Genomic DNA, 57,671 nt, shown 5'->3' with positions numbered 1-57,671 from the left:
AGATCAACAACCGGGTAACCAGCCAGCGGGCCAGATTTCAGCTGTTCCTGGATGCCTTTATCAACGGCCGGGATGTATTCGCCAGGAATTACACCACCTTTGATGTCGTTGATGAACTCGTAGCCTTTCGGGTTTGAACCCGGCTCCAGCGGGTACATGTCGATAACAACATGACCGTACTGACCGCGACCACCAGACTGCTTAGCGTGTTTACCTTCGATATCGGTAACTTTCGCGCGAATCGCTTCACGGTAAGCAACCTGAGGTTTACCGACGTTCGCTTCAACGTTGAATTCACGCTTCATACGGTCAACGATGATGTCGAGGTGCAGCTCACCCATACCGGCGATAATGGTCTGGTTAGATTCTTCGTCAGTCCAAACGCGGAATGACGGGTCTTCTTTAGCCAGACGGCCCAGAGCCAGACCCATTTTTTCCTGGTCAGCTTTGGTTTTCGGTTCTACCGCGATGGAGATTACCGGCTCAGGGAATTCCATACGCTCCAGAATGATCGGGTGATCCGGGTCACACAGAGTGTCACCAGTGGTCACGTCTTTCAGACCGATAGCAGCAGCGATATCGCCCGCGCGAACTTCTTTGATCTCTTCACGTTTGTTAGCGTGCATCTGTACGATACGGCCAAAACGCTCGCGTGCAGTTTTCACTGAGTTCAGGATGGTGTCACCGGAGTTAACCACACCAGAGTACACGCGGAAGAAGGTCAGGTTACCCACGAACGGGTCGGTAGCGATTTTGAATGCCAGAGCAGCAAACGGCTCTTCATCGCTAGCATGACGCTCAGCCGGAGTATCTTTACCGTCGTCCAGAATACCGTTGATCGCAGGTACGTCGACTGGGGATGGCAGGTAATCAATTACCGCATCCAGCATCGCCTGAACACCTTTGTTCTTGAACGCAGAACCACAGGTTACCAGGATGATTTCGTTGTTCAGAACGCGCTGACGCAGAGCTTTTTTGATCTCTTCTTCAGTCAGTTCTTCACCACCCAGGTATTTCTCCATCAGCTCTTCTGAAGCTTCCGCAGCGGACTCGATCAGGTTCTGGTGCCATTCTTCAGCCAGTTCCTGCATGTCAGCCGGGATATCTTCATAAGTGAAGGTTACGCCTGCATCTTCTTCGTTCCAGTTGATGGCTTTCATTTTCACCAGGTCAACAACACCGGTGAACGCTTCTTCAGCGCCAATCGCCAACTGCAGCGGAACAGGGTTCGCGCCCAGACGGGTTTTGATCTGACCAACAACTTTCAGGAAGTTCGCACCCATACGGTCCATTTTGTTAACGAACGCAATGCGTGGAACTTTATATTTGTTTGCCTGACGCCATACGGTTTCAGACTGAGGCTGAACACCACCAACTGCGCAGTAAACCATTACTGCACCATCAAGCACACGCATGGAACGTTCTACTTCGATAGTGAAGTCAACGTGCCCCGGGGTGTCGATGATGTTTACGCGATGCGGTTCATACTGCTTAGCCATACCAGACCAGAATGCAGTAGTCGCTGCGGAGGTGATAGTAATACCACGCTCCTGCTCCTGTTCCATCCAGTCCATGGTGGCTGCGCCGTCATGAACTTCACCGATTTTATGGTTTACACCGGTGTAGAACAGAATACGTTCGGTAGTAGTGGTTTTACCGGCGTCGATGTGCGCACTGATACCGATGTTACGGTAGCGCGCGATGGGTGTTGTACGAGCCATTTGATTCCTCGTTTATCTTTTAGGCGTTCAATTTAAGTAGCCCAAAGCGGGCTGCTTACTAGAAGCGCCCGCCTGGTGACTAAAACTCCGAAGGGATTACCAACGGTAGTGTGCGAACGCCTTGTTGGCTTCTGCCATACGGTGAACGTCTTCACGTTTCTTAACTGCAGTACCTTTGTTTTCTGCAGCATCAGAAAGTTCGTTCGCCAGGCGCAGAGCCATGGATTTATCACCGCGTTTACGAGCAGCTTCAACGATCCAACGCATTGCTAGGGCATTACGGCGAACCGGACGGACTTCAACTGGAACCTGATAAGTAGAACCACCAACGCGGCGAGACTTAACTTCGACAGTCGGACGCACGTTTTCAAGGGCTACTTCAAAAGCTTCCAGGCCATCTTTACCAGAACGCTGAGCCAGGGTCTCCAGCGCGCTGTATACGATGGTTTCTGCAGTAGATTTTTTACCATCTACCATCAGGATATTTACAAATTTAGCCAGCAGCTCTGATCCGAACTTAGGATCCGGCAGAATTTTACGCTGACCAATGACGCGACGACGTGGCATGGGAATACTCCGTTGTTAATTCAGGATTGTCCAAAACTCTACGAGTTTAGTTTGACATTAATATAAAACGTTTGGCCTTACTTAACGGAGAACCATTAAGCCTTAGGACGTTTCACGCCATACTTGGAGCGTGATTGCTTACGGTCTTTAACGCCGGAGCAGTCAAGCGCACCGCGAACGGTGTGGTAACGAACACCCGGGAGGTCTTTTACACGACCGCCACGGATCAGGATCACGGAGTGCTCCTGCAGGTTGTGACCTTCACCACCGATGTAGGAAGTCACTTCAAAACCGTTAGTCAAACGCACACGGCATACTTTACGCAGTGCGGAGTTTGGTTTTTTAGGAGTGGTAGTATATACACGAGTACATACGCCACGTTTCTGCGGGCATGCTTCCAGTGCAGGCACGTTGCTCTTTGCAACTTTGCGTGCGCGTGGTTTGCGTACCAGCTGGTTAACTGTTGCCATTAAATAGCTCCTGGTTGTAGCTTTCGCTTCGTAAACACGTAATAAAACGACCTCATACAATATGAGGACGCAGAATTTTAGGTCGGTGTCGAAAAGGTGTCAAGAAATATACAACGATCCCACAATTACCAGGACATCTGGTTGGGATGCTTCACCGTAAGTCTGACGAAGTCAGTATAGCTAACCCTGACGACACTGTCTGAAATTTGACCACCCAAGCCGCGAGCTTTAATGTCTTCTTCCAGTACATAGACCTTAATGGAGGCATTTTGCAGACTTTCAAGGAAACGGCTTCCTTCTATTGCCGCGGTCACGCCATCCTGAAGCAATAAAAGTTCATCGTCTTTATCAATCAGGCGAAGAAGAGAGGAGAAATCGGTAAGCCACGCGGAACGATGTAATGTGTGCAGCATGAGTATCTCAAAACCTTAAAATGACGTCATAGTTGCCTAGCTCACGGCGTAAATCTTCCGGTTCTAACGCTGTCGCATCGACCACAAAATCCCCCCCCTGCTGGAGGCCCCGCTCGCGTAACGAGGCGGCACAAAGCCAACATTGATCGATATCGTACAACCCTAACAGCTTGAAGGTTGCGATATAGTCGCGAGCCAGCACGACATCCGGCTGTTGTCCCTGGAGGATTTGAAAAACGCCATCGCCGATAAAAAATACGCCGAGGTCTTCCGTTAACGCCGATGTCGCCAGTAAGGCATCTAACCCTTCGCGGCCAGACGAACTGCCATGCGGCACGGTAGAAAAGACAAAAGCAACACGTTTCATTAAAACTGCACCACGCGATCGCAGGTCAGGGATGCCTCAGCCAGCGAACCCAGCCCGCTGAGGTTAAAACCTGATTGTAAATTAGCCCCTGCCAGTCCCAGTCGCTTCGCTTCTGTTTCATCAACGACGCCACGACGCAGCGCCGCAGCTACGCAGATATTCAGCGTCACGCCATGCTGCTGGTTCAGCTGTTGCCAGGCCCGCACCAGATCATATTCATCACTGGCAGGTGAAGTCAGGAAGTTGGCGTTATACACACCTTCACGATAGAAAAAGACGCTGCATAGCTCATGCCCTTCTTTGAGTAACGCGTGAGCAAATTGCAACGCGCTGCTCGCCTGCTGCGTGCCATAAGCTGGCCCCGTCACCATAATGGCAAAACGCATTACTTGTCTTGCCCCTGGAAATCGCCGCTTTTGAACTGACGAATATAGAGGTAAACCGTGTGCTTGGAGATGTTCAGCCGATCGGCGACCTGGTTAATGGCATCTTTAATATCGAAGATACCTTTCTCATACAGATTCAGGACAATCTGGCGATTCTTGGCATTGTTGGAAACATTACGATCGGCATTCACTTCTTCAATCGTGAATTCCAACGTTTGGGTAACCAGGTCTTCCACCGAAGAAGCGAAGTTAACGGCAGAACCCACTTCCGGGGTTTCCGGAGGAATAAAGGTATTCATTATCTGCGAGAATGGAACATCAAGGTTCATGTTGATGCACAGCAGACCAATCACGCGATGCTCACGGTTGCGAATGGCAATCGTCACCGACTTCATCAAGACACCGCTTTTCGCACGTGTGAAGTAACACTTCGACACGCTGCTATCCGCACCCGTCATATCATGCAGCATACGCAACGCAAGGTCAGTAATCGGCGAGCCAATTTTGCGGCCCGTGTGTTCACCGTTAGCAATGCGGATGGCCGAGCATTTCAAATCCTGCAAAGAGTGCAATACGATTTCACAATGGGAACCAATGAGCATCGCCAACCCGTCCACAACCGCTTCGTAGGATTTGAGGATATCGAAATCGGTTTGATCGAAAGGACGTTGATCCAGTAAATCTAGCTCACTGGTTTCGTTGGTTAAAAGCGACCTGGACATGAAAAAAAGCACTCCTTTTCAGGAGCCTGTCGTTATGTTGTCAGGGCAGGCTCATCACTATTATAGGGGCATCTAAAGTAATACAGCGCACAAGGCGCTTTCCAGTATTAATTATATCCTGTCGATAATAAAAAACCGCCGCCCTGTGGGCGGCGGTGTCTGGTTACTTACTTTTTGCTGCTGTCCGCAGCTTTAGCAGCCGGTGCAGCATCTGGCTGCGCATCGGCTTTCGGTGCCGGTTTGATGTCTAACAGTTCAACATCAAAGACCAGCGTAGAGTTAGCCGGAATGCCCGGTACGCCGGTTTTGCCGTAAGCCAGATCCGGCGGGATAACCAGCTGGATTTTGCCGCCTTTCTTGATGTTTTTCAGGCCTTCGGTCCAGCCTGGGATAACACCGTCAAGACGGAAAGAGAGCGGCTCACCGCGGGTATAAGAGTTATCAAACTCTTTACCATCAATCAGCGTACCTTTGTAGTTGACTACCACGGTATCGCTATCTTTCGGTACAGCGCCGGTACCTTCTTTCTCTACTTTATAGACCAGGCCAGTAGAAGAGGTTTTAACGCCCTTCTCTTTAGCAAATTTCTCGCGGTAAACTTTACCTTTGGCTTCATTGTCAGCCGCGTCTTTTTCCATTTTCGCCTGAGCGGAGCTCTTCACGCGTGCTTCAAACGCCTGCAGAGTTTGTTCGATTTCCTGGTCAGACAGTTTGCTCTTGTCTGCAAACGCATCCTGAACGCCAGCGATCAGCTGATCTTTATCCAGTTTGATGCCCAGTTTTTCCTGCTCTTTCAGAGAGTTTTCCATATAACGACCCAGGGACGCGCCCAGCGCGTAAGCGGCTTTTTGGTCGTCATTCTTGAATGCTGCTTTGCTGTCAGCAGTAGCGGCTGGTTTCGCAGCGTCAGCAGCGAAGGTGATCGGGGCATGCAGAGCAACAGCCATTGTGGTCGCCAGCAGCGTTACTTTAAACAGTGATTTCATCCATATCTCCAGGGCCGGGGCATCTCACCCCAAGGTTAGCTAACATAAAAATGTACTATAAAGCGTTGCAGAACAAATCAACATACGGGCACGCCCTATTATCACCACTTTTCAGACTCTTTTTGTTTAAATTAGTTTCGTGACCGAAGATTGAGTGCTGTGCAAACAGGCAAAGTTAAGTAGAATTCGCCGCAGTCCGCGATCTGCCGGAGAAAAAAGAAAGAGGTGAATCATGCAGGATACAACAATGGAAACTCGCCTGGCTGAACTGGAAAGTCGCCTGGCATTTCAGGAGATAACCATTGAAGAGCTCAACGTGACGGTGACCGCGCATGAACTGGAAATGGCAAAACTCCGCGACCATCTGCGTTTATTGACGGAGAAGCTCAAGGCCACGCAGCCGTCCCACATCGCGTCGCAGTCTGAAGAGACCCCGCCGCCACATTATTGAGACATAAAAAAAGCGGGATATTCCCGCTTTTTTTTATGCCGTATAACGATTAGTGGCAACCGCAACCGCCGCCGTTACCTTTACCGCCACCGCCGCAGCAGCCTTCGCCACCGTGCTCGTGACCATGGTCGTGACCGTGACCACCGCAGCAACCGTCATGACCGTGGTCATGATCGTGGTCGTGACCGTGCGCACCGTGAACGTGGCCGTGAGCCAGCTCTTCTTCGGTCGCTTCGCGGATAGCGACAACTTCTACGTTGAATTTCAGATTCTGGCCAGCCAGCATGTGGTTACCGTCAACCACAACATGGTCGTCTTCCACTTCGGTAATTTCTACCGGTACTGGACCCTGGTCAGTTTCAGCCAGGAAACGCATGCCAACCTGCAGTTCGTCAACGCCCATGAAGACGTCTTTAGGAACGCGCTGCACCAGGTTTTCGTCGTACTGACCGTATGCGTCGTTTGCGCCAACAGCAACATCGAATTTGTCGCCAACTTCATGACCGTCCAGCGCTGTTTCCAGGCCAGAAATCAGGGAACCGTGACCATGCAGGTAGTCCAGCGGTGCACTCACCGGAGACTCATCAACCAACACACCGTCTTCTGTACGTACCTGATAGGCCAGGCTGACCACCAGGTCCTTTGCTACTTTCATGATATCTCCTGAGCATGGAAAGAATAGTGGCGCAGATTGTAGCGGAATTCTGCACCCGTGTACCCTCTAGCTTAAAAAAAGCTGCGCCATATCGCTAGTCCGGATGAAAAATCCCGATCACTTGCTCTTCTTTGCGAACGTGCTCGCGCGCCTCTTTATCCGCTTCTCGCATCTGATGACCGCACTTAACACACTCAACAATATCGATATTATTTTCGCGCCACATCGCCAGCGTATCCTGCGCCTGGCAGGACGGACATTTTGCGCCTGCGATAAAACGTTTACGAATTGCCATGGTTACCTCTACTCAAATTCATCCCAGCCATCCAGCTGACGTCGCTCTTGCTGCATCTCTCGTTGGAAAATCTCCTCAAGCTCGCGCCGGGCTTCCCTGGCTCGGGAGATTTGTACCGTATCCGTGTGCATGGGGATCAGTTCCCGCAACATGCGCATATCCAGCCGCCGAAAATGCAGCTGAGCGCGCTGAGCCTGGTGCGGATGCATCCCTAGCGTAACCAGCGTTTTTCGCCCTAACTCCAGCGCACTGGAAAATGTTTCGCGGGAAAACTGCGTCACACCAGCCTGTAATAACTCATGCGCCTCTACACGTCCGCGCGCACGCGCAAGAATATGCAAATGCGGAAAATACTGTTGGCATAGCTCCACCAGCTTCATAGTGTCTTCAGGTTCATTACAGGTAATAACAATAGACTGTGCGGCTTCTGCACCCGCGGAACGCAACAGATCCACCTGCGTGGCATCACCGTAATAGACCTTATAGCCATATTTGCGCATTAAATTCACTGCGCTGATATCTCTTTCCAGGACGGTAATACGCATTTTATTGGCCATCAACAGACGACCAATAACCTGACCAAAGCGCCCAAAACCCACCACAATCACCTGCGGTTTATCATCTTCCACCCATGGTTTTTCATCTTCTTCATCCGTGCCGTTAAACTGGCGGGAGAGCCATTTATCAATCAACTTCATCACCAGCGGTGTGGTCATCATCGACAGCGTGACGGTCACCAACAACAGCGCCATTTGGTCACCCTGAAACAGCCGTTGGGAAGAGGCCGTTGAAAACAGCACGAAAGCGAATTCACCGCCCTGGCTTAAAACCCCGGCAAACTGCATCCGTTCTGAGCTTCTCATGCCGTTAAGACGCGCCAGTACATACAGCACCAGCATTTTTACTACCACCAGCACTATCACGCTCGCCGCCACCCACAAAATATGGGTATAGAGCACGCCAAGGTTAAGCGACATACCTACGGAGATAAAAAACAGGCCAAGCAACAGGCCTTTAAACGGATCGATTGCCGTTTCCAGCTCATGTCGGTATTCGCTTTCCGCCAGCAGAACGCCCGCTATAAAGGTCCCCAGCGCCATCGACAGACCCAGCGCATCCATAAATAAAGCAGAACCCAGCACTAACAGCAGCGTGGCGGCGGTGAACACTTCCCGCACGCCAGAATCCGCAATAAAGCGGAAAACCGGACGCAGCAAATAGCGCCCGCCAATCAGCATGCCGGCAAAGGCCAGCACCTTCATCCCTACTTTGATCCAGTCAAAATGTTCGTCAGCAGACCCCGCCAGCAGCGGAACCAGCGCCAACGCGGGGATCACCGCCAGATCCTGAAACAGCAGCACCGAAAAGCCCAGTTGTCCGGATTCACTGCGATTCATGCCTTTTTCGCGCATCAACTGTAGCGCCATAGCGGTGGATGACATCGCCAGACCAATGCCGCCAACCACTGCCGCCTGCCAGGAGAACGCTGTAAGCATCAGTAGCCCTGCCAGCACGACCGCGCTTAGCATCACCTGCGCGGCACCGACGCCAAAAATTGAACGCCGCAGTTGCCACAGTTTGGCTGGATTAAGTTCCAGCCCAATGATGAACATCAGAAAAACTACGCCCAGTTCGGAAAAGTGTAAGATTTCATCCACATCGCTGATGAACCCTAATCCCCATGGGCCAATAGCAATCCCCGCCAGCAAGTAACCCAGCACCGGACCGATACCCAGTTTTGAGGCCAGAGGAACTGCAGCCACCGCCGCGAAGAGGAACAACACGCCGGCTGTCAATAAATCAGAACCTTCCATCAGCGGCCTCCCACAGGGATCGGATTCGCCAGCCAGTCACCATACGCTTTCGCATGGCTGCCCAGCTCCTGCTTCGTTTGCCGTCTGGCCCAGTAGACAATGATAGGGCTCATCCAGTGCATGCGGCACATACCGGCCGTTAGCTCAAAAGGGCGCAGTACATCGCTCATTGGATAACGGTTTAGCGCGTCATAGCGGTAGGCGCTTTCCGGCTCGCCGGTAGTGATAACGCTCCGCCAGTACTTTCCCGCCAGTTGATTCCCCCCGGGGCCGCTGGCAAATCCTCGGCTCAGTACGCGGTCAAGCCACTCCTTTAACAAAGCCGGGCAGCTATAGGTGTAGAGCGGATGCTGAAAAACAATCACATCATGCTCGCGCAGCAGCGCCTGCTCATGCGGAATGTCGATAAAAAAGTCAGGATAGTGCGCGTACAGGTCGTGCACGGTAACATTGCTGAGCTGCATGGCCGGTTTAAGCAGTACCCGGTTCGCGACCGAGTCCTGAGATTCCGGATGGGCATACAGCAGCAAGACTTTCGCTGGCTGGAACATCATCCCCCTCCCGGTTTTGTCTTTTGTCTATTTTCGACGTTTTGGGCTACCATTGCGCCTCGGTGCGGCAAATGGCCCACACATTACATTATCATAATGATAAATTAACATAGTCTGAACATACGGCGCCTTATGATTGTTTTCTCATCGTTACAAATTCGTCGCGGCGTGCGCGTCCTGCTGGAAAATGCCACGGCCACCATTAATCCAGGGCAGAAAGTTGGCCTGGTAGGTAAAAATGGCTGCGGTAAATCTACCCTGCTGGCATTGCTGAAAAATGAACTTAGCGCCGACGCCGGAGGATTTACCTATCCGGGAAACTGGCAGCTCGCGTGGGTTAATCAGGAAACGCCTGCGTTGCCACAGCCGGCGTTGGAGTATGTGATTGACGGCGACCGCGAGTATCGTCAACTGGAAGCACAGTTGAACGATGCCAACGAACGTAACGATGGACATGCCATTGCCACCGTCCATGGCAAGCTGGATGCCATCGACGCCTGGACCGTGCGCTCACGCGCCGCCAGCCTGCTGCATGGCCTCGGCTTCTCCAACGAACAGCTTGAACGTCCCGTCAGCGATTTCTCCGGTGGCTGGCGTATGCGTCTCAACCTGGCTCAGGCGCTGATTTGCCGTTCAGACCTGCTGCTGCTCGATGAACCGACCAACCACCTCGATCTCGACGCGGTGATCTGGCTGGAAAGATGGCTGAAAAGCTATCAGGGCACGCTGATTTTGATCTCCCACGACCGCGACTTCCTCGACCCGGTGGTGGATAAAATTATTCATATCGAACAGCAAACGATGTTCGAGTACACCGGCAACTACAGCGCGTTTGAAATCCAGCGTGCGACCCGCCTCGCACAGCAACAGGCAATGTACGAAAGCCAGCAGGAGCGCGTGGCGCATCTGCAAAGCTATATCGATCGTTTCCGCGCTAAAGCCACCAAAGCAAAGCAGGCGCAGAGCCGTATCAAAATGCTGGAACGCATGGAGCTGATTGCCCCTGCGCACGTGGACAACCCGTTCCACTTCAGCTTCCGCGAGCCGGAAAGCCTGCCGAACCCGCTGTTAAAGATGGAAAAGGTCAGCGCCGGCTACGGCGACCGCGTCATTCTCGATTCGATCAAACTGAATCTGGTGCCGGGGTCTCGCATCGGCCTGCTCGGACGCAACGGCGCGGGTAAATCTACGCTGATTAAGCTGCTGGCCGGCGAACTGGCCCCCATCAGCGGCGAGATTGGCCTGGCAAAAGGCATCAAGCTGGGTTACTTCGCACAGCACCAGCTGGAGTTTTTACGCGCCGATGAATCACCTATACAGCACCTGGCGCGCATGGCGCCGCAGGAGCTGGAGCAGAAACTGCGAGACTACCTCGGCGGATTCGGCTTCCAGGGCGATAAAGTCAGCGAAGAGACTCGCCGCTTCTCCGGTGGTGAAAAAGCGCGTCTGGTGCTGGCATTGATCGTCTGGCAGCGCCCGAACCTGCTGCTGCTTGATGAACCGACCAACCACCTGGATTTGGATATGCGTCAGGCGCTGACCGAAGCGCTGATCGATTTCGAAGGCGCACTGGTTGTGGTCTCGCACGACCGTCACCTGATTCGCTCCACTACCGATGACCTCTATCTGGTGCACGACAAGAAAGTCGAGCCGTTTGATGGCGATCTTGAGGATTATCAGCAGTGGCTGAGCGATGTGCAAAAACAGGAAAACCAGAACGACGAACCGGCAAAAGAGAGCGTTAACAGCGCCCAGGCACGTAAAGACCAGAAGCGTCGCGAAGCTGAACTGCGCACCCTGACGCAACCGCTACGTAAAGAGATTACCCGTCTGGAAAAAGAGATGGAGAAACTGCACGCACAGCTGGCACAGGCGGAAGAAAAACTCGGCGATAGCGAACTGTACGACCAAAGCCGCAAAGCCGAACTCACGGCATGCTTGCAGCAGCAGGCCAGTGCGAAATCCGGACTGGAAGAGTGCGAGATGGCCTGGCTGGAGGCTCAGGAACAGCTTGAGCAGATGCTGGCCGAGTAATCATGAGTGCCGGATAAGGCGAAGCCGCCATCCGGCACTATAGCCGATGATTGCCTACTGACTGACTCGCGACAAAATCACATATTGGCTAACCCGCACGCGCTGTGCGCGGTATAGTTATTCTTTCCGATTATTAATTGCTCTGGTGTTATGGTTGAAATCACGTCCACAGAAATAACTCCACATACCGACGATTCACGAGAATTCCGTCCGATGCGCGGTATCAGTAACCGCCATCTGCAGACGATGCTACCGCGTTTAATTCGCCGCAAGGTGAAATTCGACGCCCACTGGCAGCGTCTGGAATTGCCCGACGGTGATTTTGTCGATCTGGCATGGAGTGAAGACCCGCAACAGGCGAAACATAAACCGCGCCTGGTGGTTTTTCACGGTCTGGAAGGCAGTCTGAACAGCCCGTACGCACATGGCCTGATTGAAGCAGCGCAAAAGCGCGGCTGGCTGGGCGTGGTGATGCATTTTCGCGGCTGTAGCGGCGAACCCAATCGTCTGAACCGTATTTATCACTCCGGTGAGACAGAAGATGGCACCTGGTTTTTACACTGGCTGGCACGTGAGTTCGGTCGCGTGCCGACCGCGGCGGTAGGCTATTCGCTCGGTGGAAACATGCTGGCCTGCCTGCTGGCAAAAGAAGGTACTGAGATTCCAATTGATGCCGCGGTTATCGTTTCCGCGCCTTTCGTGCTGGAAGCCTGTAGTTACCATATGGACAAGGGATTCTCCCGGGTCTATCAGCGCTACCTGCTAAACCTGTTGAAAGCCAATGCCTCGCGTAAGCTAGAGGCGTATCCAGGATCGCTGCCGGTGAGTCTGGGCCAGTTGAAATCTCTGCGTCGCATTCGCGATTTTGACGATCTGATCACCGCCAAAATCCACGGTTTCGCTGATGCTATAGACTATTACCGTCAGTGTAGCGCTATGCCGTTGCTCAACCAGATCGCCAAACCCACGCTGATTATCCATGCCAAGGACGATCCGTTTATGGATCATCACGTGATCCCTAAACCAGAAAATCTGCCCTCACAGGTAGAGTATCAACTGACGGAACACGGCGGCCACGTCGGATTCATTGGCGGCACGGTGCGCCGTCCTGAGATGTGGCTGGAATCCAGAATCCCGGACTGGCTGACAACGTATCTGGAGGCATCATCATGATCATCCCTTGGCAAGACATCTCCCCGGACGCGCTGGACAATCTGATTGAAAGCTTTGTCTTGCGCGAAGGCACCGATTATGGTGAACATGAACGCTCGCTCGAACAAAAAGTCGCCGACGTCAAACGCCAACTACAATCTGGTGAAGCCGTGCTGGTATGGTCCGAACTGCATGAAACGGTCAACATTATGCCGAGGAAGCAGATTCACGAGTAATCCGTAGCCGACGGCCGACTATAATAAAAATTCAACCTATTCATGGAGTTGTTATGTCTGCCAAACATCCGGTGATTGCGGTAACAGGGTCCAGCGGCGCGGGGACCACCACCACCAGCCTCGCGTTTCGTAAAATTTTCGCGCAGTTAAATCTGCGCGCCGCCGAGGTGGAAGGTGACAGTTTTCATCGTTATACCCGTCCGGAAATGGACATGGCGATTCGCAAAGCGCGCGATGCCGGGCGGCATATCAGCTATTTCGGCCCCGAAGCTAATGACTTCGGTCTGCTGGAGCAAACCTTCATCGAATACGGCCAGACGGGCAAAGGTCAGTCGCGAAAATATCTGCACACCTACGATGAGGCCGTACCGTGGAATCAGGTTCCGGGTACATTTACGCCCTGGCAGCCGCTGCCTGAACCGACGGATGTCCTGTTCTATGAAGGACTGCACGGCGGCGTCGTAACCCCACAGCAAAACGTGGCCCGGCATGTCGATCTGCTGGTTGGCGTAGTGCCGATCGTGAACCTGGAATGGATTCAGAAGCTGACCCGCGATACCAGCGAGCGGGGACACTCGCGCGAAGCGGTGATGGACTCAGTGGTGCGCTCAATGGACGATTACATCAATTACATTACGCCGCAGTTTTCCCGTACGCATATTAACTTCCAGCGCGTACCGACCGTTGATACCTCCAACCCCTTTGCCGCCAAAAGTATTCCATCACTGGATGAAAGCTTTGTCGTGATTCATTTTCGGAACCTGGAAGGGATCGACTTTCCGTGGCTACTGGCCATGCTGCAGGGATCATTCATTTCCCATATCAATACGTTGGTTGTTCCGGGCGGGAAAATGGGTCTGGCGATGGAATTGATTATGCTGCCGCTGGTCCAGCGACTGATGGAAGGCAAAAAGATAGAGTAAGGTGTTATTTTGCCGGATGGCGGCTGATGCCTTATCCGGCCTACGCGTTTATATCCTGTAGGCCTGATAAGTGAAACGCCATCAGGCATGACATCAAGAAGCAGCAACCACTTCATAGGAGTGGGTAATGTTCACCGCCTTTTCCAGCATCAGCGCCACGGAGCAATATTTTTCCGCAGAGAGATCGACTGCGCGCGAAACGGACGCATCTTTCAGATCGTTACCCGTTACGATGAAATGCAGGTTGATGTGGGTAAACAGGCGCGGCGCTTCATCACGACGCTCTGAGGTCAGTTTCACTTCGCAGTTGGTCACATCCTGACGACCTTTTTGCAGGATCGAAACCACATCAATTGCGCTGCAACCGCCCGCAGCCATTAATACCATTTCCATCGGGCTCGGCGCTTTATCACCGGAGTTACCGTCCATCAAAATTTGGTGACCAGAGGCGGACTCACCGAGGAAGGTTAACCCCTCAACCCACTTTACACGCGCTTGCATATTTCGTAACTCCAATGTTTCAATTTTCCTGACAGATTACGCGTACATAACAATTCTCGCAACGGAAGGCGACCTGCGTCATGCTGAAGCGAGACACCAGGAGACACACGGCGAAAGCTATGCTAAAACAGTCAGGATGCTACAGTAATACATTGACGTACTGCATGTATGCAGAGGACATCACATTACAGGCTGCAGTTAATTTTTGACAGCCCCTTTCCCAGGTAGCGGGAAGCATATTTTTGCAAACCCAGAGGCAGCGTCGTTTTCTGGCTCTGGAGACAGCTTATAACAGAGGATAACCGCGCATGGTGCTTGGCAAACCGCAAACAGACCCGACTCTCGAATGGTTCTTGTCTCATTGCCATATTCATAAGTACCCATCGAAGAGCACGCTGATTCACCAGGGTGAAAAAGCGGAAACGTTGTATTACATCGTTAAAGGCTCAGTGGCAGTGCTGATCAAAGATGAAGAAGGGAAAGAAATGATCCTTTCTTATCTGAATCAGGGCGATTTTATTGGTGAATTAGGCCTCTTCGAAGAAGGTCAGGAACGTAGCGCCTGGGTACGTGCCAAAACCGCATGTGAAGTCGCTGAAATTTCATACAAAAAATTTCGCCAATTAATCCAGGTCAACCCGGATATTCTGATGCGCCTGTCTTCACAGATGGCTCGTCGCCTGCAGGTCACGTCTGAAAAAGTCGGCAACCTAGCCTTCCTCGACGTAACGGGTCGTATCGCGCAGACTCTGCTGAATCTGGCGAAACAGCCTGATGCGATGACCCACCCGGACGGCATGCAGATTAAAATCACCCGTCAGGAAATCGGCCAGATCGTTGGCTGCTCCCGTGAGACCGTTGGTCGTATTCTGAAGATGCTGGAAGATCAGAACCTGATCTCCGCACACGGTAAGACCATCGTCGTCTACGGCACCCGTTAACCCCATCGAAGTGGCGCGTTACTCAGTGATGCGCCACTTTTGTTTACACCGATGTGGCGAAGACTGATATACCACCCAGAGATCAACTACGCACTACGGCAGACGCTGGTGCTATGTTTACCTGTGGCTGTTGGTCTGATCATCGGTCAGCTTCATCTGGGACTCCTCTTCTCCCTGGTCCCTGCCTGCTGCAACATTGCCGGTCTTGATACCCCGCATAAGCGCTTTTTCAAACGTTTAGCTATTGGCGCGTCTTTGTTTGCCGGTTGCAGTCTGATCATGCAGTTGCTGCTGGCACAGGCCATACCGCTGCCGCTTATCCTCACCGGACTGACGCTGATTCTTGGCGTAACCGCCGAGCTAAGCCCTCTGCATGCCCGACTGTTACCGGCCTCACTTATCGCCGCGATTTTCACGCTAAGCCTGGTCGGGAACATGCCCGTCTGGGAACCGTTGCTGATCTATGCGCTGGGCACGTTATGGTACGGCCTGTTCAACTGGTTCTGGTTCTGGATGTGGCGCGAGCAGCCGCTCCGTGAATCGCTCAGCTTGTTGTACCGTGAATTAGCCGATTACTGTGAGGCCAAGTACAGCCTGCTGACCCAGCATGCCGATCCGGAAAAAGCGCTGCCTCCCCTGCTGGTTCGCCAGCAGAAAGCGGTGGATCTGATTACCCAGTGCTACCAGCAAATGCATATGCTGTCGGCGCATCGCAACAACGATTACAAGCGCCTGCTGCGTGCCTTTCAGGAGGCACTGGACTTGCAGGAGCATATTTCCGTCAGCCTCCACCAGCCGGAAGAGGTGCAAAAGCTGGTCGAACGTAGCCACGCCGAACAGGTGATTCGCTGGAATGCGCGCACCGTCGCCGAACGCCTCCGGGTACTGGCCGATGATATTTTGTATCACCGTTTGCCGACCCGTTTCTCGATGGACAAGCAGATTGGCACGCTGGAGAAAATCGCCAACCAGCATCCGGACAATCCGGTGGGACAATTTTGCTACTGGCACTTCAGCCGTATTGCCCGCGTGCTACGCACCCAGCGACCGCTGTACGCCCGAGATTTAATGGCGGACAAGCAGCGTCGGTTGCCGCTGATCCCGGCCCTGAAAAACTATCTGTCGTTGAAATCGCCGGTGCTGCGTAATGCCGGACGCATCAGTGTCATGCTAAGTATCGCCAGCCTGATGGGCAGCGCTTTACACCTGCCAAAGCCTTACTGGATTTTGATGACGATCCTGTTCGTCACGCAAAATGGCTACGGAGCAACCCGGGTACGTATTTTACACCGTTCAGCAGGAACGCTCGTTGGACTGGTCATTGCCGGGGTCACCCTGCACTTTCATATTCAGGAAGGTTACACGCTGGCAGGCATGCTGCTGATTACCCTGGGTAGCTATCTGATCATGCGCAAAAACTACGGCTGGGCTACCGTCGGCTTTACGGTCACGGCGGTATACACCCTGCAACTGCTGACGCTGAACGGAGAGCAGTTTATCGTGCCGCGGTTTGTCGATACGGTTATTGGCTGCTTAATCGCCTTTGGCGGTACACTCTGGCTGTGGCCGCAGTGGCAGAGCGGCCTGCTGCGTAAGAACGCCCATGATGCGTTAGAAGCCGATCAGGAGGCCATTCGCCTGATCCTCAGCAACGATCCGCAGGCCACGCCGCTGGCGTATCAACGCATGCGGGTCAATCAGGCGCATAACACGTTGTTCAACTCACTGAACCAGGCGATGCAGGAGCCAGGATTCAACTCGCACTACCTGGCGGACATGAAACTGTGGGTCACGCACAGCCAGTTCATCGTCGAGCACATCAACGCGATGACCACACTGGCAAGGGAACACACAATGCTGACGCCGGATTTAGCGCAGCGGTATCTGGAATCCTGTGAAATTGCGCTCCAGCGCTGTCAGCAGCGGCTGGAATATGACGGACCGGGAAGCTCAGGCGATGTGAATATTCTCGAAGCGCCAGAGATGCTGTCCCACGGTCCGTTAAGCACCCTTGAGCAGCATCTGCAACGGATACTGGGGCATCTGAACACCATGCACACCATTTCGTCGGTAGCATGGCGTCAGCGACCGCACCACGGAATCTGGCTGAGCCGCCGTCTGCGGGACATGAAAGGTTAAGATCGACTGCCGGATGCGCTGTGCTTATCCGGCAACAGGTAATCAGGCAACGACTTTCGCTACCGCTTGTGCGAAACGCTGCATCCCTTCATCGATATCCGCCTGCTCAACTACCAGCGACGGCGCGAAACGCATCACGTCCGGTCCGGCGTTGAGTACCATCACCCCTTCGTGCGCGGCGGCATACAGGAAATCGCGCGCCCGGCCTTTAAACTGCGGCTTCAGCTCGGCGCCAATCAGCAGCCCCATCCCGCGAATATCGCTGAAAATATCGAACTGTTGATCAATTTTGTGCAAATGTTGGACAAACGCCTGACGTTTAGCCTGAATACCTTCCAACACTTCCGGCGTGTTGATGATATCAAACGCTGCCCCCGCAACTGCGCAGGCCAGCGGATTGCCACCGTAAGTGGAACCGTGCGAACCCACATGAAATGCGGAGGCAATCTCTTGGGTGGTCAGCACCGCGCTCACCGGGAAGCCGCCGCCGAGAGCCTTCGCGCTGGTGAGGATATCCGGCGTCACGCCATAGTGCATATAGGCAAACAGATCGCCGGTACGGCCCATCCCGCTCTGCACTTCATCCAATACCAATAGCGCCTGGTGTTGGTCGCAAAGTTCACGCAAACCTTGCAGGAATTCCGGCGTTGCCGCAGTGACGCCACCCTCCCCCTGAATAGGCTCAACCACCACCGCACAGGTGTGATCGTCCATCACCGCTTTGACCGCATGCAGATCGTTAAACGGTACATGGATGATATCCGCTGGTTTTGGTCCAAAGCCGTCAGAGTATTTCGGCTGCCCGCCGACGGATACGGTAAACAGCGAACGACCGTGAAACGCATTATGGAAGGCAATGATTTTGGTTTTGAACGGACTATGGCGCACGCAGGCATAGTGGCGCGCCAGCTTAAAGGCGGTTTCGTTAGCTTCGGTACCCGAATTCATGAACAGCACGCGCTCGGCGAAGGTCGCATCAATGATTTTACGGCCCAGGCGCAACGCCGGTTCGTTGGTGAAAACGTTGCTGGTATGCCACAGGGTTTCACCCTGGGTTTTTAACGCCTCCACCAGGGCCGGATGGCAATGCCCTAGTGCAGTAACTGCAATGCCGCCCGCGAAATCAACATACTCTTTGCCCTGTTGATCCCAGACTCGACTCCCTTTCCCTTTTACCGGGATAAACTCAGCCGGTGCATAAATCGGCAGAATCACTTCATCGAATGTCGCGCGCGTAATTGCAGTTTGTTCAGTTGCCATGTCATTGCCACCCTGTTAAGCAGAAATGTTAGTGAAATTATAATCACAAAATATGAATAAAAAATCACTGAATAGCAACCACAAATCACCGGTTGAGGAAATTAGCCAGCAGTTGATGCCCCTGTTCGCTGAGAATACTCTCCGGGTGAAACTGCACCCCTTCCATATCCCACTCGCGGTGACGAATGCCCATAATCTCCTGCGTTTCACTCCAGGCCGTCACCTCAAAGCAGTCAGGAAGCGTCGCGGGGGCAACCACCAGAGAATGGTAGCGCGTCACCGTTAATGGGTTGGCGAGCCCCTGAAAAACACCCTGCCCGTTATGCGTAATTGGCGAGGTTTTACCGTGCATCACTTTAGCTGCCCGAACCACTGTCGCGCCAAAGGCCTGCGCCATAGCCTGATGTCCCAGACAAACACCCAGCAGGGGCGTCTTGCCCGCGAAATGACGAATAACATCCAATGAGATCCCAGCGTCATCCGGCGTGCAGGGGCCTGGGGATATTACGATTTTTTGCGGGCTTAGCGCGTCGATTTGCGCCAGCGTCAGTTCGTCGTTGCGCCTGACAAGGACATCAGCGCCCAGTTCGCAGAAGTATTGGTACAGGTTCCAGGTAAAAGAATCATAGTTATCGATAAGCAGGATCATGGCGGCTCCGGTACATAAGAACCGCGCTATTCTACTCAGTTTCCGGGGCTTCGCTTACCACTTTACGAAATATCGCCCGAAGCGCAGACAGGTCACCCATCGCCCCACTCTGATTAGCCAGGTTCCACTCCTCAACCGGAATGTCATCCCAGCTCAATATATACCCGGCATGAATCGCTAACTGTTCGAAAAAAATTCGCTGTGCCAGACCGCTGCCAATACGAAACGGATGCAGCACGTTGATTTCGCAATAATAGTGCGCAAGACGATCCACAAACTTATCTTCCGGTAACCCCACCAACCAGGACTCGTCTTCCAGGTCCTGCATCAGCGCATTGCCCTCTTTCTCGATATAAGCGAAATGACAAAAGCGGGTATCGCCCTGGTAAATATCCACTTCTCGCAGATGTCCCGCCCAGTCAAAAATATCCCGATACAGTTGGCGATGAATGGCGCACAGATGCGGCAAGCCCCGTTTAAGCGGGCCTAATTCGATAGTGGCCGCACGCAGCGCCGTCAGTTCATACGCCGCCTGCGCCAGGCGCTGTGCCTGATGAATCCCCAGACGGTTACGCATGACATTCAGGCCCGGATACAAATAGGGATCGCGTCCATCACCGAATTTATCGCTCATAGTGCCCCCTCAACTCTTCAAGACGCGCCAGGGCGTCTTCCGTGCTCAAAGTCACCCGTGGAATATCCACGCCTTCCAGCCGCCGACTGGCCTGGAAATTGGCATTTCGCCGTTGTTCCCAGAGTCTGGACTTTTGTTTATCGGTGAGTTTTTTCACGTGACCTCCCTGAATGAGCCGACACTTGCCACAAGTATAAGCGGCAATTTCAGGTTACGCAGAGAAGGGAAAGAACGCGGACAGGAACTGCCCGCGCAAAAGACGTTTACGGCAGGACTTTGGCAGACAGGATAACAATCGGTTTTGACGGGACATTCTGGTAAGGACCAACATCATGGGTCTGCACCTGAGAGATCTTATCCGCGACATCCATACCTTTCACAACTTTACCGAAGACCGCGTACCCAAAGTCGCGCTGGCCGTGATCGAGGAACGCATTGTCTGCAATATTGATAAAGAACTGGCTGGTCGCGCTGTCTTTATCTGCTGTACGCGCCATGGCAATCGTGCCGCGGGTATTACGCAGTCCGTTATCAGCTTCATTCTTGATTGGCGGGTTAGGTTTCTTCTGCTGCATCTGCTCGGTAAAACCGCCGCCCTGCACCATGAAGCCAGGGATCACGCGGTGGAACGTGGTGTTGTTATAGAAACCGCTGTTGACATAATCGACAAAGTTTTGCACTGAAACCGGGGCTTTCTGACTGTTCAGCTCCAGCTCAATGTTACCGGCAGAGGTTGTCAGCAGGACATGCGGGTCACCTTTTGCTGCCAGTGCTGCGGGAGAGAGAGCAGAAAGAGCGAGAACAGCTGCAACAGCCGCCAGAGTCGATTTGAGCATGAGAATTCCTTAACAAGAGCAGAAATGAAGCAAGTGAATTGATTCTAAAGAGCCTTCAAGAACAAGGCCATCCCTTTACTTAATTTTACGTACTTGAAACAAATGTAACCTTATAGCCTCAAGATTCAATGCGATCTAGATCACATAAAAAAATGTAACGTAGCAAGTAATTACCAATAAACATTTAAATGCATCACTAAAGCGCCTAAAATCTGCCCGCTCACGGCGCAGTCAATGCGCCTAACACTTCTATACAGGCCAGTCATGACTAACAGCAATCGCATCAAGCTCACATGGATTAGCTTTCTCTCCTACGCCCTGACAGGCGCGTTGGTAATTGTCACCGGGATGGTGATGGGAAACATCGCAGATTACTTCCATTTGCCCGTTTCCAGTATGAGTAACACCTTCACCTTTCTGAATGCCGGCATTCTGATCTCTATTTTTCTGAATGCATGGCTGATGGAAATTGTGCCACTGAAAACCCAGTTGCGCTTTGGCTTTATCCTGATGGTTCTGGCGGTCGCCGGACTGATGCTCAGCCATAGCCTGGCCTTGTTCTCAGCCGCCATGTTTGTACTGGGTCTGGTGAGCGGTATCACCATGTCGATTGGTACGTTCCTGGTGACTCAGATGTACGAAGGTCGCCAGCGCGGTTCCCGCCTGCTGTTTACTGATTCCTTCTTCAGCATGGCCGGCATGATTTTCCCGATGGTGGCAGCATTCCTGTTAGCGCGCAGCATCGAATGGTATTGGGTTTATGCCTGCATCGGTCTGGTATACGTCGCCATTTTCCTGCTGACCTTCGGCTGCGAATTCCCGGCGCTGGGTAAACACGCACAGCAACCGGACGCGCCAGTGGTAAAAGAAAAATGGGGCATTGGCGTGCTGTTCCTGGCGATCGCCGCGCTGTGCTACATCCTCGGTCAGTTGGGCTTTATCTCCTGGGTGCCGGAATACGCCAAAAGTCTGGGCATGAGCCTGAACGACGCAGGTAAACTGGTCAGCGACTTCTGGATGTCTTACATGGTTGGCATGTGGGCATTTAGCTTTATCCTGCGTTTCTTCGATTTGCAGCGCATCCTGACCGTACTGGCGGGTGTGGCTACCGTCCTGATGTATCTGTTTATCACCGGTACGCCGGAGCATATGCCGTGGTTCATTCTAACGTTGGGCTTCTTCTCCAGCGCGATTTATACCACCATCATTACCCTCGGCTCCCAGCAGACGAAGGTCGCATCACCTAAACTGGTTAACTTCGTTCTGACCTGTGGCACCATCGGTACTATGCTCACCTTCGTGGTCACTGGCCCTATCGTGGCGCACAGCGGTCCGCTGGCGGCATTGCAGACGGCTAACGGCTTGTATGCGGTCGTATTCGTGATGTGCTTTATTCTTGGGTTCGTCACGCGTCATCGCCAGCATAACGCACCCGCAACGCATTAATCTGAGTGCCGGATGGCGATGCTAACGTATCTTATCCGGCCTACAAGACAAGCTGTTCGTAGGCCGGATAAGGCGCAGACGCCCTCCGGCCTATTCCCGCGCCCTCTTCTTTCTCTGGTGCTGTAGGCCAATTCTTACAAAAACCCCTTAATTTGTACGTTATTTATACAAACACGAAAAGCCTGTTAATTCCGTAACTTATAAAAATGCAGTTAAATCAGCCATATACCTCTTAAGGAGTATATAAAGGCGAATTTGATTTGCATCAATAAGCGGGGTTGCTGAATCGTTAAGGTAGGCAGTAATAGAAAAGAAATCGAGGCAAAAATGAGCAAAGTCAGACTCGCTATTATCGGTAATGGTATGGTCGGCCATCGCTTTATTGAGGATCTTCTTGATAAATCCGACGCTGCCAATTTTGATATTACCGTCTTCTGTGAAGAACCCCGCAAAGCGTACGACCGTGTCCACCTGTCGTCCTACTTCTCCCACCACACCGCCGAAGAACTTTCTCTGGTGCGTGAAGGATTCTACGAGAAGCATGGCGTTAAGGTGTTAGTGGGCGAGCGCGCAATCACCATCAACCGCCAGGAGAAGGTGATCCACTCCAGCGCGGGTCGTACGGTCTATTACGATAAGCTGATCATGGCGACAGGCTCTTATCCGTGGATCCCACCGATTAAAGGTTCGGAAACCCAAGACTGTTTCGTTTACCGCACCATCGAAGACCTCAACGCCATTGAGTCTTGCGCGCGCCGTAGCAAACGCGGTGCCGTCGTCGGCGGTGGCCTGCTGGGCCTGGAAGCCGCCGGTGCGCTAAAAAGCCTCGGCGTTGAAACCCACGTGATTGAATTTGCCCCAATGCTGATGGCCGAACAGCTGGATCACATGGGTGGCGAGCAGTTACGTCGCAAAATTGAAAGCATGGGCGTGCGTGTGCACACCAGCAAAAACACTAAAGAGATCGTCCAGGAAGGCACCGAAGCGCGCAAAACCATGCGTTTTGCCGACGGTAGCGAACTGGAAGTCGATTTCATCGTCTTTTCTACCGGTATTCGCCCACGCGACAAACTGGCCACCCAATGCGGCCTGGACGTTGCGCCGCGCGGTGGTATTGTGATTAACGATACCTGCCAGACTTCTGATCCGGACATCTATGCCATCGGCGAATGCGCCAGCTGGAACAACCGCGTGTATGGTCTGGTCGCTCCAGGCTACAAAATGGCGCAGGTTGCCGTTGACCATATTCTCGAAACCGAAAACGCCTTTGAAGGCGCGGATCTGAGCGCCAAGCTGAAGCTGCTCGGTGTTGACGTCGGCGGGATTGGCGACGCGCATGCGCGCACGCCGGGCGCCCGTAGCTACGTCTATCTCGACGAAAGCAAAGAAGTCTACAAACGCCTCATCGTTAGCGAAGATAACAAAACCCTGCTCGGGGCGGTTTTAGTCGGTGACACCAGCGATTACGGCAACCTGCTGCAGCTGGTACTGAACGCCATCGAACTGCCGGAAAACCCAGACTCACTGATTCTGCCAGCTCACGCGGGCAGCGGTAAGCCGTCTATCGGTGTCGATAAACTGCCGGACAGCGCGCAGATTTGCTCCTGCTTCGACGTCACCAAAGGCATGCTGATCGCCGCTATCAACAAAGGCTGCCACACCGTTGCGGCGCTGAAAGCTGAAACCAAAGCTGGTACCGGCTGCGGCGGGTGTATCCCGTTGGTAACGCAGGTCCTGAACGCTGAACTGGCGAAACAGGGGATCGAAGTTAACAACAACCTGTGTGAACACTTCCCGTACTCGCGTCAGGAACTGTTCCATCTGATCCGTGTAGAAGGAATTAAAACCTTCGAAGAGCTGCTGGCAAAACACGGGAAAGGCTACGGCTGTGAAGTGTGTAAACCAACCGTAGGTTCCCTGCTGGCCTCCTGCTGGAATGAGTACATCCTCAAACCACAGCACACGCCGCTGCAGGACACTAACGACAACTTCCTGGCGAACATCCAGAAAGACGGTACCTACTCCGTGATCCCGCGCTCTGCGGGCGGAGAAATTACTCCTGAAGGCCTGGTGGCCGTGGGCCGTATCGCGCGTGAATTTAACCTGTATACCAAAATCACCGGTTCTCAGCGTATCGGCCTGTTCGGCGCGCAAAAAGATGACCTGCCGGAAATCTGGCGTCAGCTGATTGAAGCGGGCTTTGAAACCGGTCACGCATACGCCAAAGCGCTGCGTATGGCGAAAACCTGCGTAGGCAGTACCTGGTGCCGTTATGGCGTCGGCGATAGCGTCGGATTCGGCGTGGAGCTGGAAAACCGCTACAAGGGCATTCGTACCCCGCACAAAATGAAATTCGGCGTCTCCGGCTGTACCCGTGAATGTGCGGAAGCACAGGGCAAAGACGTGGGTATCATCGCCACTGAGAAAGGCTGGAACTTGTACGTTTGCGGTAACGGCGGGATGAAACCTCGTCATGCAGACCTGCTGGCAGCGGATATCGACCGCGAAACGCTGCTCAAATACCTTGATCGTTTCATGATGTTCTACATCCGTACCGCTGACAAACTGACCCGAACCGCACCATGGTTAGACAACCTGGAAGGCGGTATCGAATATCTGAAATCGGTCATCATCGACGACAAACTGGGGCTAAACCAGCACCTGGAAGAAGAGATGGCCCGTCTGCGTGAAGCGGTGGTCTGCGAGTGGACAGAGACGGTTAACACCCCATCCGCACAGGTTCGCTTCAAACACTTTATCAACAGCGATCAACGCGATCCGAATGTCCAGGTTGTGCCTGAACGTGAACAACATCGTCCGGCCACGCCCTATGAGCGTATCCCGGTGACTCTGGTGGAGGAAAACGCATGAGCCAGTGGAAAAACATCTGCAAAATCGATGACATTCTGCCTGCAACAGGCGTCTGCGCCCTGTTAGGTAGCGAGCAAGTTGCGATTTTCCGCCCGTATCACAGCGACCAGGTGTTTGCGATCAGCAACATCGACCCGTTCTTCGAGTCCAGCGTGCTTTCTCGTGGGCTGATTGCTGAACATCAGGGCGAATTGTGGGTCGCCAGCCCGCTGAAAAAACAGCGCTTTCGCTTAAGCGACGGTCTGTGCATGGAAGACGAACAGTTCTCCGTGAAACATTACGAAGCCCGAGTGAAAGACGGCACGGTGCAACTGCGCGGTTAATAAATTTTTGGGAGGCGCAACGCCTCCCCTTTTTTGACGTATTTGTAGGTCTTTTATTTGTAGGCCTGATAAGCGTAGCGCCATCCGGCAATTGCACAAGCACATTGCCGGATGGCGGCATAAATGCCTTATCCGGCCTACGGTTACGATTTCTTTTTATTGTTTGTACTTCAAGGATAATCAACACATGTTCACAGACACTATTAATAAGTGTGCGGCTAACGCTGCGCGCATCGCACGCCTCTCGGCTAATAACCCGCTCGGATTCTGGGTCAGTTCGGCAATGGCAGGGGCCTACGTCGGTCTCGGCATCATTCTTATTTTCACCCTCGGTAATCTGCTCGACCCGTCCGTTCGTCCTCTGGTAATGGGTGCAACCTTTGGTATCGCTTTAACGCTGGTCATTATTGCCGGTTCGGAACTGTTTACCGGTCACACCATGTTCCTGACGCTCGGCGTCAAAGCGGGCACCATCAGTCACGGTCAGATGTGGGCTATTCTGCCGCAAACCTGGCTGGGTAATCTGGTCGGATCCGTGTTTGTCGCTCTGCTTTATAGTTGGGGCGGCGGTAGCCTGCTGCCGGTCGATACCAGCATCGTCCATTCGGTGGCGTTGGCGAAAACTACCGCGCCAGCAACGGTGCTGTTCTTTAAAGGCGCACTGTGTAACTGGTTGGTTTGTCTGGCAATCTGGATGGCAATTCGTACCGAGGGCGCAGCAAAATTCCTCGCTATCTGGTGGTGTCTGCTGGCGTTTATCGCTTCCGGTTACGAGCACTCGGTTGCCAACATGACGCTGTTTGCCCTCTCCTGGTTCGGTCACCACAGCGAAGCCTATACCCTGTCAGGAATTGGTCATAACCTGTTGTGGGTGACACTCGGTAATACTTTGTCCGGTGTCGTATTCATGGGATTGGGTTATTGGTATGCTACGCCAAAATCGGAGCGTCCTGCTCCGGCAAAAATCAACCAGCCAGAGGCTACTGCCAATAATTAAGGGGTAATGTCGTGGATCATTTGCCTATATTTTGTCAACTACGTGACCGCGACTGCTTGATCGTCGGCGGTGGTGATGTCGCAGAACGCAAAGCGCGGTTACTGCTGGAAGCGGGCGCCCGTATAACGGTTAATGCGTTGGCGTTTATTCCGCAGTTCACCGTATGGGCAGATGAAGGCATGCTGACGCTGGTTGAGGGACCGTTCGACGAGTCCCTGCTCGACACCTGCTGGCTGGCTATTGCCGCCACCGATGACGATGCCGTCAACCAAAGCGTCAGCACCGCCGCAGAATCACGTCGTATTTTCTGCAACGTGGTCGATGCGCCAAAAGCAGCCAGTTTTATCATGCCCTCCATTATCGACCGCTCGCCGCTGATGGTGGCAGTCTCCTCCGGCGGTACATCGCCGGTGCTTGCCCGTCTGCTACGTGAAAGACTTGAATCTGTGCTGCCTCAGCATCTGGGCCAGGTCGCGCAATATGCAGGCAAGTTACGCGCCCGAGTGAAAGAACAGTTTGCCAGCATGGGTGAACGTCGCCGCTTCTGGGAAAAATTGTTCGTGAATGACCGCCTGGCGCAGTCGCTGGCGAACAGTGACCAGAAAGCCGTCGAGGAAACCACCGAGCAGTTGCTCAGCGAACCGTTGGACCATCGAGGCGAAGTAGTGCTGGTTGGCGCCGGTCCTGGCGATGCCGGGCTGCTGACGCTGAAAGGTCTACAGCAGATCCAGCAAGCGGATGTCGTGGTTTATGACCGTCTGGTATCCGACGACATCATGAACCTTGTACGCCGCGATGCCGACCGGGTGTTCGTCGGTAAACGCGCGGGCTACCACTGTGTACCGCAGGAAGAAATTAACCAGATCCTGCTGCGTGAAGCGCAACAGGGCAAACGCGTCGTGCGCCTGAAAGGTGGCGACCCGTTCATCTTTGGTCGTGGTGGCGAAGAGCTGGAAACCCTTTGCCATGCCGGTATTCCATTCTCCGTTGTGCCAGGTATTACCGCTGCATCCGGTTGTTCCGCCTATTCTGGCATTCCACTGACCCATCGAGATTACGCCCAGAGTGTACGTCTGGTCACCGGGCACCTGAAAACCGGCGGCGAGCTGGACTGGGAAAACCTGGCGGCAGAGAAACAGACGCTGGTGTTCTACATGGGCCTCAATCAGGCGGCTACTATCCAGGAAAAACTGATCGAATTTGGCATGCAACCCGATATGTCTGTCGCGCTGGTAGAAAACGGTACCTCCGTGAAGCAACGCGTTGTTAACGGGGTGCTTTCGCAACTCGGCGAACTGGCGCAGCAGGTTGAAAGCCCGGCGCTGATTATCGTCGGCCGCGTGGTTGGACTACGCGATAAGCTGAACTGGTTCTCGAACCATTAATTTAACGCTGAAAAATGCCCTGATGTTGGACTGCCCCCATAAAGTTGGACAGTTCATATTCAGGGCATTTATTTATCTTCCGATAGAAATAAATAACCGATATACGCTATATACTCGCCTCAGTAGCCCAACCGTTAATCATTAATTAAATGTATTTTTAAAACATTTAAATTCATTGAAAGCATATTTTATATAAAACTTGTTATGTCCTAATCCGGACTACTTTAAGTTTATTTTAGTTGATATCTTAACCGCCGAGAAATGGATTTCATCCATTTAAAAATAGATATCTTACAAGGATTTTAACATGCTGAAATTTGCAAAAATCACTATCGTTGCTGGTGTTCTGGCTACGCTGACCGCGTGTACTGGTCATGTTGATAACAAAAAAGATAACTGCACCTACGATTACTTCCTGCATCCGGCAATTTCTATTTCTAAAATTATTGGTGGCTGTGGCCCGGCTGCAGATCTGTAACAGAAGCGATTGCGCAGATACAAAAAAACCGGGAAATCCCCGGTTTTTTTATTTATTGGTTTGATGCTCATTCACACGCTACCGCACTTCTCGCCGAGCAGGTAGCGGGCCAGGGTTGTCAGTCCCTCCTCTCTCTTGATAAATATCCGACGCATTTTATATCTTCAGTAAATTGAATATTTATATCTTCATTAAATTGATTGATATAAGGAAATATGCAAACGGCGAGGCGCTTCATATTTTTTTGAGATTCGCCAGCGAACAGGCGAAAAAAAACCGGGTAGAACCCGGTTTCTTCAGCAACGCAGAGCGCATTACGGCTTGGCGACAAAACCAATCGCTTCGTAAACCGCTTTCAGCGTAACAGACGCGCGTGCGCTGGCTTTTTCAGCGCCATCTTTCATCACCTGCTGCAGGAAAGCTTCATCGTTACGGAAACGGTGATAACGCTCCTGAAGCTCGGTCAGCATGCCGGAAACGGCCTCTGCGACTTCACCTTTCAGATGACCATACATCTTGCCTTCAAAGTGTTGTTCCAGCTCCGGAATGCTCTGGCCGGTAACGGCAGAGAGGATATCCAGCAGGTTGGAAACACCCGCTTTATTCTGCACGTCGTAGCGTACAACAGGCGGCTCTTCGGAGTCGGTCATCGCACGTTTGATTTTCTTAACCACGGATTTCGGATCTTCCAGCAGGCCGATCACGTTGTTGCGGTTGTCATCCGACTTGGACATTTTCTTCGTCGGCTCCAGTAGCGACATCACGCGCGCACCGGATTTAGGAATGAACGGCTCAGGCACTTTGAAGATGTCGCCATACAGGGCGTTGAAGCGCTGGGCGATATCGCGGCTTAGTTCCAGATGCTGTTTCTGATCTTCGCCAACCGGTACCTGGTTGGTCTGATACAGCAGGATGTCTGCCGCCATCAGCACCGGATAATCAAACAGACCGGCGTTGATGTTCTCCGCATAGCGTGCGGATTTATCTTTGAACTGGGTCATACGGCTCAGCTCGCCGAAATAGGTGTAGCAGTTCAGCGCCCAACCTAATTGTGCGTGTTCCGGTACATGAGACTGGACGAAAATGGTGCTTTTTTCAGGATCGATACCGCATGCCAGATACAGCGCCAGCGTATCGAGCGTTGCTTTACGCAGCTGCTGAGCATCCTGACGAACGGTGATGGCATGTTGGTCAACGATGCAGTAGATGCAATGGTAGTCATCCTGCATGCTCACCCACTGACGCAGCGCACCCATATAGTTGCCAATGGTCAATTCACCTGAGGGCTGTGCGCCACTAAAAACGATGGGCTTAGTCATTTTTTGATTCCTGATTTTCGCTATGCGGAAGCCCGAGAACGGGCAGTAGTTCATTAATACGGTCGTAAATAACGTCGGGTTGGCTCAGCGCGATCGACTCGCCGTAGTTGTAGCCATAAGTCAGGCCAACGGACGGACAGCCAGCAGCTTTTGCCGCCTGAATATCATTACGTGAATCCCCTACGAAGAGCAATTGCTCAGGCTTGATGCCAAGCTTGCTTGCTACCAGCAATAGCGGATCCGGATGCGGTTTTTTATTCTGCACGTCGTCACCACCGATGACCACGCTAAAGTATTTGGCGATATCTAACGCCTCAAGCAATGGCGCGACAAACGGGGTCGGTTTGTTGGTCACCAGACCCAGCGGCAATCCTTTCGCATGCATCGCGCCCAGCGTGTCGGCAACATCAGGGAACAGGAATGTCCCCCCTTCAGCGACGTCGCCGTAGTATCTGTCGAACAGCTTACGCAAAATACGCACCTGTTCTTCGGCTGGGATATCATCATCAACGGGCGGTTTACCCATTGTCTTACGTAGTGTGGCGCGCTCCTGACGCGACCACGCCAGCGCGCGCTCCATCAGTACATCTGCACCGTTGCCAATCCAGGTGATAACGCGTTCTTCACCGGCAATCGGCAGTTCCAGCGCATACAGCGCCATATCCACCGCTGCGGTTAATCCCGGCGCGCTGTCGACCAGCGTACCGTCGAGGTCAAATGCAGCGCCCCGAATATCCTGAAACTTATCCATGACTTACCTTCGCCAGTTCATTGCGCATTTCATCAATGACTTTTTTGTAGTCTGGTTGGTCGAAAATAGCAGAGCCTGCGACAAACATATCTGCACCCGCCGCCGCGATTTCACCAATGTTGTTCACCTTGACGCCGCCGTCCACTTCAAGGCGAATATCGTAGCCAGATTCATCAATACGACGACGCACTTCGCGCAGCTTATCCAGCGTTTGTGGGATAAAGGACTGCCCGCCAAAACCTGGGTTAACGGACATCAGCAGGATCACATCGAGCTTATCCATGACGTAGTCCAGATAGCTCAGCGGTGTTGCCGGGTTAAACACCAGGCCCGCTTTACAGCCATGCTCTTTGATCAGCTGTAAAGTGCGATCGACATGCTCGGAGGCTTCCGGGTGAAAAGTAATGATGCTCGCGCCGGCGGCGGCGAAGTCCGGGACAATACGATCGACCGGTTTCACCATCAGATGAACGTCAATCGGGGCAGTAATGCCATATTTACGCAGCGATTTCAGTACCATCGGGCCGATGGTCAGGTTTGGTACGTAGTGATTGTCCATGACATCGAAGTGCACGACGTCGGCACCGGCAGTCAGCGCTCTCGCGGTGTCCTCACCCAGGCGGGCAAAATCAGCCGACAGAATTGAGGGGGCGATCAAATACTGTTTCATCCGCTTCTCCTTGAGAATTATTTCTTCGCAGGCGTTACAACTCCTGGTTTATACAGTGCCAGCAGTTCGTTCACCTTTTTACGCGTGCCGCCATTGCTGCTAATGCTGCGCCGCACTTTGACCTGAAAATGTTTCGCCGATCGGTACCATTCGCGGGTATCGGGCGTGTCATGGTTCGAAATTAACACCGGGATCTGCTTACTGACCAGCTTTTCTGCCATCTCGGCCAGATGTGCCTGCTCTTTTGGGCTAAAGCTGTTGGTATGATACGCGGTGAAATTTGCCGTCGCCGAAAGCGGTGCATAAGGCGGGTCACAATAAACCACTGAGTTGCTATCCGCACGGTCCATGCACTCTTCATAGGAGAGACAATGGAACTCCGCATTCTGCGCTTTTTCAGCAAAATGGTACAACTCGGCTTCCGGGAAGTAAGGTTTTTTATAACGACCAAACGGTACATTAAACTCGCCGCGCAGGTTATAACGGCACAATCCGTTGTAACCAAAGCGGTTCAGATACAAGAACAGTACTGCACGGCGGAACGGATCCTGACTGGCATTAAATTCTTCTCTGAACCGATAGTACACCTCAGCCTGATTGGTTTCAGGCATAAACAGCTCACGCGAAGCCTGCACATACTCATCGGTACGTGTCTTCACGATGTTATAGAGACTGATGAGGTCGCTGTTGATATCGGCAAGAATATAACGAGAAAAGTCGGTGTTGAGAAACACCGACCCGGCACCCACGAAAGGTTCAATCAGGCATTCACCCTGAGGTAAATGCCGTTTGATATCATCAAGCAGGGGGTATTTTCCCCCTGCCCATTTCAAAAAAGCGCGATTTTTTTTCATGCTGACTAACTAATTACACCTTCTCCGGCTGTGGAGAAAGCTCCGACAGCATCCTGCGCTTTAGTCTTTGTCCCGCAATTGGGCGAAACAGCAAACCATTGCAGAACATATCCTATCTTACTTCAAATCGGCCTGAACCTGGTGCAGCGGTTTTGCCCACGGATTTTTCGCCTGAATATCGGCGGGTAGCGTAGACACTGCACGTTTCGCATCTTCTTTAGACGCATACACGCCTGTTACCAGAACATACCACGGTTGACCGTTACGCGTCGTCTGATACACCACGTAGTTCTTCAGGTTTTCTTTCTTCGCCCAACCGTTAAGGTTGTCGTAGTTAGAAGAACTGCTGAGCTGCAGCGTGTAATGGCTGGACGGCGCAGATTTTAACGCTCCGACATTTCCTGCACTTTTCGCTCCACCAGCAACAGGTGTTGACGTTGTTGCCGTCGCAGTTGGCGCAGGCGTTGTAGTCGCGGTAGCTTTCGGCTCAACGGTCGCCTTCGGCGTAGCGGTAACCACAGGTGCCTTGGTTGTGGTCGTCGGCGCAGTTGCAGTTGGTTTTGCCTGAGCAACAGGTTTCGGCTCTGTCTGCGTCGCTTTCACCGTAGTTTGCGGTTTGCTCTTCGGCTCAATAACGGCCTGTTTACGTTCCTGGTGTGTCGCAGCAGGGCGTTCAGTCGTTTCCGTTTTCGCAGTCTGGCGCACAGCATTACCATTACGAACTGGCGCAACGGTCGCAGGTTCGGTCGGCAGCGTAGAGTTAACCACTACATTGTTAACCTGCTCCTGGCCTTGCGGTTGCGTCAGAGCGTTGTTCAGATCGCCCTGCACTTCAACACGCTGCTGGCCTTCAGTTGCCGCAGGTGTCTGACCTTGAGTTGGGGTAGAGGAAATCGGCGGTAGGGAAACATCCTGCTGGGTATTGCCAGCGGTCTGCTCAGCGCCTGCTGCAGGCGTAGTCGTGCTCGCCTGATCCGTCGCGTTGTTGCCAGAAAGATCAATGCTCTTCTCGCCAGATCCAGCCTGCTCACTGGGAGATGATGAGGGGGCTTTCAGCGCAGAACCGATACCGATGATCAGCAGCAACAGCACCAAGACACCGACACCCATCATCATATACTGACGAGAGGCAGGCTTGCTGGCGGGTTTCTTACGCTTGCGCGGACGGCGTTCTACACGCTCTTCATCCACGTCATCGTCATCAGATTCATACTCTTCTTCAATGTCCCGTTCTTCTTCACGCTCTTTACGTGCGCGCGCAGGACGACGATCGTCAGCATCCAGATCAACATCATCAAAATTGATTTGCGGCTCATTATCGCGTTCAGACGATTGACGAGAACGACCAGTACGACGATCGCTGGGATCGGGTTTCAGCTCGTCTTCTGGTTTGAATTCATCCATTTAACACCCCACTCAAAGGTTAATGCTTACGACTTTGCACATAACCTGAAGCTAAAAGACCTACGTTTCGCAACGCAAGCCAGACCTTTCTTGTTGTTACGCCGGCTGGCAATCAGCAATAGCGTTAAGAACCACCTCGTGCGACACTCCGCCGCGCACTTCACTCTTCCCTATAGTCCGCGGAAGCACTAAACGAATCTCTCCCGCTAACACTTTTTTATCTCGCAGCATGTGCGGCAGATAAGCCTCGCTGGACATTTCACGCGGTCCATTGACCGGCAAGCCCGCTCGCTGCAGCAGCGTAATGATGCGCTGCGTATCAGCGGAGGTAAACTGTCCAAGACGTTCTGACGTACGAGCAGCCATTACCATACCTGCTGCAACGGCTTCACCATGTAACCAATTGCCATAACCCATTTCAGCTTCGATCGCATGGCCAAACGTGTGTCCCAGATTCAGTAAAGCACGTAAGCCCATTTCACGCTCGTCCGCTGCGACAACTTCTGCTTTCAGCTCACAACAACGACGAATACAGTACGCCATCGCCTGACCATCCAGACGCAATAACGCATCCAGATTTTCTTCCAGCCAACTGAAAAATTCACCGTCAAGGATGATGCCGTATTTGATCACTTCCGCCAGCCCCGATGCCAGCTCACGCGCAGGAAGCGTTTTCAGACAATCGAGATCCACCACCACGGACGCCGGTTGGTAAAACGCGCCAATCATGTTTTTACCGAGGGGATGGTTTACGGCGGTTTTGCCGCCAACGGAGGAGTCGACCTGCGACAACAGGGTTGTCGGGACTTGAATAAAACGAACACCACGCTGATAGCTGGCTGCCGCAAAACCGGTCAGATCGCCTATCACGCCGCCGCCAAGTGCGACTAACGTGGTATCACGACCGTGCGGTTTTTGCAGTAACGCAGTGAAAACCGTATCCAGAACCGTCAGACTTTTATACTGCTCGCCATCGGGAAGGATAACGCTATCAACGTTAACACCCGCCTGTTCAAGTACGCCGCGAACCTTATCGAGATAAAGGGGAGCCAGGGTTTCGTTGGTCACCAACATAACCTGATCGCCCGATTTCAGCGGTAAGAATGAAGCTGGCTCATTAAACAAACCAGCCGCGATGGTGATAGGGTAACTACGTTCCCCGAGAGTGACTGTGATCCTCTCCATTACGCGACATCCACCTTAGTTACTTGTACCCGCAGACGAGTGTGTATTCAGCCAGAATTAGTTGCTTTCCAACATATGAATAATCTGGTTTGCTACGACTTTTGCGCTCTGATCGTCGGTGCGAATGGTCACGTCAGCAATCTCTTCGTACAGAGGATTGCGTTCGTCAGCCAACGCTTCCAGAACTTCACGAGGCGGCGATTCTACCTGCAGCAGCGGGCGTTTCTTGTCACGTTGAGTTCGCGCAAGTTGTTTTTCAATTGTCGTTTCAAGATAGACCACGACGCCACGCGCGGAAAGACGGTTACGTGTTTCACGTGATTTAACAGAGCCACCGCCAGTTGCCAGCACAATACCCTGTTTTTCCGTCAACTCGTTGATGACTTTTTCTTCGCGATCACGGAAGCCGTCTTCACCTTCTACATCGAAGACCCAGCCCACATCAGCTCCGGTTCGTTTCTCAATCTCTTGATCAGAATCGTAAAATTCCATATTGAGTTGTTGAGCTAACTGGCGCCCAATAGTGCTTTTTCCGGCACCCATAGGCCCAACCAGAAAGATATTGCGTTTCTCTGCCATTTTTTCGGTACTACTAAGACTATTCGTTAATGGTAAACCCGCTTCGCAGACACTCAGCGCAGCAGGACATGAACTGAAACCTCATAAGATATTGCGAGAGTCAGACTGAAAATTATCTCAATACTCAAGCGGGTTTGGCAACTGAATAAATCACCAAACCTTACGCATTTCTGGTCGTGGCAGGCATGCTACCCTGCAAACATCAGACCTGGCGACGTATCGCGCAGCCAAATGACACCAAATAAGCCTATGACACACCACCAGAAAGGCAAAGCGTATTTACTGCCGCATAAGTAAAGAAAAGTACCGACACTCAAATCGGTACTCCTTGTATGCTAAATACACCCGCACGTCAAATCTCTGAAACGTGTTCAGTGCAAAAACAACGGCTTTTCATGCATAAGTTATTGCGTTGAAACCAGTCTGGGCGTAATAAAAACCACTAATTCACGCCGTTCGTCTTCTTTACCATCATGACGAAAGAGAGAGCCAAGCCAGGGGATGTCGCCTAACAGCGGCACGCTGTCGGCTGCGGATTTATTCTTATGTGAAAAAATCCCGCCCAGCGCAATCGTCTCGCCGCTTTTTACCTCGACCTGAGTTTCAATCTCCTGCTTATCAATAGCCAGAACTTCGCCATCCGCCTGCTGTAGCACCTGCCCGGGAACATTCTGGCTGATATGCAGTTTTAGTCTGATTCGTCCTTTCTGCAATACGGTGGGCGTGACTTCCATCCCTAATACAGCTTCCTTGAACTCGACGGATGTCGCGCCGCTTTCACCGCTGGAGACCTGATAAGGGATCTCACTACCCTGCTTAATACTGGCAGGTTGCAGGTGAGAAGCCAGTAAGCGTGGACTGGCGATGATGTCCAACTGCTGTTTTTGCTCCAGCGCAGACAGCTCCAGCTCGAGTAAACGACCGTTAATACGGCCAATGTTAAATCCCACACGGGATGTGGCTGTGGATACAGAAAGATCGCTGGCAAGCGTTGTGACGTTCCCCACCGCCCCCGATTGCTGTGCGTCAGCCAGCGACCACTTCACCCCCAGCTCACGCAAGCTTTTTTCATTAATCGTCACGATATGCGCCGCCAGTTCGACTTGTGCAACCGGCAGATCCATTTGCGCCACCCACGTTTCCAGTGCGTTAAGCGCAACGCTATTATCACGCAGCAGTAAGCGGTTGGTGCGTTTATCCACCGTCATGCTTCCTTTGGCGCTGAGCAGCTTTTCTCCGGCTTTTGCCAGCTCGGAGGCATCAGCATATTGCAAAATGATACTGCGATGTTCCAACGGCAGGCTGGCCTGAAGCCGTGCCTGCTCATTGTCCTGACGAGCCGCATTTTCACTCTGCCATTGAACAGAATGCACATGCAGAATGTTGCCTTCCTGGCGTAATACCAGCCCGGCGCTTTTCACCACCGTTTGCAATGCCCGCTTCCAGGGCACATCCGTCAAATGCAGTGACAGCACACCGCTGACATCCGGTGAAACTACCAGGTTTTTCTTTTCCTGTTCGGCCAGCGCCTGCAATACCTGCACCACCGGCACATCATCGACCACCAGCGTCACGTTTTGTGATTTCGCCGCCAGTACGCTCTGAATCCCGACCACCAGTACGAGCACTATCCATGCCATCCATCGCTTCATTTATCGCTCCTTGTCGTTGCCACTGCCACTGCGGCGGCTCGCAGTTTTTCCCTGTGTCGAGGGTTACGCTCTGGGCCGTTATCTGCGTAACCGTCCAACCGTTTTTCAGGACATCATTTCGCTCAACCCGCTGCCATTTTTTCTGGCTATCCTGAACAATGCCAATGGGTCGCGCTCCCTGGCTCAATATTCCCTGATAGCGCCATGCCGACAGCTCAGCAATTTGGCAACGGTCCTCCGGCGGCAGGAAGGGATTACGCATACCGGTGAGTATCAGTACGCTTACGCACGCCAACAGCCAGCGTTCAACCATCATTCAGGCGCTCCAGTTGTAGTGTTAACAGCAGCTCTGCACCTTCTGCGTAAAGAGAAAACCGGCTGACGTTCATCCCTTGCTCCGCCAATTGGTCAAACATCGGCGGGATGGCATCCCAGCCTGGCTTCAGCGTCATTTCTCCTCCCTGTGCGGAGGGTTGCCAGTGGATAAGATGTGCAAGAGGAGTCTGAAACAGCAGTGGGGAGAACGGAATCAGCGTCTCTTCAGGCTCTTCTGGCGATGCCGCCAGCAGATATAAATTTCGCCATTGCGCCTGAATGGCCGCTCGTTGCTGGTTTAGCGCCTCTTGTTGCATAACCCGTTTCTGCGCGGTGGAGCTGAGGCATAACATGACGACGATGAGCAGTCCCAGCATCCAGCCACAGCCGCAGATGAGCCGAAAGCGCGGCGACTGCGCTAACCAGCTATCACAAAGCGTTTTCATGCGCACCGCTCCGCATCAGTCGATAGTGGAATTGCCAGCGTCCCTGCGCATCCTGCTGCGTTTCGCCAGGGCTACCCAATTTAAATAGCGGCAGCTGGCGTAATTGCGCTTCCAGCGCCTTCAGCGCGGCAAAGCTCAGCGTGTTTCCCGTCAGTTCCAGCGTATCCTGCTGCCAGGTTATTTTTGTTAACCACGCCTGCTCTGGCAGTAATTCCGCCAGCCCTTGCAAAACCCGCTGCCAGCTTCGGGTCTGCTCACGCTGTTTGTTCCGCGCTTGAACCTGTTGCCATCGTTGCTGGCGCTGCTGCACACGCGGCTTTAGCGCCATTAAAGCCTCGGCCCGCGTCTTTTCGGCATCCGCTAACAACAATTCGACCTGGTTTTCTACGCTCAAAACGCTGTAATAGCGCAACAACACGCCGCTACTAAGCAGTAGCGAAGCGCCAAATAAAACACTCCAGAAGCGTAGGCAGGCGCGACGTCGCGTCTGGCGCCAGGGCAGAAGATTGATGGTCGCTATCATCAACATGTGCCTCCCATAGCGAGTCCCAGTGCAATGGTGAAGCGATGGCTTTGCGTTGGAATTGGCGGCTGGCGTACAGACACCACGCTTAAAGGATCGAAGCCGCTGGGATCGCATAGCGCAATGGCTGTCGTGGAAAGCGATAATGTCGCGGCAAGCTCGTCGATACAGCCAATATCGCCCGTTGATTTACGCCCCCATGCCGAACGGGTCGCCCATAGCCACTGGGTGTCATCACGCCATACCAGACACTGATGATGTTCTGGCAGGTAAGGTATAAATCGCTGTAACGCGCTGGCATCCGGCGTAATCGCCGTAACCTGTACCTTCAACGTTTGGATCAGCGTCAGAAGCGCTGAAATCTCTTTGCTTTGCGCGGCAGTGACGTTAAACGCCGGGCTTAACGTGTCTTCGCTATAATCAAAATGCAGCGCATCCGGCGCCATATCCAGCTCACGCGCCATCGAACCGGATAACCATGCGGCTTGCTCCGGCTCGCGCAGCATCATTTCCGGACGAGGGTACTTTTTTTGTAACGTCCTGTTGGCAGGAAAAGAGAGATGAATATGGTGTCGGCGAGGAAGCTCCCGGCTCCACGGCAGTAGCGCTGCGACAAGCTGTTCAGGCTCGCGAATGTGGCCATCGACGATAACCTGAGGCGTCAGCGGTATACGCCACCAGCGCTGGAGAAACCAACCGGATGCGTCGTGAACTAAGGCGACAGCCAGCGCTTCATGTTGCTGAATATGCAGACCAATTTTCCAGATATTGAAAGCCATTGCTGATGATCTCCTTATCACCCGTTGCTTTAACGGGTATATCAATGCGTCTGGCTTGCCTTTATACTACCGCGCGTTTGTTTATAAACTGCCCAAATGCCACTAAATGGGAAATCTCCAGTGAAGTTCGTAAAGTATTTATTAATCCTTGCAGTATGTTGCATCCTGCTGGGAGCAGGCTCGATTTATGGCCTCTATCGCTATATTGAGCCGCAATTACCTGACGTCGCGACGCTCAAAGATGTGCGTTTACAGATCCCGATGCAGGTTTACAGCGCTGATGGCGAGCTGATCGCGCAATATGGCGAGAAACGTCGAATCCCGGTCACCCTGGATCAGATGCCGCCGGTAATGGTTAAAGCCTTTATCGCTACCGAAGACAGTCGTTTTTATGAGCACCACGGGGTAGACCCGGTGGGGATCTTCCGTGCTGCCAGCGTCGCGCTGTTCTCCGGCCATGCATCACAAGGGGCCAGCACCATCACCCAACAGTTGGCGAGAAACTTCTTCCTGAGCCCGGAACGTACGCTGATGCGTAAGATCAAAGAAGTGTTCCTGGCGATCCGCATTGAACAACTGCTGAGTAAAGATGAGATCCTCGAACTGTATCTGAACAAGATTTACCTGGGGTATCGCGCTTATGGCGTAGGTGCCGCCGCGCAGGTCTATTTCGGTAAGACGGTTGATCAGCTCAGCTTAAGTGAAATTGCGGTGATTGCCGGTCTGCCAAAAGCGCCGTCAACCTTCAACCCCCTCTATTCGATGGAAAGGGCAACCGCGCGACGTAACGTCGTACTGTCGCGTATGTTGAGCGAAAACTACATCACGCAGGCCCAGTACGATCAGGCGCGCGGCGAAGCCATTGACGCCAACTACCACGCGCCGGAAATTGCCTTCTCCGCGCCGTATCTCTCTGAGATGGTGCGCCAGGAGATGTATAACCGTTATGGTGAGAAAGCCTATGAGGACGGGTATCGCATCACCACCACCATTACGCGCAAAGTACAGCAGGCTGCTCAGCAGGCAGTACGTAACAACGTAATGGATTACGACATGCGCCACGGTTACCGCGGCCCGTCGAACGTGCTGTGGAAAGTGGGCGAAAGCAGTTGGGACAGCAAGAAAATCACCGATACGCTGAAAGCGCTACCGACTTATGGTCCCCTGCTACCGGCGGTTGTTACCAGCGCCAATCCGCAGGAAGCCATTGCCGCGTTGGCGGATGGTACGTCAGTGTCATTACGGATGGAAGGCATGCGCTGGGCGCGTCCTTACCGCTCGGATACCCAGCAAGGCCCGACGCCGCGCAAAGTGACTGATGTGGTGCAAACCGGGCAGCAAATCTGGGTACGCCAGGTTGGCGATGCCTGGTGGCTGGCACAAGTACCGGACGTCAACTCCGCACTGGTCTCCATCAATCCGCAAAACGGCGCGGTGCTGGCGCTGGTCGGTGGTTTTGACTTCAACCAGAGCAAGTTTAACCGTGCAACCCAGGCGTTACGCCAGGTGGGTTCCAACATCAAACCATTCCTGTATACCGCCGCGATGGATAAAGGTCTGACGCTGGCGAGCATGCTTAACGACGTGCCGATCTCCCGCTGGGATGCCGGCGCGGGTTCCGACTGGCAGCCGAAGAACTCACCGCCGCAATACGCCGGTCCTATCCGCTTACGTCAGGGGCTGGGTCAGTCGAAAAACGTGGTGATGGTACGCGCCATGCGCGCGATGGGCGTGGATTACGCGGCAGAGTATCTGCAACGTTTCGGCTTCCCGGCACAGAACATTGTGCACACCGAGTCGCTGGCGCTGGGTTCTGCCTCGTTCACGCCGTTGCAGGTGGCGCGCGGTTATGCAGTGATGTCTAACGGCGGCTTCCTGGTCGATCCGTATTTCATCAGTAAAATCGAAAGCGATATGGGCGGCGTTATCTTCGAGGCGAAGCCGAAAATTGCCTGTCCGGAATGCGATATTCCGGTGATTTATGGTGATACCCAGAAATCTAACGTGCTGGAAAACAGTAACGTCGAAGATGTCGCCGTCTCGCAGGAACAGCAGAATGCCTCCGTGCCTATGCCTCAGCTTGAGCAGGCAAACCAGGCGCTGGTCGCGCAAAGCGGAACGCAGGAGTACGCTCCACATGTGATCAACACGCCGCTGGCCTTCCTGATTAAAAGCGCCCTGAACACCAATATCTTTGGTGAGCCGGGCTGGATGGGAACCGGTTGGCGTGCAGGTCGCGATTTACAGCGCCATGATATCGGCGGGAAAACCGGGACCACCAACAGCTCTAAAGATGCATGGTTCTCCGGCTACGGGCCAGGCGTGGTGACGTCGGTATGGATCGGGTTTGATGACCATCGCCGCAATCTCGGACACACGACGGCTTCTGGGGCGATCAAAGACCAGATCTCCGGCTACGAAGGCGGCGCAAAGAGCGCACAGCCTGCCTGGGATGCCTATATGAAGTCCGTGCTGGAAGGCGTGCCTGAGCAGCCGCTGACGCCGCCGCCGGGTATCGTGACGGTCAATATCGATCGCAGCACCGGTCAACTGGCAAGCGGTGGCAACAGCCGCGCAGAATACTTCATTGAAGGCACTCAGCCGACGCAACAGGCGGTGCATGAGGTGGGGACGACCATTATTGATAATGGTGAGACGCACGAACTGTTCTGATCCCTGACCGATCAAAAAAAGGCGCTTCGGCGCCTTTTTTATTATTCGTGAAGAGAAATTAAAGCCGCCCTTGTCCTTTCAGCCATTCGCGCACGAGGAACAGCGCACTCACATTACGCGCTTCGTGAAAATCAGGATCTTCCAGCAGATCCATCAAATGCGCCAGCGGCCAGCGCACCTGCGGTAATGGTTCAGGCTCATCACCTTCCAGCGATTCAGGATATAAGTCCTCCGCCACCACGATGTTCATCTTGCTGGAGAAATAGGACGGCGCCATGCTGAGTTTCTTTAAAAACGTCAGATCTTTTGCGCCAAACCCCACCTCTTCTTTCAGCTCCCGATTCGCCGCTTCATACACGCTTTCGCCAGGATCGATTAACCCCTTAGAAAAACCCAGTTCGTAAGATTCGGTCCCGACCGCATATTCGCGGATGAGGATCAGGTGGTCGTCCACAATCGGCACAATCATTACCGCTTCACGCGTGGACGGGCGCATACGTTCATAAACGCGGCGTACGCCATTGCTGAACTCAAGGTCCACGCTTTCGACTTTAAACAGCCGGGATTGGGCGACGGTTTCCACTTTCAAAATCGTGGGTTTCTGTAATGATTTGCTCATTGTGAGGATCTTTGCTGTGAAATCTGGGGTTATTGTGCGATATACCGCACGGTTTCGGCAATGTGAATTGCCGTTTATTTACATTTATGTAACGTACTAAAAGTTAATCCCTATTTCAAATTAAAAGTCAATAGGTTGAAATAACTCCAGGAATTTGCTGATATTCCATTTTTAGTGATTTTGCTATGATTCGCATTTACTGGGCTGTACTTAAAGATGCTCAAGTTCGACTCCACACTTGCCGATAGCCAACCACAGAATCACGAATATTGAACAGGGTGCGACTGACCACGCCTGACAGACTAAGTAAGATGGGGAAAGCATGAGCACCATTCTGATTTTTTTAGCTGCTTTGCTGGCCTGCTCATTGCTTGCAGGATGGCTACTCAGAACGAAATCCAGACGGAAAAATTTACCCTTGAGCAACGTCTTCTCAGACGCCTCGAAGCGTAAACTCACGCCTGAAGAGCGCAGTGCAGTCGAAAACTATCTCGAAAGCCTTAGTCAAATTCAGCAGGTACCTGGTCCAACGGGCGCCAGCTCCGCGCCGGTGTCATTAACGCTGAATGCCCAAAGTAATAGCGTCATCGTGCTTACGCACGCGATTACACGTTACGGCATTACTACCGACGATCCTAACAAATGGCGTTACTATCTTGATTCCGTTGAGGTACATCTTCCCCCTTTCTGGGAACAATACATCAATGACGAAAACAGCGTTGAGCTAATCCACACCAATACGATACCGCTGGTTATCTCCCTGAACGGCCATACGCTGCAGGAATATATGCAGGAAGCGCGTGGCTATGCGTTACAGCACACCGCTTCTACCCAGGCGTCCATTCGCGGTGAAGAAAGCGAGCAGATTGAACTGCTGAATATTCGCCAGGAAACCCATGAAGAATATACGCTCAGCCGCCCATCGGGATTGCGCGAGGCGTTACTGATTGCCACATCGTTCCTGCTGTTCTTTTTCTGTTTGATAATCCCGGATACGTTTGTTCCGTGGACAGTTGGTGGCGCGGTGCTGCTACTGGCTGCGGGTCTGTGGGGGCTGTTTGCCCCACCGTCTAAAACCGCCCTGCGGGAAATTCATTGTCTGCGCGGTACGCCGCGTCGCTGGGGGCTGTTTGGCGAAAACGACCAGGAGCAAATTAATAATATCTCGCTAGGTATTATTGATCTGATTTATCCACCGCACTGGCAACCTTACATCGCACAAGATCTTGGCCAGCAAACGGATATTGATATTTATCTCGATCGCCACGTTGTACGCCAGGGGCGTTTTTTATCGCTGCATGACGAAGTCAAAAACTTCCCGTTACAGCACTGGCTGCGCAACGCCGTCATCGCGGGCGGCTCGTTGCTGGTGCTGCTGATGCTGCTGTTTTGGATCCCGCTGGATATGCCGATAAAGCTTACGCTTTCCTGGATGAAGGGCGCACAAACTATCGAAGCCACCAGCGTTAAACAGCTTGAAAACGCGGGCGTTCGCGTGGGTGACACGCTGCATCTGAGCGGTACGGGTATGTGTAACATTCATACCCAGGGGAGCTGGAATGCGCAGCCTTCCGCGCCGTTTATGCCTTTCGATTGCACGCAAATTATCTGGAATGACGCGCGCGCATTACCGCTGCCTGAGTCCGATCTGGTGAATAAAGCCACCGCGCTCACGCAGGCGGTGAACCGCCAACTGCACCCCAAAGCGGATGATGACTCTCGCGTCAGCGCATCGTTACGCTCGGCAATTCAAAAATCCGGAATGGTGTTACTGGACGATTTTGGCGAGATCGTCCTGAAAACGGCCGATCTGTGCGCGGCCAAAGATGAATGTGTACGTTTAAAAAATGCACTGGTTAACCTTGGTAACAGTAAAGACTGGACAGCGCTGGTGAAACGGGCGAACGCAGGCAAACTGGATGGCGTGAACGTGCTGCTGCGTCCGGTAAGCGCGGAGTCGTTGGATAATCTGGTGAATACCTCTACGGCGCCGTTTATTTCACGCGAGACTGCGCGAGCGGCCCAGACGCTGAATAGCCCAGCCCCTGGCGGTTTCCTGATTATCAGCGACGAAGGCAGCGATCTGGTCGATCAGCCGTGGCCGACAACCTCGCTATATGACTATCCCCCACAGGAACAGTGGAACGCCTTCCAGCGCCTGGCGCAGATGCTGATGCAGACGCCGTTTCGCGCGGAGGGGATCGTCACCAATATTTCGACCGACGCCAATGGCACCCAGCACATTGGCCTGCACCGTATCCCGGATCGTTCAGGATTATGGCGCTACCTTGGCACGACGCTGCTGATGTTCTCCATGCTCGGATGCGCTGTCTACAACAGCATACAGGCTTTCAGACGCTACCAGCGTCACCGCTCCCGCATCACGGAAATTCAGAGCTACTACGAAAGTTGCCTGAATCCAACGCTGATTGACAACCCGGAAAGCCTGATTCGATAACACGCTCGCGCGACAGGATATGCTACCCTGTCGCGCATCATGTTTTCTTCTGGGGAGTTTCCATGCAGATCAATATTGCCTGGCAGGATGTCGATACCGTGTTGTTAGATATGGACGGCACGCTGCTCGACCTAGCATTCGATAACTATTTCTGGCAAAAACTGGTGCCGGAAACCTATGGCGCGAAGCAGGGTATCTCTCCCCAGGAAGCCCAGGACTATATTCGTCAGCAGTATCATGCCGTGCAGCATACGCTAAACTGGTACTGCCTGGATTACTGGAGCGAATGCCTGGATCTTGATATTTGCGCCATGACAACGGAACAGGGACCGCGCGCCGTTTTGCGTGAAGATACTGTACCGTTTCTTGATGCCTTAAAAGCCAGCGGCAAGCGCCGTATTTTGCTCACCAACGCGCATCCCCATAACCTGGCGGTGAAGCTGGAGCATACCGGTCTGGCCTCACACCTTGATTTATTACTTTCCACCCACACATTTGGTTATCCCAAAGAGGATCAGCGGTTATGGCACGCTGTGGCTGAAGAAACGGGAATGAGTGCAGAGAAGACGCTGTTTATTGACGACAGCGAACCCATTCTCGACGCCGCTGCTCTGTACGGTATTCGTTACTGCCTCGGCGTGACCAATCCCGACTCAGGCATCGCGGAAAAACAGTACGCGCGCCATCCGTCACTGAATGACTACCGCCGACTGATCCCCTCACTGATGTGAAGGAGACGCCATGAAAGAAAAGCCCTCTGCTGAAGTCAGGCTGGATAAATGGCTGTGGGCTGCGCGCTTTTACAAAACGCGTGCGCTAGCCCGCGAAATGGTTGAAGGCGGTAAGGTGCATTACAACGGCCAGCGCAGCAAACCGAGCAAGATTGTCGAGCTGAACGCCACCCTCACCCTGCGCCAGGGAAATGACGAGCGAACGGTCATTATCAAGGCTATTACCGAGCAGCGTCGCCCGGCCACGGAAGCCGTTACGCTGTATGAAGAAACCGCGGAAAGCGTAGAAAAACGCGAAAAAGTGGCGCTGGCGCGTAAACTTAACGCGTTAACCATGCCGCACCCGGACAGGCGACCGGACAAGAAAGAGCGCCGCGACCTGTTACGATTTAAACATGGCGACAGCGAGTGACTGTCACCTGCAAGAGAGATGATTATGCCGCAACATGACCAATTACATCGTTATCTGTTTGAAAACTTTGCCGTGCGCGGCGAGCTGGTGACCGTTTCGGAAACCCTGCAACAGATCCTCGAAAATCATACTTACCCGCAGCCGGTTAAGAACGTGCTGGCTGAACTGCTGGTCGCCACCAGCCTGCTCACCGCCACGCTGAAGTTTGCCGGTGATATCACCGTACAGCTGCAGGGCGATGGTCCGCTGAGCCTGGCCGTCATTAACGGCAACAACAATCAGCAGATGCGCGGCGTGGCCCGTATGCAGGGCGATATCCCTGAAGGAGCTGATCTCAAAACGCTGGTAGGCAACGGCTACCTGGTGATCACCATTACCCCAGAAGAAGGCGAGCGCTATCAGGGCGTGGTTGGTCTGGAAGGCGACACGCTGGCCGCATGTCTGGAAGATTACTTCATGCGTTCTGAACAGCTGCCGACACGTCTGTTTATCCGTACTGGCGACGTCGATGGCAAACCCGCTGCTGGCGGGATGCTTCTGCAGGTAATGCCGGCGCAAAACGCGCAGGCAGATGATTTCGATCACCTGACAGCCCTGACCGAAACCATCAAAACTGAAGAGCTGTTAACGCTCCCGGCCAACGAAGTGCTGTGGCGCTTGTACCACGAAGAAGAGGTTACTCTCTACGATCCGCAGGACGTTGAGTTCAAATGCACCTGTTCACGCGAACGCTGCGCTGGCGCACTGAAAACGCTGCCGGACGAAGAAGTGGACAGCATTCTGGCGGAAGAAGGCGAGATCGATATGCACTGCGATTACTGCGGGAGCCACTATCTGTTTAATGCCATGGACATTGCTGAGATCCGCAGCAACGCTTCCCCGGCGGACCCGCAGGTACATTAATCACCACTGCCTATCCGGCCCACTATCGTCGACCGGATAGGCGTTCGCACCGCCATCCATCAAAACGCTATCTGCAACACGCTCACTCGTTGTAATAATTAATCGGCAATCGGGTGCCATCAATGGTGATATCACGCCAAACTCTGGGGGCTGAATCCAGTTGATGATTCGCCACCGCCTGCAGCAGTTTATCCTTATTGAATTCTGCAGGTAGCTGACCTGATGCGATGAGTTCCCATTTATCCTCTTTCCTGGCAAAGACCAGACTCTCACCATCGCCAAAAGCATACAGCACCTGCTCAGGCTTACCATCAGCATTGAGGTCCTGATCGACCAGGACGCATGCATCCTGCTCAACGCAGGATGTAATGCGGTAGCTCTGCCCTTTGACAAACGCCCAGAAGGTCTCATCGGGTTGCCTGCTACCTGGAGCTATCATCACTTTCGGCGCTAGTTGAGTGGCAGTCAGGTTCTGCATGGGATCGCGACGTCCTTGCAGCAGAGAATTTAAGTCGCGCCGACGCTTACTGTCTTGGTTAAACGCCGCATCTTTTTGTAATGCCTCCAACGCCGCACGTCCCGGTTTTCCGCTATTACCCAACATATACAGGCTGACCTGATCCGGCTTAATTTTGCCGCTGTGATACAGCCCCATATGGCTGTTGACGCTGATGCGCCAGGCATCAATAACCGGCGACGACAGCAAAATCAACAGCCCCAACGCCAGCAACGACACGCAAAGAATCACCTTCCCCTGAAGCTCAAGCGGATTGCGCCCACGGCGTAAAATACTCGCCAGATAGCCAAACGACCAGAGCAGCAGCACACAGACCACCAGCACGCCATATAAGCGCTCGGGCGTCCAACCGTACTGTTGAATTCGCACCCACAGTGACCAACCGGCAATCAGCATATAGATGGGCGCGACAACCAGGGCGCATTTGATCAGGTAGCGTAACGCGGCTGGATAGGGAAGCGCCTCTTTCTGCGGCTCGCGAACGATAGCTATCAACAGCAGCAGGAGCAGCGCCAGCGTTGACATCAACCCGGCCGCAGACACCCGCTGCGAGATAGCCTCCAGGCCGGTGAAGGGCAAGGTCAGTACAAACATCAGCGCCAGCAGCGCGACCAGGGGTAACAGACCGGTGGCGATCAAAGTCAGTAACTTTTGGACCGCCGCAACCAGACGCGACTGCGTGCGGGTCAGTACCACCGCCAGTGCGGTAACCAAGCCAAAGGCCACGTAGCCAAACCAGTCGGTATCAAAGAAAAGCGTGTCGAAGAAGGTAATACCAACGAGCTTAAACATCTCGCTCCACAGCAGGAGCACCATCCAGAACAAACCGTTGGCGACAAAGACAATCAGTAACGTCAGCGCGTTAAGCCACAAACTCGTATAAAACTGCGCATAGCGGGCCTGCTGGCGGGATGCGTGGAGCGAGTACTGAATCCATGGCAATGCCAGCATCGCCATCAGCAGTAAGCGCCAGCCGTACAACATAAAAATATCATTTTGCCGCCACTTATCACTGCCCTCGACTTGCCACTTTAGCCAGACGCTCATCGCCAGCACGACAACAAAGATCAGCGCCATCCAGTACCACAGCGCACGTTGTTTAAAAGAGACAACGGTGAGCAAAAGCGCCGAGGAGAGAGCAATTGTCGCGGGCATGCCATAGAACAGCCAGCCGTCATTATGCGGCACCAGATATGTCATCAGCAGGTAGCACAATATCCCCTGTAACAGGCCGATAGATATCATGCCCCAGCGAGTAGTACGTGAAAGTTCAACACTATCCATGTCGTCACCCAGAATGAAGAGAAAAGGTAATTATTGCATCAACTTCACAATTTTGAGCATTGATAGGCCGATCCCGGACCACTGCGACGGGAAGTGAATCGATATTGTTTATGTATGAGTTACGTTATTTTCTTACGTGAATGCGATTACACTCACAAGTTTCCCGCCAAAAACACTCTCTATTAACGTTTTAAGAACATTTTCCACAACAAAAAAGGGTTTCCTGCCATAATATCCGCCTCTTTGTGACAGGAGTCGCAGCGCATTCGGTTATCCGTGATTTTCCCGGATGCGTAAATCTATGAGCCTTGTCGCGGTTAGCAATCCCTAAAAAACCTTACTATTCCAGGTAATACATATTGGCTAAGGAGCAGTGAAATGCGTGTGAACAACAGTTTAACCCCGCAAGATCTCAAGGCTTATGGTATCAATGACGTTCAGGATATCGTTTACAATCCAGACTACGACACGCTTTTCCAGGAGGAACTTGATCCAAACCTGGAAGGTTATGAGCGTGGCGTGTTAACAAACCTGGGCGCCGTTGCCGTTGATACCGGTATCTTTACCGGACGTTCGCCAAAGGATAAGTATATTGTCCGTGACGACACCACGCGCGACACGCTCTGGTGGTCCGACAAAGGTAAAGGTAAGAACGACAACAAACCGCTCTCCCCGGAAACCTGGCAGCATCTGAAAGGATTAGTCACCCAGCAGCTTTCCGGCAAGCGTCTGTTTATCATTGATGCATTCTGCGGCGCTAACGCCGATACCCGCCTTTCCGTACGCTTCATTACCGAAGTAGCCTGGCAGGCGCATTTTGTTAAAAACATGTTCATCCGCCCAAGCGACGAAGAGCTGGTTGATTTCAAACCTGATTTCATCGTGATGAATGGCGCTAAATGCACTAACCCGCAATGGAAAGAGCAGGGTCTGAACTCCGAAAACTTCGTGGCTTTCAACCTGACTGAGCGTATCCAGTTGATTGGTGGCACCTGGTACGGCGGCGAAATGAAGAAAGGTATGTTCTCCGTAATGAACTACCTGCTGCCGCTGAAAGGCATTGCCTCCATGCACTGCTCGGCAAACGTCGGGGAAAAAGGTGATGTGGCAGTCTTCTTTGGCCTGTCCGGCACAGGAAAAACAACGCTGTCCACCGATCCGAAACGCCGCCTGATTGGCGATGACGAACACGGCTGGGATGACGACGGCGTGTTTAACTTTGAAGGCGGTTGCTACGCGAAGACCATCAAACTGTCTAAAGATGCCGAGCCGGAAATCTACAACGCAATCCGTCGTGACGCGCTGCTGGAAAACGTCACCGTGCGCGCAGATGGTTCCATCGACTTCGACGACGGTTCCAAAACCGAAAACACCCGCGTGTCCTACCCGATTTATCACATCGATAACATCGTTAAGCCGGTGTCAAAAGCGGGTCACGCCACCAAAGTGATCTTCCTGACCGCCGACGCGTTTGGCGTGCTGCCGCCGGTCTCTCGCCTGACGGCAGACCAAACCCAGTACCACTTCCTGTCTGGCTTCACCGCCAAACTGGCCGGTACCGAACGTGGCGTCACCGAACCGACCCCAACCTTCTCAGCCTGCTTTGGCGCAGCATTCCTGTCACTGCACCCAACGCAGTACGCAGAAGTACTGGTGAAACGTATGCAGGCGGCAGGTGCGCAGGCATATCTGGTTAACACCGGCTGGAACGGTACCGGCAAGCGTATCTCTATCAAAGATACTCGCGCGATTATCGACGCTATCCTGAACGGTTCGCTGGATGACGCAGAAACGTTCCGTCTGCCGATGTTTGACCTGGCTATCCCAACCGAGCTGCCTGGCGTAGATACTCGCATTCTCGATCCGCGTAATACCTATGCTTCTCCGGAGCAGTGGCAGGAAAAAGCCAACGCACTGGCGAAACTGTTTATCGAGAACTTCGAGAAATACACCGATACCCCTGCGGGTGAAGCGCTGGTTAGCGCCGGACCGAAGCTGTAACGAAGAGTGCCGGATGGCGGTTTCGCCTTATCCGGCCTACAGCAACAAAAAGGGAGGCATTTCGCCTCCCTTTCTTATGCGTCTTTCGTGATGCCCTGCGCGCGAGTGAAGGGAACCGGAAGCCAGGCGCGGATCGACAACCCTCCTCGTTCACTGGTGCCAATTTCCAGCATACCGTTATGGTTATCGATAATACGCTGCACAATCGCCAGACCCAGGCCCGTGCCGCTGGTACTACGCGCGCTGTCGCCGCGGACAAACGGCTGGAACAGGTGTTTACGCTGCTCCGGCTTGATGCCCGGACCATCATCTTCTACCTGGAACCAAGCGCGATGCATCTCCGTACCGCTGCTGACCTTAATCCAGCCGTTGCCGTAACGGGCGGCGTTAACCACCATATTGGCAACCGCACGCTTGATCGACAGCGGGTGCATTTTCACCTGAATGCTACCCGGCAGCAGCGCAGTTTCGATTTCACGTTCATAGCCGCTTTCCGCTGCGACCACTTCGCCTAACACCGAGTTCAGATCCGCCATCTCCATCGGCATCTCCTGACCGGTACGCAGATAATCGATAAACTGCTCGATAATGGCATTACACTCTTCGATGTCCTTATTGATGGATTCCGCGAGATAACCATCCTCTTCGCCCATCATTTCGGTCGCCAGACGAATACGCGTCAGCGGAGTACGTAAATCGTGGCTCACGCCCGCCATTAACAGCGTACGGTCATCGGCCAGTTGCTTCACACCCGCAGCCATATGGTTAAAGGCTCGGGTAACGGAGCGCACCTCTGAAGCGCCATACTCACGCAGCGGCGGCGGAATGATACCTTTCCCCACCTGCAGCGCCGCATGTTCAAGATCCACCAGCGGTCGGTTCTGGATACGGATAAACAGCCACGCGCCACCGATAGCCAACAGCATAATCGCCAGCGTGTAGCGGAACAGCGGTGAGAAATCGCCCTGATGGATCTCCGTCAGCGGCACGCGTACCCAGATATTGGGCGACAGCCAGGTTTTCAGCCATACGACCGGCGAGCTTTTGTTCACCTCAACGCGGACTTCCGTCGGACCGCCCAGCTGCTGCGCCATCTGATGGCTTAAGAATTCATAGTGTTGCGCCCAACGCAGTCCAGCTTCTTCAGCGGCCTCGTTGGAATAGAGGGAAATACCCAGCTCACGATAAATTTCCCGGCGGAATGCGGGCGGCACCACCAGTTGCGTACCGTCCTCCAGCTGCAGTTTATCGGTCATCAGCATACGAACTTCGTAGGCCAGGACCTTATTAAACTGCTGGAGGCTCGGCAGTATCGCGAAGTTCAGCACTACCAGGTAAGTCGTCACCAGGCTGGCAAACAGCAAGGTGACGATGAGCAATAACGTGCGGGCAAACGAACTTCGTGGCGAGAAGCGCATTCGCCTCATGCTTTAGAACCGTCCGGAACAAAGACGTAGCCGAGACCCCACACGGTCTGAATGTAGCGCGGATGCGCCGGGTCCTCTTCCACCATACGACGCAGGCGAGAAATCTGGACATCGATAGAACGCTCCATCGCCGAATATTCACGACCACGGGCCAGGTTCATCAGCTTGTCGCGGGACAGCGGCTCGCGCGGGTGGCTTACCAGCGCTTTCAGTACTGCAAATTCCCCGCTGGTGAGCGGCATTGGCTCATCTTCACGGAACATTTCACGCGTACCGAGGTTCAGTTTAAACTTACCAAAAGCAATGACCGCTTCTTCCTGAGAAGGCGCGCCCGGCAGTTCGTTCGCCTGACGACGCAGTACAGCGCGAATACGCGCCAGCAGTTCTCGCGGGTTAAACGGTTTCGGAATGTAATCGTCAGCGCCGATTTCCAGCCCAACGATACGATCGACTTCTTCACCCTTCGCCGTGACCATAATGATCGGCATCGGGTTGCTTTGACTGCGCAGGCGACGGCAAATAGACAGGCCATCTTCTCCCGGCAGCATTAAATCCAGCACCATCAGGTGAAAGGACTCACGGGTCAGCAGACGATCCATCTGCTCAGCGTTAGCGACGCTTCGAACCTGGAAGCCCTGCTCGGTCAGATAACGCTCCAGAAGCGCACGCAAGCGCATGTCGTCATCGACCACCAGAATCTTATAGTTCTCTTGCATTGTTATTACTCCCAAAGGTTCGCAACAATTAAGTGTATATTCTTAAGAAAGCTAACGTGAGTCACCAGCGAATTCTGGTATGAATTCCAGGCTAAATTGTTACAAAGCATATTAAACAGCAGCTTAAGTATACAATGTTTCTCGCAATACATTATTTATTCTGTTGATATGCTCGCGTAATACTAATTGTGCGCATCATCACAGAGTCGAAGGTAAAACAATAAGATGAAAACGCCCCTGATAACCCGCGAAGGGTATGAAAAACTCAAACAAGAGCTGAATTACCTCTGGCGTGAAGAGCGCCCGGAAGTCACCAAAAAGGTTACCTGGGCCGCAAGTCTGGGTGACCGCAGCGAAAATGCCGACTACCAGTATAATAAAAAGCGTCTGCGTGAGATCGACCGCCGTGTCCGTTATTTGACCAAGTGTATGGAGAATTTGAAAATCGTCGATTACTCCCCGCAGCAAGAGGGCAAAGTCTTCTTTGGCGCGTGGGTCGAGATTGAAAATGACGATGGCGACATCCGTAAATTCCGTATTGTCGGCTACGATGAGATCTTCGGTCGTAAAGATTACATTTCTATCGACTCACCGATGGCGCGGGCGCTGCTGAAAAAAGAGGTCGGCGATCTCGCGATAGTCAACACCCCTGGTGGTGAAGCCAGCTGGTACGTGAACGAAATTGAATACGTTAAGTGAGACCGGAACAATCCGAAGCCCCGGTAGATGACTGGCATTTTTGCCAGTCAATCCGTATAACTATCCCCTGATTTTTTATCCTATAGACGAAGCTATCCATGATGAATGATTCTTTCTGCCGCATTATCGCAGGTGAAATTCAGGCTCGTGCTGAACAGGTAGAAGCTGCCGTTCGCCTGCTTGACGAAGGGAACACCGTGCCGTTTATCGCACGTTATCGTAAGGAAATCACCGGCGGTCTGGACGATACGCAACTGCGTAATCTGGAGACCCGTCTGGGATATCTGCGTGAACTGGAAGACCGCCGTCAGGCAATCCTGAAATCTATCGGCGAGCAAGGCAAACTGACCGACGATTTGGCGAACGCGATCAACGGCACGTTAAGTAAGACCGAACTCGAAGATCTCTATCTGCCGTACAAACCTAAGCGCCGCACCCGTGGGCAGATAGCCATTGAGGCCGGACTGGAGCCGCTGGCAGATCTGCTGTGGAACGAACCGTCCCATGACCCGGAAACCGAAGCCGCAAAATATCTCAACGCTGAAAACGGCGTGGCCGATACCAAAGCCGCCCTCGATGGCGCACGCTACATTCTGATGGAGCGCTTCGCCGAAGACGCTGCGCTGCTGGCAAAAGTGCGTGATTATTTGTGGAAAAACGCCCATCTGGTTGCCGCCGTGGTTAGTGGCAAAGAAGAGGAAGGCGCTAAGTTCCGCGATTACTTCGATCACCACGAACCTATTTCTATCGTTCCATCCCACCGTGCGCTGGCCATGTTCCGTGGTCGTAACGAAGGCGTGTTGCAGCTTTCACTAAATGCCGATCCGCAATTCGATGAGCCGCCAAAAGAGAGCCACGGCGAGCAGATTATCCAGGATCACCTAGGACTGCGCCTGAACAACGCCCCCGCTGACAGCTGGCGTAAAGGCGTTGTTAGCTGGACGTGGCGCATCAAAGTGCTGATGCACCTTGAAACTGAGCTGATGGGTACCGTGCGTGAACGTGCGGAAGATGAAGCGATCAACGTCTTTGCCCGTAACCTGCATGACCTGCTGATGGCCGCCCCGGCCGGGCTGCGCGCCACAATGGGTCTCGATCCGGGTCTGCGTACCGGTGTAAAAGTGGCGGTGGTTGACGGTACCGGCAAGCTGGTCGCGACCGACACTATTTATCCGCATACCGGCCAGGCAGCCAAAGCCGCCGTTGCCGTGGCGGCGTTGTGTGAAAAATACAACGTTGAGCTGGTCGCGATTGGTAACGGTACGGCGTCGCGCGAAACCGAGCGTTTCTTCCTCGACGTGCAGAAACAATTCCCGAAAGTGACCGCGCAGAAAGTGATCGTCAGCGAAGCCGGGGCATCGGTTTACTCTGCTTCCGAACTGGCGGCGCTGGAGTTCCCGGATCTCGACGTTTCACTGCGTGGCGCGGTGTCTATCGCCCGTCGTTTGCAGGATCCGTTGGCGGAGCTGGTGAAAATCGATCCGAAATCTATCGGCGTGGGCCAGTATCAGCACGATGTTAGCCAGACGCAACTGGCGCGCAAGCTGGATGCGGTGGTGGAAGACTGCGTGAATGCCGTCGGCGTCGATCTGAATACCGCCTCCGTGCCGCTACTGACCCGCGTTGCCGGCCTGACGCGCATGATGGCGCAAAACATCGTCGCCTGGCGCGATGAGAACGGTCAGTTTCAGAACCGTCAGCAACTGCTAAAAGTTAGCCGCCTGGGGCCAAAAGCCTTTGAACAGTGCGCGGGCTTCCTGCGTATCAACCATGGCGATAACCCACTGGATGCTTCTACCGTTCACCCGGAAGCTTATCCGATTGTGGAACGCATTCTGGCCGCAACCGAACAATCGCTGCGTGACCTGATGGGCAACAGCAACGAACTGCGCAATCTGAAAGCAGCCGATTTTACCGACGAACGCTTCGGGGTGCCGACCGTCACCGACATCATCAAAGAGCTGGAAAAACCGGGCCGCGACCCGCGTCCTGAATTTAAAACCGCGCAGTTTGCTGATGGCGTAGAAACCATGAACGATCTGCTGCCGGGAATGATTCTGGAAGGGGCAGTCACTAACGTCACGAACTTCGGCGCGTTTGTTGATATTGGCGTTCATCAGGATGGTCTGGTGCATATCTCTTCATTGTCGAATAAGTTCGTCGAAGATCCACACACCGTGGTGAAAGCGGGCGACATTGTGAAGGTGAAAGTGCTGGAAGTTGACCTGCAACGTAAGCGTATCGCACTGACCATGCGTCTGGACGAGCAGCCGGGTGAAACCAATGCGCGTCGCGGCGGCGGGAATAACGATCGCACTCAAAGCAATCGCCCGGCACCAAAAGCCGCGAAACCTCGTGGTCGTGACGCACAGCCTGCGGGTAACAGCGCCATGATGGATGCGCTGGCGGCGGCAATGGGTAAAAAACGCTAGTGTAACTTTTGTGCCGGATGGGGGGGTAACCTCCTTATCCGGCTAACTTGTCGCAATTAATTTGTAAGCCGGATAACACGCGTGAGCGTCGCCATCCGGCATATTTAGTCTCTTTCCCGCTTTCTACCGCCATATATTTATCACTTCATTAACAGATGAAACCTTAATTAAACATTAAGATCCTCACTAATTATTTCCGCGAATCATTCGTTCCCAACCAGAATAAATATTGAGGAATATCAAAATTGGCGCAAATTATTATCCAATTGTACATTCCGTCACATTTATTCTATTGATGATAGAAACCATTCTCATTATCATTGATCTGTTGATTATTTACTCTTTCCTTACGTTGGCTAATCATCTGGCCTCATGCCGCCTTGTCGCCCCATGAGGTAATCATCCAGTTAGCGAGATATAAGTAGGTCCCTATGCAATTCACTCCTGACAGTGCGTGGAAAATTACCGGTTTTGCCCGTGAAATCAGCCCGGCTTATCGTCAGAAACTGTTGTCACTTGGCATGCTACCCGGCTCCTCTTTCAACGTGGTACGCGTCGCCCCACTCGGCGATCCTATCCATATCGAAACGCGTCGCGTAAGTCTGGTATTGCGTAAGAAAGATCTGGCGTTATTAGAAGTGGAAGCGGTTTCCTGTTAATACAGTGAGTCTATAAAAATGAAAAAACTAACCATTGGTTTAATTGGCAATCCTAATTCCGGCAAGACTACTTTATTCAACCAGCTTACCGGCGCACGCCAGCGTGTAGGCAACTGGGCTGGCGTTACCGTTGAGCGTAAAGAAGGTCATTTCGCAACGACGGACCACCAGGTCACGCTGGTTGATTTACCCGGCACCTATTCTCTGACGACAATCTCATCTCAGACCTCTCTCGATGAGCAGATCGCCTGTCACTATATTTTAAGCGGCGACGCGGATCTCTTGATCAACGTGGTCGATGCTTCAAACCTTGAACGCAACCTCTACCTGACGTTGCAACTGCTTGAGCTGGGCATCCCCTGCATCGTCGCGTTGAATATGCTGGATATTGCCGAGAAGCAGCAAATCCGTATTGATATCGATGCCCTCTCCGCTCGCCTTGGCTGCCCGGTGGTTCCGCTGGTATCCACCCGCGCCCGCGGCATTGAAGCGCTGAAACTGGCGATCGATCGCTACAAAGAAAACGACACCGTCGAGCTGGTTCATTATGCCCAACCGCTGCTGCAGGAAGCGGATTCCCTCGCCGATGCGATGGCCAAAGATATGCCGTTAAAACAGCGCCGCTGGCTGGGCCTGCAGATGCTGGAAGGCGATATCTACAGCCGGGCCTACGCGGGGGATGCCGCGCAAAACCTTGATGCCGCCATTGCACGTCTGAGCGAGACAATGGACGATCCGGCACTGCATATCGCCGATGCGCGCTATCAGTGCATTGCCGCTATCTGCGATACCGTCAGCAACACCCTGACGGCAGAGCCGAGCCGCTTCACCACCGCAGTAGATAAAATCGTCCTCAACCGCTTCCTCGGGCTGCCGATTTTCCTGTTCGTGATGTACCTGATGTTCCTGCTCGCCATCAACATTGGCGGCGCGCTGCAACCGTTGTTTGACGTCGGCTCCGTAGCGCTCTTTATCCATGGGATTCAGTGGATTGGCTACACGCTGCACTTCCCGGACTGGCTCACTATCTTTTTGGCGCAAGGTCTTGGCGGCGGGATTAACACCGTGCTGCCACTGGTACCGCAAATCGGCATGATGTACCTGTTCCTCTCCTTCCTTGAAGACTCCGGTTACATGGCGCGCGCCGCGTTTGTAATGGACCGTCTGATGCAGGCGCTGGGGCTGCCGGGCAAATCGTTTGTCCCGCTGATCGTCGGCTTTGGCTGTAACGTACCGTCAGTGATGGGCGCACGTACGCTGGACGCCCCGCGTGAACGTCTGATGACCATCATGATGGCGCCGTTTATGTCCTGTGGCGCTCGCCTGGCGATTTTCGCCGTCTTTGCCGCAGCGTTCTTTGGTCAGAACGGTGCGCTGGCGGTCTTCTCACTGTACGTACTGGGTATCGTTATGGCGGTATTGACCGGTCTGATGCTCAAACACACCATCATGCGTGGCGA

The 57,671-nt window shown here is 53.1% G+C and carries 56 protein-coding genes and 2 pseudogenes (2 of these 58 cut by a window edge); 23 read left to right on the top strand and 35 right to left on the bottom strand.

Features of this window, described 5'->3' with window-relative positions:
* From fusA to fkpA, 8 genes are all read right to left on the bottom strand, one after another.
* Positions 1-1,721 carry the 5' portion of an elongation factor G gene (gene fusA / locus HV302_RS01930; RefSeq protein WP_016154762.1) on the bottom strand. The gene continues 394 nt to the left of window position 1, outside the view, so the window shows 1,721 of its 2,115 coding nt (coding positions 1-1,721); the start codon lies at positions 1,719-1,721; its stop codon lies off the left edge, out of view.
* A gap of 96 nt (positions 1,722-1,817) precedes the next feature.
* Positions 1,818-2,288 carry a 30S ribosomal protein S7 gene (gene rpsG, locus HV302_RS01925; RefSeq protein WP_016154763.1) on the bottom strand — a complete coding sequence of 157 codons (471 nt, stop codon included), beginning with the start codon at positions 2,286-2,288 and terminating at the stop codon, positions 1,818-1,820.
* Between the two features lie 95 nt (positions 2,289-2,383).
* Positions 2,384-2,758 (bottom strand): 30S ribosomal protein S12, encoded by a 375-nt coding sequence (gene rpsL / locus HV302_RS01920; protein ID WP_003023654.1) that lies wholly within the window; start codon positions 2,756-2,758, stop codon positions 2,384-2,386.
* 125 nt (positions 2,759-2,883) lie between these two features.
* Positions 2,884-3,171, bottom strand: coding sequence for a sulfurtransferase complex subunit TusB (gene tusB / locus HV302_RS01915; RefSeq protein ID WP_137352407.1), 288 nt, complete (start codon positions 3,169-3,171; stop codon positions 2,884-2,886).
* Between the two features lie 7 nt (positions 3,172-3,178).
* Positions 3,179-3,538, bottom strand: coding sequence for a sulfurtransferase complex subunit TusC (tusC, locus tag HV302_RS01910; protein WP_153689958.1), 360 nt, complete (start codon positions 3,536-3,538; stop codon positions 3,179-3,181).
* The gene (gene tusD, locus HV302_RS01905) at positions 3,538-3,924 is read right to left on the bottom strand and encodes a sulfurtransferase complex subunit TusD (RefSeq protein ID WP_016154766.1); all 387 of its coding nucleotides are present in this window, start codon (positions 3,922-3,924) and stop codon (positions 3,538-3,540) included. The genes tusC and tusD overlap by 1 nt, the downstream gene beginning before the upstream one ends.
* Positions 3,924-4,646, bottom strand: coding sequence for a helix-turn-helix transcriptional regulator (locus HV302_RS01900; RefSeq protein WP_003023643.1), 723 nt, complete (start codon positions 4,644-4,646; stop codon positions 3,924-3,926). The genes tusD and HV302_RS01900 overlap by 1 nt, the downstream gene beginning before the upstream one ends.
* A gap of 167 nt (positions 4,647-4,813) precedes the next feature.
* Entirely contained in the window at positions 4,814-5,632 is an 819-nt protein-coding gene (gene fkpA, locus HV302_RS01895) for an FKBP-type peptidyl-prolyl cis-trans isomerase (protein ID WP_181626849.1), read from the bottom strand.
* A 232-nt stretch (positions 5,633-5,864) separates the two neighbouring features.
* Here fkpA and HV302_RS01890 point away from each other — a divergent pair, with 232 nt between their 5' ends.
* Positions 5,865-6,083, top strand: a complete 219-nt coding sequence (locus tag HV302_RS01890; RefSeq protein WP_003023639.1) for a protein SlyX — start codon at positions 5,865-5,867, stop codon at positions 6,081-6,083.
* A gap of 49 nt (positions 6,084-6,132) precedes the next feature.
* Here HV302_RS01890 and slyD read toward each other — a convergent pair whose 3' ends face one another.
* From slyD to kefG, 4 genes are all read right to left on the bottom strand, one after another.
* Positions 6,133-6,738: a peptidylprolyl isomerase gene (gene slyD, locus HV302_RS01885; protein WP_003023634.1), complete on the bottom strand. Its 606-nt coding sequence runs from the start codon at positions 6,736-6,738 to the stop codon at positions 6,133-6,135.
* A gap of 94 nt (positions 6,739-6,832) precedes the next feature.
* Positions 6,833-7,033 carry a YheV family putative zinc ribbon protein gene (locus HV302_RS01880; protein ID WP_016154768.1) on the bottom strand — a complete coding sequence of 67 codons (201 nt, stop codon included), beginning with the start codon at positions 7,031-7,033 and terminating at the stop codon, positions 6,833-6,835.
* 8 nt (positions 7,034-7,041) lie between these two features.
* Positions 7,042-8,847, bottom strand: a complete 1,806-nt coding sequence (gene kefB / locus HV302_RS01875) for a glutathione-regulated potassium-efflux system protein KefB (protein WP_043018546.1) — start codon at positions 8,845-8,847, stop codon at positions 7,042-7,044.
* Positions 8,847-9,398, bottom strand: coding sequence for a glutathione-regulated potassium-efflux system ancillary protein KefG (gene kefG, locus HV302_RS01870; RefSeq protein WP_181627430.1), 552 nt, complete (start codon positions 9,396-9,398; stop codon positions 8,847-8,849). Before kefG ends, kefB begins: the two co-directional genes overlap by 1 nt.
* Positions 9,399-9,530: 132 nt before the next feature.
* On the opposite strand from kefG, the gene HV302_RS01865 reads away from it, so the two are divergent.
* From HV302_RS01865 to HV302_RS01850, 4 genes and pseudogenes are all read left to right on the top strand, one after another.
* On the top strand, positions 9,531-11,432 hold the full coding sequence (locus tag HV302_RS01865; RefSeq protein WP_049283083.1) for an ABC transporter ATP-binding protein: 1,902 nt from the start codon (positions 9,531-9,533) through the stop codon (positions 11,430-11,432).
* A gap of 104 nt (positions 11,433-11,536) precedes the next feature.
* Positions 11,537-12,605: pseudogene (locus HV302_RS01860) on the top strand (hydrolase).
* Positions 12,602-12,820 carry a YheU family protein gene (locus HV302_RS01855; RefSeq protein ID WP_003023615.1) on the top strand — a complete coding sequence of 73 codons (219 nt, stop codon included), beginning with the start codon at positions 12,602-12,604 and terminating at the stop codon, positions 12,818-12,820. Before HV302_RS01860 ends, HV302_RS01855 begins: the two are co-directional and overlap by 4 nt.
* A 53-nt stretch (positions 12,821-12,873) precedes the next feature.
* Positions 12,874-13,743 (top strand): phosphoribulokinase, encoded by an 870-nt coding sequence (locus HV302_RS01850; RefSeq protein ID WP_003827751.1) that lies wholly within the window; start codon positions 12,874-12,876, stop codon positions 13,741-13,743.
* A gap of 93 nt (positions 13,744-13,836) precedes the next feature.
* Here HV302_RS01850 and HV302_RS01845 read toward each other — a convergent pair whose 3' ends face one another.
* A complete protein-coding gene (locus HV302_RS01845; RefSeq protein ID WP_016154773.1) occupies positions 13,837-14,244 on the bottom strand; it encodes an OsmC family protein in 408 nt (135 codons plus the stop codon).
* Positions 14,245-14,552: 308 nt separating this feature from the next.
* Between HV302_RS01845 and crp the strand changes: the two genes are divergently transcribed.
* Both crp and HV302_RS01835 read left to right on the top strand, forming a co-directional pair.
* On the top strand, positions 14,553-15,185 hold the full coding sequence (gene crp / locus HV302_RS01840; RefSeq protein ID WP_000242758.1) for a cAMP-activated global transcriptional regulator CRP: 633 nt from the start codon (positions 14,553-14,555) through the stop codon (positions 15,183-15,185).
* A 51-nt stretch (positions 15,186-15,236) separates the two neighbouring features.
* Positions 15,237-17,324, top strand: a complete 2,088-nt coding sequence (locus tag HV302_RS01835; protein WP_181627429.1) for a YccS/YhfK family putative transporter — start codon at positions 15,237-15,239, stop codon at positions 17,322-17,324.
* A gap of 42 nt (positions 17,325-17,366) precedes the next feature.
* Here the strand turns inward: HV302_RS01835 and argD are convergent, their stop codons facing one another.
* The 5 genes from argD to ppiA form a co-directional block, all read right to left on the bottom strand.
* A complete protein-coding gene (gene argD, locus HV302_RS01830; protein ID WP_046275256.1) occupies positions 17,367-18,584 on the bottom strand; it encodes a bifunctional acetylornithine/succinyldiaminopimelate transaminase in 1,218 nt (405 codons plus the stop codon).
* Between the two features lie 85 nt (positions 18,585-18,669).
* A complete protein-coding gene (pabA, locus tag HV302_RS01825; protein ID WP_016154776.1) occupies positions 18,670-19,233 on the bottom strand; it encodes an aminodeoxychorismate synthase component 2 in 564 nt (187 codons plus the stop codon).
* A gap of 31 nt (positions 19,234-19,264) precedes the next feature.
* Positions 19,265-19,867 (bottom strand): putative adenosine monophosphate-protein transferase Fic, encoded by a 603-nt coding sequence (locus tag HV302_RS01820; RefSeq protein WP_104652066.1) that lies wholly within the window; start codon positions 19,865-19,867, stop codon positions 19,265-19,267.
* Positions 19,857-20,024 carry a YhfG family protein gene (locus tag HV302_RS01815; protein ID WP_016157626.1) on the bottom strand — a complete coding sequence of 56 codons (168 nt, stop codon included), beginning with the start codon at positions 20,022-20,024 and terminating at the stop codon, positions 19,857-19,859. Before HV302_RS01815 ends, HV302_RS01820 begins: the two co-directional genes overlap by 11 nt.
* A gap of 106 nt (positions 20,025-20,130) precedes the next feature.
* A complete protein-coding gene (gene ppiA, locus HV302_RS01810; protein ID WP_003023595.1) occupies positions 20,131-20,703 on the bottom strand; it encodes a peptidylprolyl isomerase A in 573 nt (190 codons plus the stop codon).
* A 264-nt stretch (positions 20,704-20,967) separates the two neighbouring features.
* On the opposite strand from ppiA, the gene tsgA reads away from it, so the two are divergent.
* The 6 genes from tsgA to HV302_RS01780 all read left to right on the top strand — a co-directional run bounded on the left by tsgA (position 20,968) and on the right by HV302_RS01780 (position 28,203).
* Positions 20,968-22,149, top strand: a complete 1,182-nt coding sequence (gene tsgA, locus HV302_RS01805) for an MFS transporter TsgA (RefSeq protein WP_016154778.1) — start codon at positions 20,968-20,970, stop codon at positions 22,147-22,149.
* Positions 22,150-22,476: 327 nt separating this feature from the next.
* Positions 22,477-25,020 (top strand): NADPH-nitrite reductase large subunit, encoded by a 2,544-nt coding sequence (nirB, locus tag HV302_RS01800; protein WP_016154779.1) that lies wholly within the window; start codon positions 22,477-22,479, stop codon positions 25,018-25,020.
* The gene (gene nirD / locus HV302_RS01795) at positions 25,017-25,343 is read left to right on the top strand and encodes a nitrite reductase small subunit NirD (protein ID WP_016154780.1); all 327 of its coding nucleotides are present in this window, start codon (positions 25,017-25,019) and stop codon (positions 25,341-25,343) included. The genes nirB and nirD overlap by 4 nt, the downstream gene beginning before the upstream one ends.
* A 187-nt stretch (positions 25,344-25,530) precedes the next feature.
* Positions 25,531-26,340, top strand: coding sequence for a nitrite transporter NirC (gene nirC, locus HV302_RS01790; protein ID WP_047501468.1), 810 nt, complete (start codon positions 25,531-25,533; stop codon positions 26,338-26,340).
* An 11-nt stretch (positions 26,341-26,351) separates the two neighbouring features.
* Positions 26,352-27,725: a siroheme synthase CysG gene (cysG, locus tag HV302_RS01785; RefSeq protein WP_016157628.1), complete on the top strand. Its 1,374-nt coding sequence runs from the start codon at positions 26,352-26,354 to the stop codon at positions 27,723-27,725.
* A 307-nt stretch (positions 27,726-28,032) separates the two neighbouring features.
* On the top strand, positions 28,033-28,203 hold the full coding sequence (locus HV302_RS01780) for a YhfL family protein (RefSeq protein WP_016154783.1): 171 nt from the start codon (positions 28,033-28,035) through the stop codon (positions 28,201-28,203).
* Positions 28,204-28,280: 77 nt separating this feature from the next.
* Here HV302_RS01780 and HV302_RS28510 read toward each other — a convergent pair.
* The 13 genes and pseudogenes from HV302_RS28510 to HV302_RS01720 all read right to left on the bottom strand — a co-directional run.
* Positions 28,281-28,358: pseudogene (locus HV302_RS28510) on the bottom strand (hypothetical protein); the annotation flags it as partial.
* Positions 28,359-28,517: 159 nt separating this feature from the next.
* On the bottom strand, positions 28,518-29,522 hold the full coding sequence (trpS, locus tag HV302_RS01775) for a tryptophan--tRNA ligase (protein ID WP_016154784.1): 1,005 nt from the start codon (positions 29,520-29,522) through the stop codon (positions 28,518-28,520).
* On the bottom strand, positions 29,515-30,273 hold the full coding sequence (gene gph, locus HV302_RS01770; RefSeq protein ID WP_181626848.1) for a phosphoglycolate phosphatase: 759 nt from the start codon (positions 30,271-30,273) through the stop codon (positions 29,515-29,517). Before gph ends, trpS begins: the two co-directional genes overlap by 8 nt.
* Positions 30,266-30,943, bottom strand: a complete 678-nt coding sequence (gene rpe / locus HV302_RS01765; RefSeq protein WP_003023561.1) for a ribulose-phosphate 3-epimerase — start codon at positions 30,941-30,943, stop codon at positions 30,266-30,268. Before rpe ends, gph begins: the two co-directional genes overlap by 8 nt.
* A gap of 17 nt (positions 30,944-30,960) precedes the next feature.
* Positions 30,961-31,797: an adenine-specific DNA-methyltransferase gene (gene dam, locus HV302_RS01760; protein WP_016154786.1), complete on the bottom strand. Its 837-nt coding sequence runs from the start codon at positions 31,795-31,797 to the stop codon at positions 30,961-30,963.
* Between the two features lie 117 nt (positions 31,798-31,914).
* Positions 31,915-33,201 carry a cell division protein DamX gene (gene damX, locus HV302_RS01755; RefSeq protein WP_046274532.1) on the bottom strand — a complete coding sequence of 429 codons (1,287 nt, stop codon included), beginning with the start codon at positions 33,199-33,201 and terminating at the stop codon, positions 31,915-31,917.
* A gap of 96 nt (positions 33,202-33,297) precedes the next feature.
* Entirely contained in the window at positions 33,298-34,386 is a 1,089-nt protein-coding gene (aroB, locus tag HV302_RS01750) for a 3-dehydroquinate synthase (protein WP_181626847.1), read from the bottom strand.
* A 57-nt stretch (positions 34,387-34,443) separates the two neighbouring features.
* A complete protein-coding gene (aroK, locus tag HV302_RS01745) occupies positions 34,444-34,965 on the bottom strand; it encodes a shikimate kinase AroK (protein ID WP_003023552.1) in 522 nt (173 codons plus the stop codon).
* A gap of 404 nt (positions 34,966-35,369) precedes the next feature.
* Complete coding sequence (hofQ, locus tag HV302_RS01740; protein ID WP_103766936.1) at positions 35,370-36,617, bottom strand: DNA uptake porin HofQ; 1,248 nt, start codon at positions 36,615-36,617, stop codon at positions 35,370-35,372.
* The gene (locus HV302_RS01735; RefSeq protein WP_103766937.1) at positions 36,520-36,933 is read right to left on the bottom strand and encodes a HofP DNA utilization family protein; all 414 of its coding nucleotides are present in this window, start codon (positions 36,931-36,933) and stop codon (positions 36,520-36,522) included. Before HV302_RS01735 ends, hofQ begins: the two co-directional genes overlap by 98 nt.
* Positions 36,923-37,378, bottom strand: a complete 456-nt coding sequence (locus HV302_RS01730; RefSeq protein WP_103766938.1) for a HofO family protein — start codon at positions 37,376-37,378, stop codon at positions 36,923-36,925. Before HV302_RS01730 ends, HV302_RS01735 begins: the two co-directional genes overlap by 11 nt.
* Positions 37,362-37,901 (bottom strand): PilN domain-containing protein, encoded by a 540-nt coding sequence (locus tag HV302_RS01725; protein ID WP_153690732.1) that lies wholly within the window; start codon positions 37,899-37,901, stop codon positions 37,362-37,364. The genes HV302_RS01730 and HV302_RS01725 overlap by 17 nt, the downstream gene beginning before the upstream one ends.
* Positions 37,901-38,680 (bottom strand): DNA utilization protein HofM, encoded by a 780-nt coding sequence (locus tag HV302_RS01720; RefSeq protein ID WP_181626846.1) that lies wholly within the window; start codon positions 38,678-38,680, stop codon positions 37,901-37,903. Before HV302_RS01720 ends, HV302_RS01725 begins: the two co-directional genes overlap by 1 nt.
* Positions 38,681-38,800: 120 nt before the next feature.
* On the opposite strand from HV302_RS01720, the gene mrcA reads away from it, so the two are divergent.
* On the top strand, positions 38,801-41,353 hold the full coding sequence (gene mrcA, locus HV302_RS01715; RefSeq protein ID WP_181626845.1) for a peptidoglycan glycosyltransferase/peptidoglycan DD-transpeptidase MrcA: 2,553 nt from the start codon (positions 38,801-38,803) through the stop codon (positions 41,351-41,353).
* 58 nt (positions 41,354-41,411) lie between these two features.
* Here mrcA and nudE read toward each other — a convergent pair whose 3' ends face one another.
* The gene (nudE, locus tag HV302_RS01710; RefSeq protein WP_016154795.1) at positions 41,412-41,972 is read right to left on the bottom strand and encodes an ADP compounds hydrolase NudE; all 561 of its coding nucleotides are present in this window, start codon (positions 41,970-41,972) and stop codon (positions 41,412-41,414) included.
* Between the two features lie 322 nt (positions 41,973-42,294).
* On the opposite strand from nudE, the gene igaA reads away from it, so the two are divergent.
* The 4 genes from igaA (at position 42,295) to hslO (ending at position 46,476) form a co-directional block, all read left to right on the top strand.
* The gene (gene igaA / locus HV302_RS01705; protein ID WP_181626844.1) at positions 42,295-44,430 is read left to right on the top strand and encodes an intracellular growth attenuator protein IgaA; all 2,136 of its coding nucleotides are present in this window, start codon (positions 42,295-42,297) and stop codon (positions 44,428-44,430) included.
* Positions 44,431-44,492: 62 nt separating this feature from the next.
* Positions 44,493-45,161 carry a GMP/IMP nucleotidase gene (gene yrfG, locus HV302_RS01700; RefSeq protein WP_016157638.1) on the top strand — a complete coding sequence of 223 codons (669 nt, stop codon included), beginning with the start codon at positions 44,493-44,495 and terminating at the stop codon, positions 45,159-45,161.
* A gap of 10 nt (positions 45,162-45,171) precedes the next feature.
* Positions 45,172-45,573 (top strand): ribosome-associated heat shock protein Hsp15, encoded by a 402-nt coding sequence (gene hslR, locus HV302_RS01695; RefSeq protein WP_016157639.1) that lies wholly within the window; start codon positions 45,172-45,174, stop codon positions 45,571-45,573.
* 24 nt (positions 45,574-45,597) lie between these two features.
* On the top strand, positions 45,598-46,476 hold the full coding sequence (gene hslO / locus HV302_RS01690; RefSeq protein WP_016157640.1) for an Hsp33 family molecular chaperone HslO: 879 nt from the start codon (positions 45,598-45,600) through the stop codon (positions 46,474-46,476).
* Positions 46,477-46,558: 82 nt separating this feature from the next.
* Here hslO and HV302_RS01685 read toward each other — a convergent pair whose 3' ends face one another.
* Positions 46,559-48,277, bottom strand: a complete 1,719-nt coding sequence (locus tag HV302_RS01685; RefSeq protein ID WP_181626843.1) for a DUF4153 domain-containing protein — start codon at positions 48,275-48,277, stop codon at positions 46,559-46,561.
* 378 nt (positions 48,278-48,655) lie between these two features.
* On the opposite strand from HV302_RS01685, the gene pckA reads away from it, so the two are divergent.
* Positions 48,656-50,278 carry a phosphoenolpyruvate carboxykinase (ATP) gene (gene pckA, locus HV302_RS01680; RefSeq protein WP_016154801.1) on the top strand — a complete coding sequence of 541 codons (1,623 nt, stop codon included), beginning with the start codon at positions 48,656-48,658 and terminating at the stop codon, positions 50,276-50,278.
* 74 nt (positions 50,279-50,352) lie between these two features.
* Here the strand turns inward: pckA and envZ are convergent, their stop codons facing one another.
* Both envZ and ompR read right to left on the bottom strand, forming a co-directional pair.
* Positions 50,353-51,705 carry a two-component system sensor histidine kinase EnvZ gene (envZ, locus tag HV302_RS01675; protein WP_181626842.1) on the bottom strand — a complete coding sequence of 451 codons (1,353 nt, stop codon included), beginning with the start codon at positions 51,703-51,705 and terminating at the stop codon, positions 50,353-50,355.
* Positions 51,702-52,421 (bottom strand): osmolarity response regulator transcription factor OmpR, encoded by a 720-nt coding sequence (gene ompR / locus HV302_RS01670; protein WP_001157751.1) that lies wholly within the window; start codon positions 52,419-52,421, stop codon positions 51,702-51,704. The genes envZ and ompR overlap by 4 nt, the downstream gene beginning before the upstream one ends.
* Positions 52,422-52,646: 225 nt before the next feature.
* On the opposite strand from ompR, the gene greB reads away from it, so the two are divergent.
* The 4 genes from greB to feoB all read left to right on the top strand — a co-directional run.
* On the top strand, positions 52,647-53,120 hold the full coding sequence (gene greB / locus HV302_RS01665) for a transcription elongation factor GreB (RefSeq protein ID WP_016154802.1): 474 nt from the start codon (positions 52,647-52,649) through the stop codon (positions 53,118-53,120).
* A gap of 98 nt (positions 53,121-53,218) precedes the next feature.
* The gene (locus HV302_RS01660; RefSeq protein ID WP_181626841.1) at positions 53,219-55,552 is read left to right on the top strand and encodes a Tex family protein; all 2,334 of its coding nucleotides are present in this window, start codon (positions 53,219-53,221) and stop codon (positions 55,550-55,552) included.
* 431 nt (positions 55,553-55,983) lie between these two features.
* On the top strand, positions 55,984-56,211 hold the full coding sequence (gene feoA / locus HV302_RS01655) for a ferrous iron transporter A (protein ID WP_003023519.1): 228 nt from the start codon (positions 55,984-55,986) through the stop codon (positions 56,209-56,211).
* Positions 56,212-56,229: 18 nt separating this feature from the next.
* A protein-coding gene (gene feoB / locus HV302_RS01650) for a Fe(2+) transporter permease subunit FeoB (RefSeq protein ID WP_016157644.1) crosses the window boundary here: on the top strand, positions 56,230-57,671 show its 5' portion. It continues 877 nt past the right edge of the window; 1,442 of the gene's 2,319 nt are visible here — the first part of the coding sequence; it begins with the start codon at positions 56,230-56,232; its stop codon lies beyond the right edge, outside the window.

Source organism: Citrobacter sp. RHBSTW-00859 (genome assembly GCF_013729795.1).
Taxonomy (GTDB): domain Bacteria; phylum Pseudomonadota; class Gammaproteobacteria; order Enterobacterales; family Enterobacteriaceae; genus Citrobacter; species Citrobacter braakii.
This window is presented reverse-complemented; position numbering and strand designations above follow the sequence as displayed.

Bases quoted from the DNA above. Each gene is read 5' to 3' on its own strand.
- rpsG (WP_016154763.1), bottom strand. From the start codon at position 2,288: ATGCCACGTCGTCGCGTCATTGGTCAGCGTAAAATTCTGCCGGATCCT.
- rpsL (WP_003023654.1), bottom strand. From the start codon at position 2,758: ATGGCAACAGTTAACCAGCTGGTACGCAAACCACGCGCACGCAAAGTT.
- tusB (WP_137352407.1), bottom strand. From the start codon at position 3,171: ATGCTGCACACATTACATCGTTCCGCGTGGCTTACCGATTTCTCCTCT.
- tusC (WP_153689958.1), bottom strand. From the start codon at position 3,538: ATGAAACGTGTTGCTTTTGTCTTTTCTACCGTGCCGCATGGCAGTTCG.
- tusD (WP_016154766.1), bottom strand. From the start codon at position 3,924: ATGCGTTTTGCCATTATGGTGACGGGGCCAGCTTATGGCACGCAGCAG.
- HV302_RS01900 (WP_003023643.1), bottom strand. From the start codon at position 4,646: ATGTCCAGGTCGCTTTTAACCAACGAAACCAGTGAGCTAGATTTACTG.
- fkpA (WP_181626849.1), bottom strand. From the start codon at position 5,632: ATGAAATCACTGTTTAAAGTAACGCTGCTGGCGACCACAATGGCTGTT.
- HV302_RS01890 (WP_003023639.1), top strand. From the start codon at position 5,865: ATGCAGGATACAACAATGGAAACTCGCCTGGCTGAACTGGAAAGTCGC.
- slyD (WP_003023634.1), bottom strand. From the start codon at position 6,738: ATGAAAGTAGCAAAGGACCTGGTGGTCAGCCTGGCCTATCAGGTACGT.
- HV302_RS01880 (WP_016154768.1), bottom strand. From the start codon at position 7,033: ATGGCAATTCGTAAACGTTTTATCGCAGGCGCAAAATGTCCGTCCTGC.
- kefB (WP_043018546.1), bottom strand. From the start codon at position 8,847: ATGGAAGGTTCTGATTTATTGACAGCCGGCGTGTTGTTCCTCTTCGCG.
- kefG (WP_181627430.1), bottom strand. From the start codon at position 9,398: ATGTTCCAGCCAGCGAAAGTCTTGCTGCTGTATGCCCATCCGGAATCT.
- HV302_RS01865 (WP_049283083.1), top strand. From the start codon at position 9,531: ATGATTGTTTTCTCATCGTTACAAATTCGTCGCGGCGTGCGCGTCCTG.
- HV302_RS01855 (WP_003023615.1), top strand. From the start codon at position 12,602: ATGATCATCCCTTGGCAAGACATCTCCCCGGACGCGCTGGACAATCTG.
- HV302_RS01850 (WP_003827751.1), top strand. From the start codon at position 12,874: ATGTCTGCCAAACATCCGGTGATTGCGGTAACAGGGTCCAGCGGCGCG.
- HV302_RS01845 (WP_016154773.1), bottom strand. From the start codon at position 14,244: ATGCAAGCGCGTGTAAAGTGGGTTGAGGGGTTAACCTTCCTCGGTGAG.
- crp (WP_000242758.1), top strand. From the start codon at position 14,553: ATGGTGCTTGGCAAACCGCAAACAGACCCGACTCTCGAATGGTTCTTG.
- HV302_RS01835 (WP_181627429.1), top strand. From the start codon at position 15,237: ATGTGGCGAAGACTGATATACCACCCAGAGATCAACTACGCACTACGG.
- argD (WP_046275256.1), bottom strand. From the start codon at position 18,584: ATGGCAACTGAACAAACTGCAATTACGCGCGCGACATTCGATGAAGTG.
- pabA (WP_016154776.1), bottom strand. From the start codon at position 19,233: ATGATCCTGCTTATCGATAACTATGATTCTTTTACCTGGAACCTGTAC.
- HV302_RS01820 (WP_104652066.1), bottom strand. From the start codon at position 19,867: ATGAGCGATAAATTCGGTGATGGACGCGATCCCTATTTGTATCCGGGC.
- ppiA (WP_003023595.1), bottom strand. From the start codon at position 20,703: ATGCTCAAATCGACTCTGGCGGCTGTTGCAGCTGTTCTCGCTCTTTCT.
- tsgA (WP_016154778.1), top strand. From the start codon at position 20,968: ATGACTAACAGCAATCGCATCAAGCTCACATGGATTAGCTTTCTCTCC.
- nirB (WP_016154779.1), top strand. From the start codon at position 22,477: ATGAGCAAAGTCAGACTCGCTATTATCGGTAATGGTATGGTCGGCCAT.
- nirD (WP_016154780.1), top strand. From the start codon at position 25,017: ATGAGCCAGTGGAAAAACATCTGCAAAATCGATGACATTCTGCCTGCA.
- nirC (WP_047501468.1), top strand. From the start codon at position 25,531: ATGTTCACAGACACTATTAATAAGTGTGCGGCTAACGCTGCGCGCATC.
- HV302_RS01780 (WP_016154783.1), top strand. From the start codon at position 28,033: ATGCTGAAATTTGCAAAAATCACTATCGTTGCTGGTGTTCTGGCTACG.
- trpS (WP_016154784.1), bottom strand. From the start codon at position 29,522: ATGACTAAGCCCATCGTTTTTAGTGGCGCACAGCCCTCAGGTGAATTG.
- gph (WP_181626848.1), bottom strand. From the start codon at position 30,273: ATGGATAAGTTTCAGGATATTCGGGGCGCTGCATTTGACCTCGACGGT.
- rpe (WP_003023561.1), bottom strand. From the start codon at position 30,943: ATGAAACAGTATTTGATCGCCCCCTCAATTCTGTCGGCTGATTTTGCC.
- dam (WP_016154786.1), bottom strand. From the start codon at position 31,797: ATGAAAAAAAATCGCGCTTTTTTGAAATGGGCAGGGGGAAAATACCCC.
- damX (WP_046274532.1), bottom strand. From the start codon at position 33,201: ATGGATGAATTCAAACCAGAAGACGAGCTGAAACCCGATCCCAGCGAT.
- aroB (WP_181626847.1), bottom strand. From the start codon at position 34,386: ATGGAGAGGATCACAGTCACTCTCGGGGAACGTAGTTACCCTATCACC.
- aroK (WP_003023552.1), bottom strand. From the start codon at position 34,965: ATGGCAGAGAAACGCAATATCTTTCTGGTTGGGCCTATGGGTGCCGGA.
- hofQ (WP_103766936.1), bottom strand. From the start codon at position 36,617: ATGAAGCGATGGATGGCATGGATAGTGCTCGTACTGGTGGTCGGGATT.
- HV302_RS01735 (WP_103766937.1), bottom strand. From the start codon at position 36,933: ATGATGGTTGAACGCTGGCTGTTGGCGTGCGTAAGCGTACTGATACTC.
- HV302_RS01730 (WP_103766938.1), bottom strand. From the start codon at position 37,378: ATGAAAACGCTTTGTGATAGCTGGTTAGCGCAGTCGCCGCGCTTTCGG.
- HV302_RS01725 (WP_153690732.1), bottom strand. From the start codon at position 37,901: ATGATAGCGACCATCAATCTTCTGCCCTGGCGCCAGACGCGACGTCGC.
- HV302_RS01720 (WP_181626846.1), bottom strand. From the start codon at position 38,680: ATGGCTTTCAATATCTGGAAAATTGGTCTGCATATTCAGCAACATGAA.
- nudE (WP_016154795.1), bottom strand. From the start codon at position 41,972: ATGAGCAAATCATTACAGAAACCCACGATTTTGAAAGTGGAAACCGTC.
- igaA (WP_181626844.1), top strand. From the start codon at position 42,295: ATGAGCACCATTCTGATTTTTTTAGCTGCTTTGCTGGCCTGCTCATTG.
- yrfG (WP_016157638.1), top strand. From the start codon at position 44,493: ATGCAGATCAATATTGCCTGGCAGGATGTCGATACCGTGTTGTTAGAT.
- hslR (WP_016157639.1), top strand. From the start codon at position 45,172: ATGAAAGAAAAGCCCTCTGCTGAAGTCAGGCTGGATAAATGGCTGTGG.
- hslO (WP_016157640.1), top strand. From the start codon at position 45,598: ATGCCGCAACATGACCAATTACATCGTTATCTGTTTGAAAACTTTGCC.
- HV302_RS01685 (WP_181626843.1), bottom strand. From the start codon at position 48,277: ATGGATAGTGTTGAACTTTCACGTACTACTCGCTGGGGCATGATATCT.
- pckA (WP_016154801.1), top strand. From the start codon at position 48,656: ATGCGTGTGAACAACAGTTTAACCCCGCAAGATCTCAAGGCTTATGGT.
- envZ (WP_181626842.1), bottom strand. From the start codon at position 51,705: ATGAGGCGAATGCGCTTCTCGCCACGAAGTTCGTTTGCCCGCACGTTA.
- ompR (WP_001157751.1), bottom strand. From the start codon at position 52,421: ATGCAAGAGAACTATAAGATTCTGGTGGTCGATGACGACATGCGCTTG.
- greB (WP_016154802.1), top strand. From the start codon at position 52,647: ATGAAAACGCCCCTGATAACCCGCGAAGGGTATGAAAAACTCAAACAA.
- HV302_RS01660 (WP_181626841.1), top strand. From the start codon at position 53,219: ATGATGAATGATTCTTTCTGCCGCATTATCGCAGGTGAAATTCAGGCT.
- feoA (WP_003023519.1), top strand. From the start codon at position 55,984: ATGCAATTCACTCCTGACAGTGCGTGGAAAATTACCGGTTTTGCCCGT.